Source organism: Streptomyces sp. NPDC006872, from assembly GCF_040635845.1.
Lineage (GTDB): Bacteria > Actinomycetota > Actinomycetes > Streptomycetales > Streptomycetaceae > Streptomyces.
On the sequence record NZ_JBEYIL010000005.1, the window covers coordinates 567,320 to 621,822 of the forward strand.

Sequence of the window (54,503 nt, forward strand, 5' to 3'; positions counted from 1 at the left end):
TCGGTGGGTCGAGGTCCCTCGTCCCCGCCATGCCCTCGGGGGGAGGGAAGGAACCCAAGACGATGCCCGTACCCGTGCCGCGGCAGAGAGCGATCCCGGCCGTGGAGTGTGGTCAGGCGCAGGCCTCGCCCGCAGTCGACGGCCCCTCCAAGGACGAGACCGCTCGCAAGCAAGAAGCCAGTCGCAAGGAAGAAGCCGGTCGCAACGAGGCGACGACGGCCGAGAACGACGCCACGCTCAACGCCACGCCCGCCGACGGCGTCCACCATGGCGTGAGCAGCACAGGCATGAGCGCCACCGGCACCGTCGCCGTGGGCGGTGTGAGCGCCAACGGTGTGGGCAATGCGCACATCACCCTCACCCTGCTGCTGATCGAGGACGACCCCACGGCCGCGCCGATCGTGCGTGACCTGCTCGACGCGGACGGCAAGCCGATCCGGGTGCGCACCGCGCGCAACCTCACCGAGGCCGAGCGGCTGCTCACCGACGACGTCCACTGCATCCTGCTGGATCTCGCGCTGCCCGCCCCGGGCCGGTCCTCGGCCGCCGCCACCTCCGGTGACGAGCTCGCCGTCCTGCGGCACGTGCTCCGCCTCGCGCCCCGGCACGCCGTGCTCGCGCTCACCGCGTCCGGCGACGCCGAGCGCGGCGCCGAAGCGGTGCGCGTCGGCGCCCAGGACTACCTCTACAAGGACGAGCTGGACAGCCGGCTGCTGAGCCGCGCGATCCGTTACGCGGTGGAGCGGAAACGTTCCGACACCGCCGAACGGCGGCTCGCCGAGGGCAAGCTGCGCGCGCAGGAGAACGCCCGCCTGGAGCGCGGTCTGCTGCCCACCCCCCTCCTGGAGGGCTCCCCGCTGCGCTTCGCCGCCCGCTATCGCCCGGGCCGCTCGCGCGCGCTGCTCGGCGGCGACTTCTACGACACCGTCCGCACGCCGGACGGCACCGTGCACGCCATGATCGGCGACGTCTGCGGGCACGGCCCGGACGAGGCGGCGCTCGGCGTGGAGCTGCGCATCGCCTGGCGGGCGCTGACCCTGGCGGGGCTGTGCGGGGACGAGCTGCTGAACACGCTCCAGCAGGTGCTGGAGCATGAGCGCGACGACGACGAGATCTTCGCGACGCTGTGCACGGTGGACATCGCGCCCGACGGCCGCCGGGCCGGCCTGTGCCTGGCCGGCCACCCGGCGCCGCTGATCGCCCGCCCGGACCGGCCCGCGAGGCTGCTGCCGTACGACAACAACGGCCCCGCCCTCGGCCTGCTGCCGGGCGCCCGCTGGCCGCGGATGCAGGTCGAGCTGGGCGCGGAGTGGAGCCTGATGCTGTACACCGACGGCCTGATCGAGGGGCGGATCGGCGAGGGCCGGGAGCGGCTGGGTCAGGACGGCATGCTGGAGATGATCCGTCGCCAGCTCTCCGAGGGGCTGGGCGGAGAGGCGTTGCTACGGGCCGCGGTGAACGAGGTGCGGCAGCTGAACGGGGGCGAGCTGACGGACGACGTGGCGGTGGTGTTGCTGGACCGGGTTCCGTAGCGAGAGGCGTCTCTCGGCATCGGGAGGCGTCTCTCGGCGCGCCCCATCGGCCACCCGCCGTGGGACACGCGTGGTCGGCCGACTGCGGGACCGCTGTCGCCGGTCGCGCAGTTCCCCGTGCCCCCACAACACGGAGACCCGCCGGGCGGCCATCCGTCGTCGGCCGACTGCCGCGCCGCTGTGGCCGGTCGCGCAGTTCCCCGCGCCCCTGGAGGGCTGCGCCCCCAGGGGAAGTCGCTTTCCTGGCTCTGGTGGGGGGCTAGCGGCCGCCGTTGTACGGGCCGTAGGGGCCGTCGCTGCTGCTGCCGCCTCGGCGGCCGGGCCAGCCTCCGCCGCCGCCCGAGACCTGCCTGAGGGCGGGGCGTACGTCCACGAAGAAGACGATCGTGGCGACGAGGCCCGCGAGCTGCAGGAAGAGCATCGGCACCAGCAGGTTCACCGCGACCGTGATGCCGAGGATGATCAGCCAGAAGCCCTTGTTCTTCTTGTCGGCGGCCCGGTACGCGTCGTCACGGAACAGAGCGGCCATCACCAGCGCCGCCACGGCAAGGACCAGCATGGCTAGGTAGAGCAGCCACACCAGGCCCGCGAAGCCTTCCATCAGCACAACGTCCACCACCCGACTCGACGTGTCTCGACTCGCTCTTGCTTACGCGGTCACCGTACCCGCAACCGCGCTCCCCCTACCCGAACAACGGGCCGGGCACCCGATCAGTGCCCGGCCCGTGGCCTTGTGTCGCTGTCTGCCGTGTCCGTCCCGGCGGTGGGTATCACTTGGCGGGCGGCGTCGGCTTCTTCGCGGTCGCGGTGCCGGTGCTGGTACCGGTACCGGTGCTGGTGCTCTTGCGGGCGGCCGGCGCCTTCTTCGCGACGGGCTTCTTCGCCGGGGCGGGCTCGGACTTGGCCTCGGCCGCGGCGGGCTTCGGCGCCTCGGTCTCCTTGACCTCGACCGGCTCGGCCTTCGGCTCGACCGCGACGGCCAGCTCCTCGATCTCCTCGGCGGCCTCGCCGCGCCAGGTCTTCACGGCCTGCTCGCCGTGCTCGGCGACCTTCTCGTAGGTCTCACGGGCCTTGACGGCGTACTCGGCGGCGACGCCGACACCGCGCAGCGCGAGGTCCTGGGCGGACTCACCGAGCTTCTTCAGGTCGGCGTCGAGGGTGCTGCCGAGCTTCTTGATGTCCCCGTCGAGGGTGCCGATGAAGTCGGTGACCTTGGCCTGGAGGGCTTCCTGCGCCTCCTTGGCCTTGGCGCTCGCCTCCTTGGCACGGGCGCCGGCCTTCTCCTGCACGGCCTTGGGGTCGGTGTTGCGGACGGCCTCGAAGCGGGCCGGGGCCTCGGTGCGCAGCTGCTCCACCAGACCCGGCACCTTCTTCGCCTGCTGGAGGGCCAGATCGGCGGTGCCTGCGGCGAAGTAGAAAGGAGTCGGGTCGCTGAAGGTCTTGCGCAGGTCGTCGGTGATGGCCATGGTGAAGGTCCTCCCGGATTCACGTTCGTCGTATGGGTTCGTATGGGTCGTACAGGTCGTGCGGTTCCTGTGCGCCGAGTACGTCGTCTTCGGCTGAGGGTCCTGCAGGTCCGCAGCGGGGCGGTCGGTCCCCTGGTCCGGTCAACCGGCCGTCTGCTGCGGATCGGCGTCGCCGTCCTGAGCCGTCTGCCGCGGAGCGGCGTCGCCCGCGATCTCGATTCCGTTCTCCTTGCGGAAGGACTCGTAGATCTGGAGCAGCGCCGTCTTCTGCGCCTCGGTCAGCGTGGGATCGGCGAGGATGACCGCTCGGGTCTCGACCTCGTCCCGGTCCCGTTCCGCGTCGAGGATGCCGGCCCGCACGTACAGCGTCTCGGCGGAGATCCGCAGCGCCTTGGCGACCTGCTGCAGCACCTCCGCGCTCGGCTTGCGCAGCCCGCGCTCGATCTGACTGAGATACGGATTGGACACGCCGGCGGCGTCGGCGAGCTGCCGGAGCGACAGCTGCGCGTTGCGCCGCTGCTCTCGCAGATACTCACCGAGGTTGCCGACGTTGAGCGATGCCATGCCTTCACCATGCACCACCGCCGCTAACTATTGCAAGCACCTGCTTGCAAAAGTGTGTCGCGCCACTTGCTACCGGCAGTGTGAAGTGAGCGGGTCGATCGTGACCATCGCGGAGACCTGGCCCCGTAGCTCGGCCAGGTGCCGCTCGACGGGGCGCACCACGATCAACCGGCCGGTCGGACGGAGCACTCGGTGGAACTCGGCCGGGTTGCGCGGGGCGAACACGTCCAGCATCACGTCGACCGCCTGGTCGACCAAGGGGAAGGGGCGGGATGACCAGGCCCTCTCCGCGCATCGCTCCAGAGTGCCGATCAGCGCCGGCTGATGCAGAAGGGATGCCCCGCCGGATCGGTGAGAACCGTCGCCTTGTCCCCATGCGGCTGGTGATCCGGCTTGCCCGCACCCAGTTCCAGCAGCCGGGCCTCGGCCACATCCAAGTCCTCATCGACCTTGAAACAGATATGAAGCTGCTGGGGAACGATCTGGCCGGGCCAGCTCGGAGCCCGGTAGTCGTCGACCCGCTGAAAACCGATCAAGAGGCCGTGTTCACCGTTGAGACCCGCGAAGTCGGCGTCCGACTTCGGGTGCGGTTCAAGGCCGGTGGCCTGGTGATAGAACGCTGCCAGAGCCAATGGATCACGGCAGTCGAGGGTTATCGCAACCAGCTTCATCTGCAGGGACATGGCACCTCCGGGCCGACCAGTGGACTTCCGCGAGGAACACCTTAGAGACAACTGCAGGTCAGAACCTCTCCCATGGCGCTAGCGTTGGGGCGCATGATCGTATGGCTCAACGGTACCCACGGTGCCGGCAAGACGACGACCAGTGCGCTCGTGCAGCAGCTGATCCCGGATTCACGGGTGTTCGACGCCGAGAAGGTCGGCGAGACGCTCATGGACATCACGCCGGGGCTGCCCGCGACGGACAACTTCCAGCACTGGCCGCCGTGGCGACCGCTCGTCGTCGAGACCGCCCGCCGCGTGCTCGACTACACCGGCGGCACTCTGGTGATCCCCATGACCGTCCTGGTCGAGCAGTACTGGCGCGAGATCAGCGCGGGCCTCGCCGAACATGCCGTCCCGGTACGGCACTTCGTCCTCCACGCCGACCAGGACACCCTCCGCGGGCGCATCGCGGGCGACACTGTCCTCGGCCCCAACTCCCCGTTCCGGCTCAGATACCTCGAGCCCTACGCCGAGGCGGCCCGCACCTGGCTGCACGACGAGGCCGAGGTCGTCGACACCACGCACCTCACGCCCGCCGAGGCCGCCCGGCAGATCGCGGAGACCGTCAGGAGCGGGCCAGCGCGCCGCGGAGTTTGTTCCGGGAGTTGACGTCGAGCTTGGTGAACACCTTGTGCAGGTGCCATTCGACCGTGCGAGGGCTGATGAACAGTTCGGCGCCGATCTCGGAGTTCGTCTTTCCGTCGGCGGCCAGCCGTGCGATCTGCGCCTCCTGCGCGGTGAGGACCTCCCGTACGTCGATCGCGCGTTGCCGTACCGACTCGCCGGTGGCCAGGAGCTCGCGACGGGCGCGCTCGGCGAAGGCGCTCGCTCCGAAACCCCGCAGCCGCTCGTAGGCGGTGCGCAGGTGCTCGCGCGCCTCGACGCGCCGGTTCTCGCGGCGGAGCCATTCGCCGTACACCAGGTGGGTGCGCGCCAGGTAGACGGCGACCCGGCTGTGCTCGAGGCGTTCGATGGCCTCGCGGTACAGCAGGTCGGCGGCCGGACCGTCGCTGAGCAGCGCTCTCGACCGGGCCACGACGCCCAGGCTCCAGTCGGTGCCGCTGGCCTCGGCCTGTTCCTCGAGCCGGCGCAGGGCCGCCGCGGCCGCCTCGGGGGCATCACTGCGGGCACCCGCCTCGACCAGCTCGAAGAGGGTGAACCCGAAACCCGCCAGTTCCTCGTGCTCCCATGCCCGTTCGGCCCTGGCCAGGGCGTCCTGGTAGCGGCCCAGGCCGTTGTACAGCACCGCGATCAGGTAGTTGCCCGTCCCGATCGCCCGCCCCTCGCCCCAGGAGGTCGCGTCCCGGACCCGGCCGTCGATCCACTCCGCCACCCGGACGTCGTCGCCGCGCCAGACCAGGAGGAACGCCGTGGCGTACCCGAGGGGCGAGTTGCCGGTCACCTCCGTCATGGTGTCGGACTCGTCGATCAACCCCGAGGCGAGGTCGAACTCCCCGGCATGCACATGCTGGATGGCGCGGTAGCAGAGGGCCAGGGGGAGGAAATTGAGCGCGCCGGTCTCGCGAGCCGCCCGGACCGCGCCCGTGGTCAGTTCCTGACATGCCTCGTCGTCCCACATGTCACTGGCGACCAGCCAGGTCAGCCAGAGCCAGCGCATGACGTCGTCCTCGCCCCGTTCGGCGGCCTGCCGGAACGCCCGCAGCGCGCGCTTCAGCGGCGGCGCACCCGCGACATAGCCTTCGGTGTACCGCGTCGCCAGGCCGTCGAGAAGGAGGTCGGTCAGCCGCGGAGGCTGCGGTGCGCGCGGTGCGGCGCGGGCGGCCTCGGCCACCTTCCGCAATCCGTCACGGCCGCTGAGCCGACCGGCGACGACCGCTGCTCCGATCGCTTCGAGATACGCCTCGCGCGCCTGCCCGTCGTCGACGCGTTCCAGTCGGCCGGCCGCGTCGAGCAGCACCGGCAGGGCCTGACCGCCGCGTCTGCGCGCGAAGACGATCTGGCCGCGGAGCCGGATCAGCCGGGCCTGCTGGACCTCGTTCAGCGGGCCCATCTCCGCGGCGGCGAGGAGTTCGAGCGCCGTGTCGGGGGCCCCTGCCTCGAAGGACGCCTGCGCCGCGGCCGCCGCCCGGGTTCCGCGTCTGACCGGATCGGGCGTCAGCTCGGTCGCCCGTCTCAGGAACGCGGCCGCCGCCGCGAGACCGCCGCGCGCCTGGGCCCGGCCGGCCGAGCGCTCCAGTTCGCCCGCCACGGCCTCGTCGGGCTCGACCGCCGCGTGGGCCCGATGCCAGGCCCGGCGGTCCGAGTCGGAGCCGGGGTCCGTCGCTTCGGCCAGCGCACGGTGCACGTCCCGGCGGTCTCCGGGGTCGGCCGCGCGATAGGCCGCCGAGCGCACCAGCGGATGGCGGAACCGCACCTGCGCGCCGAACTCGATCAGCCCCGCCGCCTCGGCCTCCCCCGCGGCGTCCGGCGCGATGTCGAGCCGCTCGGCCACCCGCCGCAGCAACGGTACGTCCCCCACCGGCTCGGCGGCCGCCGCGAGCAGCAGCCGTTGGGCCGCATCCGGCAGCGAAACGATTCGCCGCAGGAAGCTCTGCTCGATCTGACTCGCCAGCGGCCGCGCGTCCGGACGCCCGAACCCGCCGGCCAGCTCCGCCGCGGTCGACCCGCGCGTCAGTTCCAGCAGGGCCAGCGGGTTGCCGCGGGTCTCGGCGACGATCCGGTCCCGGACCCGCTCGTCCAGCCGCCCGGGGACCACCGAGTCCAGCAGCTCACGCGCGTCGTCTTCGCGCAGTCCCCGGATCACGAGCTGCCGCAGCGCCACCCAGGGGTCGTCGACCGGAGCAGGCGTCGACGTACGCACCGCGAACAGCAGCACCACCCGCTCCGCGAGCAGCCGGCGCGCGACGAAGGCCAGCGTCTGCGCGGAGACCCGGTCGAGCCACTGGGCGTCGTCCACCACACAGACGAGGGGCTGCCCCTCCGCCGCCTCGGCCAGCAGGCTGAGCACCGCCAGCCCGACCATGAAACGGTCCGGGGCGCTGCCCGCACTCAGCCCGAACGCGATGGCGAGGGCATCACGCTGGGGGCCGGGAAGGCGCTCGAGCCGGCCCATCATCGGCATGCACAGCTGGTGCAGCCCGGCGAACGGCAGCTCCATCTCGGACTCGACACCGGCGACCCGCAGGATCTGACAGCCCGCCGCGCTCTCCACCAGGTACTCGACCAGCGCGGACTTGCCGACCCCGGGCTCGCCGCGCAGCAACAGCACCTGGCTCCGACCGGCTCTGGCACCGGCCAGCATCTGATCGAGCGCCCCGCACTCGTCGATTCGGCCACGCAGCCCGCGGCGAGGAGCGCTGCTCGACATCCACCACCACCGCGCAGGTCAACGGGCAGAACCAGACCCTGATCAACTCGGGTCGTCCCCATCATGCCCCGCGCGTGCGGCCCGGACAATCACCGGCCATCAGCCGGACAGTCGAGACCATCAGGTCTGCGGCAGGGCGCGAAGCCCCTGCAGCCGATCGATGAGGTGCGGCATGTCGCCGGCCCGCGCCGCGTCGAGAAAGGCTTCCAGCAGACCGTCCCGCTCCGTCGGGTCGACCGGGCTGCGCCGCTGTCCGACGAGATGCCGGCGCGCCCGGAACGCCAGTTGCCGCGCGTTGACCTCGCTGAGCTCGAGCAGTTCGGCGATCTCGCGGAACGGGTACTCGAACGCCTCGCGAAGTACGTAGACGGCGCGTTCGACGGGCGTCAGCCGCTCCATCAGCAGCCCGACCGCGAACTCGAGCGCCTCCCCGCGTTCGGCCTCCCCCTCCGGATCGACGGACGCGAGATCGTGTTCGCGGCTCCATCCGCCGGCGCAGACCTCGCGCCGGGCATGGGCCGAGGTCGCCGCGTTGAGCGCGACCCGGGTGGTGACGGTCACGAGGAACGCGACCCGATTGCGCACCTGTGCGCGGTCCGCGCCCTGCCAGCGCAGCCACACGTCCTGGACGACGTCCTCGGCGTCCACGGCACGACCCAGCGTCTGGTAGGCGATCCTGAACAGCAGACAACGGAGGCTCTCGAACTCCGCCGCCGTCTCGGGCCCGGAGCGAACGGCGCTCGCCGTCGCGCTCCCGGTCGTACCCACTCTCGACGAGCCTCGCTCCGACCCGACGTCGATGCTGGACAAACGCATGACGATCTTCCCCGATCCCGGTGGTCCGGATCGCCGGGACCGGCTCATCGTGCGCCAGGACCCGGCTCAGTGACCTAGCCACCGTCGTCCGACCCGGGCCCCGGGCGCACCCGTGGAAACCCGGGTGTACCCCCGGGGTCGAGCGTGGCCCCACCGTGGCCCCACCGTGGCTCCGGGGCTTTCCACGGGGCGACCGACGCCTCAAGATCGTCTGCTGGGCGGGCGTGGGACCATACCCGCCCAGCCGGTACGTCGAGGGAGCCCATCAGTGTCGTCGCCGCAGTCGCCTGCCGTGGGCCTGGTCCTGTCCAGCGGGGCGGCTCTCGGCGCCGCGCACGCCGGTGTGCTGCGGGCCGTCGAGGAGGCCGGGATCGAGATCTCCGTGGTGACCGGGGCCAGTGCGGGGGCGCTGATCGGCGGGGCCTGGGCGGCCGGGGCCGGCAGCGAGCGGATCACCGCGCGACTGCTGCGGGCGCAGTGGGCGGACTTCGGGTCCGCCGCGATCACCCCGCGCCTCGGGCTGCTGGACACCACGCCCATGGTCCGCGGCATCGAACAGATGCTCGGCGACCTGCTGATAGAGGAGCTGCCGACCCGGTTCGGAGCGGTGGTCACGGAGTTGCGGTCCACGACGCCCCGGCTGGTCTCCTCCGGCTCGCTGACCGCTGCCGTGCGGGCCAGCACCGCCGTGCCCGGCCTGTTCCCGCCGGTCCGGCTGGAGGCGGGCGGCGCGCTGTGCGTGGACGGCGCCGTGCTGTCGCCGTCTCCGGTCTGGGCCGCGCACCGGCTCGGCGCCGAACGGGTCATCGCCGTCGGTTTCGGACGCGGCAACACCCGCTGGCGCCGCTGGTTGGAGTCCCGTCCCGATCACCCGGGCCACGGCCGACACGCCGACCTGGTGGTCACCATCGACACCGCCGGACACTCCTCCTGGTCGGCCGCCGGCGTCCCGGACCTGATCGACCGGGGGTACCTGGCGACCCGGGAGGCGCTGGAGAGCTGGACCTGACCGACCCCGAGACGCCTTCTAACCCCGCCCGATCCAGTCCGCCACCACCGCGAAGTCCTCGTCCGTCAGCCCGCGCCGCTGGTCGACGCGGTGCAGAAGAGCGCGGCCGAGGTGATGGGCGGTGACCCAGTCGCGGTCGGCGCGGGTGATCTCGTCGTCGAGCCAGACGAACGGGCGGCCCGCGGCCCAGGCGACCAGTGGCCGCGTCTTCCAGTGCACGCCACGGCCCGTCGGATCCCCCTCAGCCCCCTCCGTCCCCTCAGCCTCCTCCGTCTCCTCCGTCTCCTCCGTCTCCTCCGTCTCCTCCGGCCACTCCACCACCGGCAGCGCGGGCAGGCCGAGCCATGGCGCGAGGACGGTGTTCGCGTCGTCCAGCCAGGTCGTCGCCCACACCAGCTCGCAGCCCAGGGCGAGCAGCCGGGGGCCGAACGCCGGGTCGAGGCGGGGCAGCAGGGGGTGGGGGAGCGAGTGCGGGGGCGACGGTGGTCCGTACCGCGGGTAGGGGTCCGTGGCTCCGAACGGGATCAGCGTCCCGTCGACGTCGAGGAAGAGCAGCATCGCCGTACAGGATCACTCACGTTCGTGTTCCGGGCCGCCGAAATCGGGGCTGGTGAAGTCCGGGCTGGCGTACCTGGGGCGGCTTGGTTCGCCGGGCGCGTTCTCGGCGTCCGGGAAGGTACGGACGACGTGTTGCAGATGGCCCAGGCCGGGGGACTGCGGGAGCAGGGACGCCGACATCCCGGGAGCCGCGAGGGCCTCGCGCAGGAACGGAAGGATGCCGCGCTCCAGCAATGCCTCGTGCCAGGCTTCCCGTGCCCGGGTGACCTCGTCGTCCGCCGGGTCGTGCTCCGTGGTCGGTGCGCGGGCCTCGCGCAGCGCGGTGAGCACCAGGGCCGTCCCGCCGACGAGGATCGAGGCGACCGTGATCGCGGCGAAGACCCACCCCGTGGTCAACAGGGGCACGGCGATGGAGGGAGCGGACACCAGCACGTTCAGCAGGTAGCCCACGAGCAGGAAGATCACTGAGGCGCTCCCCGCGAGCACGGGCGTGAGCACCGCAGCCACCGCGAGGGCGCCGGCTCCGTCCGACTCGTCCCGCGCCCCGAGCCGCGCGTGCACCTGCTGCGAACGGGACGGCACCCGTGCGGTCGGCGCCGCCGGGCGCCCGCGGACGCCCAACAGCGCGGCCAGCAGCCGTCGTCCCAGGGGCAGGCCCGCCCACCGCTGCCGGTCGACCGGGCCCGTGCGCACGCCTCCCGCCCGTCCGGCGCCCAGGACGGCCGCGACCGTCCGCCGGCCGAGTCCCGGATCCGTCTCGGGCGCTTCCTCGCCCACCCACCACACCTCGTCGGCCGAGGACGGCTGCGCGGAACGCCGTTCCTCGCGGACCCTCACGTAGTGCTCGTACTCGCTCGCCGCGGCAACCGTGACGAGAGCGGTGGCGTTGAGCGCCAAGGTGCGCAGTTGTGCGGGGTTGAGGCGCTGTCCGATGGCGGCCAGTTCGGGGCGGTGCGGCGCTGAGCGCAGGGCCTCGTCGACGAGGCGCTCGTAGTCCGCGCGGTCCTCGGTGAGCAGGTGCTGCGGGACTCTGTTCACGGCCCTGCCCCCCTGCTTCCCGCCGGGGAGGCGCCGGAGAGGCGCGCGGTCATGGCATGCCCTCCTCGCCGATCGCCGGTCCCTGCCGCCATCGTGGCGCGCCCGGGCCGTCGAGGCCAGTGCCCGCCGCGTCGGGGGGATGCGCGGACCGGGACGGTCCCACGACGTCCCCGCCCGGCTCGGGGTACCGGCCCGGCGCCGGCTCCCTCGGGTGGGCGTCCGCCGCCAGGCCGAAAGCCTGGAGCTCCGTTCCCCGGGCGGGCCGCTCGATCCGGGGCACCGCCGACGGCTGCCCGAGGACCGGGCCCGGCGCGACCGCCCCGGCGGTCCCGACCGTTCCGCCCGCTCCGACGACGCCGGCGGGCTCGGTCGGCTCGGCCGGTTGCCGCTCGCCCGTGACCGCCTCGTTCACCGACTGGATGCGGCCGAGTTGGGTGAGCAGCATGGGCGCGGAGATGCCCACGACGAGGGCGGCGTACGCGCCGCTGATCTGACCCGTGGTGCCGAAGAGGACCGCCGCGCCCGCGCCCATCAGACTGTGCACGACGGCCGCGACAGGATCGGCGATCGGGTCGAAGTACCCCTGGAACCGGGGGAGTTCGCCTTCCGTGGCCGCCCCGGCGGCCATCGACTGCCGGTGCAGCCTGCGGTCGGCCTGCCAGTCGATGAACCGGGTGTAGACGTCCAGTGCCCCGCGCAGCAGACCGCCGGCCGCTCCCAACACGATCAACGTCGGGACGTCCACGGTCTCCCCCGGGTGGCGCTGACGCCTGGCTTCCAACTTCCGGACACCGCACGAGCGTAGAGCCGGGCGCGGCCCACGGGGAAGGGGCCCTCGGCCTCACCCCTCCCAGGGCAACTCCCGCTCGTGCACCACGTCCAGCCGCGACACCGCGCGGGTCAGCACCACGTAGAGGCGGTTCAGGCCGCGTTGCTCCGATTCCGCGACGGCCGCCGGTTCGACGGCGACGACGTGGTCGTACTCGAGGCCCTTGGCGAGGGTCGCGGGGACCAGGGTCACGCGGGCGGCCGGGTCGTCCGGTCCGGAGGTCGGGACGCCGGCCGTGGTCAGCGCCTCGCGGACGCCGTCGACCTGCGCGTCCGCGGCGATGACGCCGATCGAGCCCTCGCGGGTGAGGGCGTCGAGGGCGGCGGCGACGACCGCGGAACGGAGGTCGCCGTCCGCCCGCCGGATGCGCAGTTCGCCGTCCCGGCGCAGGGAGTCGGCGCGTGGGACGTCGGCGTCGAGGCGGTCGAGGAGGCGGCCCGCGAGGGTGAGCACGGCGGCCGGGACGCGGAAGCCCATGGTCAGGGGGACGATCGTCGCCTCCGGCTTGCCCAGGTGGGTCAACTGGACCGGCCAGGAGGCGGCCGCCCAGGGGGTGGTGCCCTGGGCCAGGTCGCCGAGGACCGTGAGCGAGCCGAAGGGGACCCGGCGGGCGACGGCCCGGCACTCCATCGGGGAGAGGTCCTGGGCCTCGTCGACGACGACATGACCGTATCCCCGGGGATGGCCGAGGAGGCCGGCGAGCTCGTCGAGGAGGACGAGGTCGGCGGCCGACCAGCGGGCCGACTTCGGGGAGCGGGGCGGGCGCGGCCAGTGCAGAGCGCGTTGTTCGTCGGGGTCCAGGACGCCGTCCGCCGAGCGCGCCAGCTCCTCCGGGTCCGTGAGGAGGCGGGCCGGCGCCTCCTCCGGGCCGGTCTTCGGCCACACCGCTTCCACGCACGCGCTCACCGGCCGCGCGTGTTCGATCCGGCGGGTCCAGGCGGCGGGACGCGGCCCGCTCCGGCGTTCGGCCTGCTCCTGGATCCGGCGCACGATCCGGCTGCGCACCCGCTCCCGCCCGGTCTCGTACGGCAGTTCGTCGGCGAGCACTCCGGCGACGATCCGCGTCAGCTCATGGCCGGTGACGCGCCAGCGGTACGAGCCCTCCGGGACGGCGAGCGCCTCGACGCCCTCGGCCGCCACCCGGCGGTACAGCGCGCGGCGCAGCACCTCGGCCATCCGGGCGTCGTGTTTGAGGGCGGCGGTGCGGTCGGGGTCCGTTCCGGTGACCGGGTGGCGGCCGATCTCGTCGTGGAGGGTCGCCTGCCGTACGCCGATCCCGCCGAAAAACGTAACCGAGTCATATCTTTTACTGGGCCTCAAAAGATCGGGCGAGCTGTGGCAGCCCGGCCCCCAGCACCGCGAAGGCCCGCTCCGCCGCCGCCACCGCGTCCGCCCGGACGTCCGCCACCTGCTCCCCCGCCGCGATCCGCCGCCAGTTCTCCTCGGCGAGGATCCGCCGGACGGCGATGATCTGGCCCGCCGCCAGCCGGGCGTCGAGGCCGCCGCCGAGGACTTCGGCGAGGGCCTCCTCCGAGCGTTCCAGGTAGCCGTACAGCCGGGCGACCAGGGAGGGCGTGCCGTAGAGGAGGTCGTAGAAGGCGCGCACCGCCGGGTGGTCGTTGAGGCCGGTGACGGGGTCGTCGGCGGCCAGTCCGTCGAGGAAGTGCCGGCGCAGGGCGGGCAGCGGCGCGAGCCCCTCGGCCCGCCCCTCGGCGACGACCCGCGCCGCCTCCCCCTCGTGATCGGCGATCCGGTGCAGGACCAGGTCCTCCTTGGCCGGGAAGTACCGGAAGAGGGTCGGCTTGGAGATCTCGGCCGCGGCGGCGATCTCGGCGACGGACACCGCGTCGAAGCCGCGCTCCAGGAAGAGCCGGATGGCGACTTCCGACACGGCCTGGTACATCCGCTGCCGCTTGCGCTCACGCAGCCCGGTCTCACTCATGGGGCGAGCCTACGGCCGAACCCGGTACCGGCTCACGGAGTGGCGCCGCGCCACGGCGGCGGCGCGGCCAGGCTCCACAGGTCGTCGAGATGCTTGCTCCACGCGGCGATGACGGCCCTGGCGTCGTCATCCGCCCTTTCCCTGGACCAGACGTAGAGGTCCGTGCGATAGCCCTTGGGGTCGTAGCACTCCGGGGCCGACCAGGCTGAGCAGGGCGTCGCCGACCGGCTTGACGAACTGCGCCGTCAGGCCGGTGACGAAGATCCCCGCGAGCAGGATCCGGGTGACCGTCGGCTCGAAGCGCTCCTGATAGCGCCGGAGCGCGTGCCCCACGCCGCCCTCACCCGGTGTTCGGCTCCCCCGTGCGGACATGTACGCCCCCTCACGCCTCACGCCCGACGGGCGTCAACCGCCCCCGGCCCGGCCCGTCTTCGATCCGACCATGGTCGCCCTAGGCCAGGGCGCGGGCAAGATAGGGGTTGGCCGTTGCCGGGACGGAGAGGCCCAGGGAGGCGGTGGCAGCTGCGAGGGTTTCGGCGTAGGAGTCCACGGCACGGCGGACGTTGGGGGCGTCCAGGCTCGCCCCGGTCGCCAGGCGGTCGAGATCGATGTACGCGGAGCGGACGATCTCGATGCTGCGGTAGACGGTCCAGTCCTCTCGCCAGTTCCTCGTGTACTTCGGGGCCAGTCGCCGCTGCCACCGCAGGAACATGCGCTCCCTGATCTCGGGCCTCGTCGCCGTCAGGTGCATGTGCCGGACCAGGTCGTAGAGGGGGTCGCCGACGAGGGCCATCTCCCAGTCGATGATCGTCAGGGCCAGCGCGTCGTTGCGGCGCACCAGGTTCCACGGGTTGAGGTCACCGTGCAGCAGGGCCGACGCCCGGTGGCTCACCCGGTGCCGGGACAGGATCTCCCGCAGCCGCCGCTCGTCGGGCAGCCCCAGCAGGCGGGCCAGTTGCAGCGACTCCTTCGGCAGGTTCCGCACCAGACCGACGAGCTGCTCCTTCAGCCACTCGTAGAAGTCGACGTCCCCGGCCTGTGGATCGATCCGCGTGTGGTTCACGCCGGTCAACTCGCACAACTGGTCGACGAGCGCGTCCGCCTCGTGCGGGAGCAGTCCGTGCACCGGATGGCTGGGCGGTTCGTCGATGTCCGTGCCCACGTAGGTGTGGATGCTGAAGCTGTCGTCCGGGTAACTCACCCCCAGCGCGAGGACCTTCGGCGCCGCCACCCGGACGCCCGACTCCTGGATCGCCCGCAGGACGACATGCTCGCTGAGGTACTTGGGCTCCCGGCGCGAGACGTCGGGCAGTTTGCGGCGCACGACTACGGGAGTCGCCATGTTCGGGAGCCGGACCACCGAGTTGAGGTGCGCGGTTCCCTTGAAGACCCGGTGCGCCGGGGCGGCTCCCTCCGCGAGCAGCGCGTCCCGCACGACGGACGCCGGGAAGCCGGGGTTCTCGGGAAGACGCGGATCCGGCTCCCAGCCGAAGGCCTTCGCGATCCAGTCCCGGCCGCTCGTCTCCCCGTCGCCACGCGATGCCAGCCACCGGAAGAGGGCCCGCTCGATCTCGTCGTTCGCCGGAACGTTCCTGAGCCGCAAGGGCTCCGCCGCCGCCTGCAGAGCCCGGCTCACCTCCACCGTCGCCTCGTCCAGGCTCTTCTGCGTGAACGACTCCTGCAACGACCGCGCGGCCCGCATGACGTCGGGGTAGACGGACTGCGCCCGCTCGAAGTCCAGGTAGTGGTCCAGATCCTTGCCCAGGCCCTTGACCGCGTTGGGCCGAAAGCCCCGCATGGCCCTCGCCCACGCCTCGATCACCTCGCTCCACTGGTGGTCCGGGTACCGCATACGCACCAGGTGGGTGGCGAGGTCGTGCAGGGGGTCGCCGTAGGTCGCCAGCTCCCAGTCGACACAGACGAGCGGCGGGTCGCCGTCGTACGAGACGATCAGGTTGTCCCGGTGCAGGTCCGCGTGGAGCAGGCTGTACGGCCGCCGGGTCATCGCGGGTACCCGCTCGGCCAGCTGGATCAAGGCGTCGTCGGAGATGCCCAGCGCCTTGAACAGGCCCCCGAACTCACGCCAGTTGGGCTTGCGCATCTGTTCGTCGGCGAGATGGGTCAGGGTCTTGAGGAAGGCCTGGCTGTCGCTGTGGCAGGCGGGCCAGGAACTCGGCAGATCCGGCAGCGTCGCCCGGCGCACCTGCGTCATCTGCGCCAGCAGCCCGGTCAGCGCCTTCATCAGCAGGGTGTCGACAGGCTTACCGTTTCCGCAGATGGTGGAGAGCGGTACGCCTTCCACAAAGCTGTGGATGGAGTAGTCCGGCGTCCGGACCAGACATCTGGGCGCGTGGGGCAGCACGCCCTGCACTGCGTCGAGGATCGCCGCCTCGTTCTGCCAGGTCCTGATCACCACGGGCAGCGCGTCCCGGCGCCGGATGCGCACCGTCACGGCCGTGCCGGCCTCGCGGCCCACCAGGCGTGCCACGTCCGGCGTCAGCGGCAGCACATAGTTGCGATTGTGGTGGCCGCTGGACGCCTGCGTCGACTCGGCGGCCCTGACGAAGGCGCGCAGGACGTCGGACGTGTCCTCGGCGGCTCGTTCCCCGAGGTGACGAGGGGGAACAAGGTGGTCGACCACTGGCCGCTCCGGATACTCGCGCTGGGCTGGTTAGGGCAAACGGTAAAGGCCGCACGACCGGAGCGATGATCGAGTGAGCCAATGGGTGGTATGCCACTCATCCACGTCAGGCCGTCCGAGACTGGCTGGTTCGCCGTCTCATACGTATGGACGGGAGCGATTGCTCGCGCGATTGGGGGGAATGCTAGCGCAGCCGCACCGGCTGTTCGGCGAGATGGGTCCACACGGAGTCGAACCATGCCTCCCAGGTGTCGACGAAGACGGTGCCCGACGAGTTCGGGTCCGCGTCCTTGACGTGATGGGTGAGCGTGGCGCCGAGGCCGAGCACGTCGAGCGCGGTGATCTCCTCACCGGATTCCAGTTCGATCCGGCGCTGGATGACCTCGTACGGCCCGATCAGCGCCTCCGTGCCGTTGAAGAGGTACAGCTTGAAGGCCGGGGTCAGCGGGGCGTGCCGGATCTGGACGTCGACGGACGGCACGAGCTTCTCGGTCCGTAGCTCCTTCAGCACCCCGCGCAGTGATTCGGTGTGCCGGTCGGTGATGGCGTGCAGGCGATCGCGCAGACGGGGGTCGCCCTTGTCGTCCTTGTCCCGCGGATAGGGCAGCTGCAGGTCCTCCGAGGGCAGAATCATCCGCAGGCCGATGTGCTCGGGGGAGATGGAGCGGCGATGGATCCGCTCGGCCTGCAGCCGGATGTGCGCGTCCAGCGACTCCGACGTCAACGTGTAGACGTCCAGGGTGACTTCCGGCTGCTCGAAGGCCTCGCTGAGCAGCGGCCCCAACGTCGCCCCCTGCCGCTGCCGGGTCGCCCTGGGCGTGGAGGACTGTATCCGCTGGGTCTTGACCACCCGGGACCCGCTGCCCTGCCGGGACTCGATCCAGCCCTCGTTGGCCAGTTCCCGCAGCACGCGCTGGACCGTGTCACGGGAGACCTCGAACTCCTCGGCCAGGTCGCGCTGGGAGGGCAGGAAGGAACGCAGCGGATACCGGCCGTCCGTCATCCGGGCACGCAGTTCGTCGGCGACCCGATGGAACTCCCGGCCGCCGCCGTCACCGCCCTGCCGAGTCTGCTGCGCCTCCACACAGCGACCGTACCGCCGTCCGTCCAATGGCAAACCAATGCCGGTCAAGTCCCGGACAACACAGGCCGATTAAGGATCAATCCGCCAGGGGAAATCCACTTCAAGGCAACCAGTCCAATTGGACCGGGATTTGCAGACTTCACCGAGAACGGCAGGGAGGTGGAAGGTCATGCTCCTGTTATCGGCACTCTGGGAACTCCTCGCGTACTTCGCGGGATTGACGGTGCAGGCCAAGCTGGGGGCGGTGGGCGTGATGCTGCTGCTCACCGTGGCCGTGGGCGTACGGGCCCGGCACGACGTGCTCGCCGTCGGGGCGGCCGTCGTGCTGGTGGCCCTGCTGCTCAGAGCGTCCTGACCGCCCACAGCACCGGCTCCAGCGAGTTCACGATCCGCGACGCGCCCGCGCCCCTCAGCACCTTCTCCTTGCGCTCGTTACGCGCGTAGCCGAGGAAGGGGACGCCCGCGTCCCGGGCGGCCAGGAAGTCCGAGGGGGTGTCGCCGATCATCAGGGCGGTGTCGGGCGCCGAGCCCATGGCGCGCAGGGCGCGGTTCAGGCAGTGCGGGTGGGGCTTGAGGTGGCGCAGCTCCTGTGTGCGGCCGTAGATGTGGGGGGCGAAGCAGGGGGTGAGGTCCCGGGTGCGCAGGTAGGTGTCGACGACCCGGGGGGAGTTGTTCGTGGTGATCGCCAGGCGCCGGCCGAGGGCCTTCAGGGTGCGTATCAGCGGGTCGGCATAGGGCGTGGGCATCGCCGAGGCCGTGGCCTTCAGCTCCTCCTGGGTGAGACGTTCCTCCAGCTCCGCGACCAGGTCGCTGCCGGGGCGCCGGCGGTCCACGGCGCGCAGCACGACGTGCGGGTCGAGCGACGCCCGCTCGGACTCCGTCAGCAGGTGGTGCAGGCCCCGCCCTTCGAGCCACTCCACCAGGCCGTCGGCCACCCCCTCCGCCGAGTGGCCGGCGAAGAGGCGACAGATCGGCCCGTCGAAGTCCCACAGGACGACCCGCGCGCGGGCGATCGCCTCCCGTAGCTCCGCGGTCCCGTTTCCCGTCTCGTTCTCGGTGTTGGCTGCCACCTGTTCAGTCTGCGTCGTCTCAGAGGTCACTAGGAGAGTGTCAGGTCCGTCGTGATGGTTTCCCAGAGGGCGTCGAACCACTTCTGGGATTCCTCCACGAACGCGGCGTCGCGTTGACCGGCCGCCTTCTCGAAGGAGAAGAGCAGCGACTCGGTGCCCAGCACGTCGTACATGTCGAGGATTCCGGTGTCGGTCGGCTCCTCGCGGCGGGTCACCATGTAGTACGCGATCAGCGCCTCCTGCTCGTTGAGGAGATACAGCTTCACCGGCGGGGTGAACGGCAGCGCGCGGAACGTGATGCTGACGTCGATGCCGTGCGAGCGCAGCGTCTGGAGGTTGTGCCGCAGCACATGCCCCTGCGCGTTGCGCATCGCCAGCCAGCGCCCATGGACGGCGTCGTCCTCGCCGCTCCCCTCGACCGGGACCGGGAAGGCGAGGCTGATGTCCCGGGAGGGCAGCAGGATGCGGACGTCGATCTTCTGGGGGCGCAGCCGGCCGCCGTAGATCAGCCGCAGGGGCTCGGCCAGGGCCGGGATGAGGCTCTCGGCGGTGAGACAGGCCGCGTCGATGCGCACATGCGGGGCGGCGAAGGCCGCGGTCAGTCGTGGGGCGAGGGCGACCATCGTGGGCTGCGGCTCGTCGCGGCCCGGCTCGGGCGGCTGTGCGATCCGGGGCGGGCTGCCCTTGCTCACGTTGGTGAGCAGTCCGTCCTCCTGCAGTATCCGCAGGGCCTGGCGTACGGTGCCGCGCTCCACGCCGAACTCGTCGGCGAGCTCGGCCTGGGTGGGCAGCCGGTCGCCCGCCTTGAGATCCCCGGCGCGGATGCGCTCGCGCAGGACGTCGGCGATCTCCTGGGGCGAGGCCCTTCTGCTGCCGTTCACTACCACGTTCTCCGCCACGCTCTCCTGGGTCACGACCAAAACGCTACAACTTCCATCCATCTGACGGCAGTTGTTTGAAAGTTGTTTAGCAGTTGCTGCCAACTGGGGACAACATAATCATAGTTGGTTGCCAACTTAAGCGAGTTGGCGGAAGGTTTGCTTCCCACTACCAGCCTCCGAAGGGGGGAACCGCCATGCCCGTCCTCGTCCTTCTCACCGCCGTGTTCGTCGTCGGCGTAGAGCAGACCATCCAGTGGAAGTACGGCACCGCCGGCGCCGTCGGTCTGCTGCTGCTCAGCATCGGAATCAAGGCCAAGAGCCCCGCCATCAGCTCTGTCGGCGCCGTGATCCTCGCCCTTCTCGCGACCGGGCCCGCCGTCAACTCGTGAGCACCAACTCCGAGCTGATGGTCTCCCACAGTGCGTTGAACCACAGGTGGGACTGTTCCACGAACGTCGTGTCACGCGGTCCGGCGCCCTGCTCGAAGGCGAACAGCACCGACCGCGTGCCCTCGGCGTCGTACATCTCCAGGTGCTCCTGGTCGATCGTCTGCTCGCCGCGCCTGACCGTGTAGTACGCGAACAGGGCTTCCGTCCCGTTGAGGAGATACAGCTTGACGGGCGGGGTGAAGGGCAGCGCGCGGAAGGTGACGCGCACATCGATGCCGTGCGTGGAGCGCAGGGTGAGCAGGTTGTGCCGCAGCACCTGACCCTGGGCGTTGCGATGGGCCAGCCAACGGCGCTGCAGCCGCCCGGTGGCCGAGACGTCCACCGGCGACGGGAAGGCCAGCTCGATGTCCCGGGACGGCAACAGGACACGGACGTCGATCTTGGCCGGTTTCAGCTGCCCCGCGTGAATCTGCCGCAGGGGTTCGCCGATCGCGAGCGTCAGCGAGACCGCGGTCAGACAGAGCGCGTCGACCTCTACATGCTCGGCCGCGAAGGCCTCGGTGACGCGCGGCGGAAGCGCGACCATGGACGCCTGCGGCGTCGCCGCCGCCCCTGTCGAGGGGCCGCCCGCGCCCGGCTGCGCGGCGACCGTCGCCGGACTTCCCTTGGAGACGTTGGTGAGGAGCCGTTCCGACTGCAGAATGCGAAGCGCCTGGCGCACCGCACCCCGCTCGACGCCGAACTCGTCCGCCAGCCTGGCCTGCGTGGGCATGCGCTCCCCCGGCCGCAGCACCCCGGTTCTGATCCGGGTGCGCAGCTCGTCGGCCACCTCGCGGTGTGACCGCTGCGGCCGCTCCGCCCTCCTCCGCGCATTGACGGAGGCATGTTCCGGCTCCACGTTCGCACAGTACAACTTCCCGCCATCTTGCGTCAGTTCAAAGAGAGATGGTTATAGGACGCTTCCAAGCGGACATAAGTACAGTGAAGTTGGCTGCCAACTTCAACAACATGGTCAAACTTCCAGACGGTTGGCCGGTCGGGCTCCCTTCCGGAGGGGAGCCGGGAGCCCGAGCAGTCGGCACCGACGTACAGCCACAACTGAACATCTCTTGCACAGCCACAACTTCAGAGCGACAAGAGCACAGCCACAACTGAACAGCTACGGATGGACGGAAGAACAGAACCCCAGAAAGTCGGAAAGGCAGCAAGGCAGCTGCACGGTGAAGGGAGCTCTCAGAACATGTCCGGGCACCAAGGACGCCCGGACGTACGCAGCAGGGCGTCGGCCCCACGGGCGGCGCCCGCTCGTTCTTCCCCGAGCCGGCCCAGCGCCGCCAGCCGCCCCGCGGACCGGTCGCCCAGCCACAACGTCGCCAACTCGGACACGTCCAGAGTGAGGTCGGCGCTGCGGGTGGTCGGCGCACAGGTGGCGCCGTCGGGGGTCGCGTCCAGCAGGAAGCGGCCTCCGGCCAGGCCGGCCCGGTCCACGACCTCCAGGACCAGCGTGCCCGCCGCGTCGTACGTACGCGCCTCCAGGGCCGCCACGACGTCCAGGATCCGCACCCACAGCCAGTCCGCCTGCGTGGTGATGCTCGCCGCGCGCGGGTCCGGCAGGTAATGCGGGAGCAGGTCGTCCGGGGAGCGCCAGCCCGACTTCACCCGCATGATCCAGTCGATGGAGCAGAGGAAGTGCCACAGGGCGCGCTCCGCGGCCGGGGTCACCCCGATCAGCCAGTTCACCGAGGCCGTGTTCAGCGGCTGCTTGGCGTCGCTCCACTCGTCGTCCGCCTGGTAGGAGGCCATGCCCTCCACCACACCCTCCGCCGAGCGGTAGACCACGAAGAACGGCTCGACCCACGCACTGCCGTGCAGCCACATCTGCCCGGTGCGCGCCGCCCACCAGTACTCGTCCCGGTCGATCGCGCCCGGCTGGACTCGGCGCAGCCGCTCATGCAGCTCGGGACCGATCCGGCGGACCTCCTCGCCCTCGGCGAAGTCGATCCGGCCGCCGTCCTGCGGGACCGGCCGGTTCGGGTCGAGGCCGGCGCGCGGCACGTCGATCGACCACTCGGTCATCGTGGTCGCCGGACCGAAGCCGTACCGGCCGTAGATCCGGTACTCGGCGGCTATCAGGGTGGCCACGACGTCACCGCGGTCCTTCGCCGCCGTCAGGTCGTCGGCCATCAGCCGGCTGAGCAGTCCGCGGCGGCGGTGCGTGGGCGCGACGGTGACGTTGGAGATGGCGTCGGCGGGGACGGGGGCGCCGCCGACCGCCGTGAGCTGCTGGTCGAACGAGCGGAACGTCGCCACGCACCGGCCCGCGTCGAAGGCGCCGGAGACACGGGAGTCCGCGAACGCGACACGACGGTCGGCGAGCATCTGGTCGGGGGCGGTGGGCGGGCGCAGAAAGCCCGTGTTCACGGCCCGGGTCCAGTCGGGATGCTCCGCGTCGGTGATCGGCCGGACGTCGTGCTCGAACGGGTGGCGCAACGGGCGGTCGACGGGGTGGTCGGTGGAGTGGTCGGTGGCTCGGCTGGTCATGGAGCCACCGTAGGCAGGCCGGGGCGGGCGCCGCGGCGATTTTTCGCCCGCCTCCGGGACACCTCCCCGGGACACCCGCCCCACCCTCGCGCATGACCGTTACACCAGCAGATCCTCCACCTGCGCCTCCCCCTCCCGGTACCTCCTGCTGATCTCCACGCCCGAGTCGTCGGCCGTGCGCTGGAGGTGCTGGCGGCGGCTCGAGACCTGCTGTTCGTAGCGGACCAGGCGGGCCATCGCCTCATGGAGTTCGGGGTCGGTGCGGGCGTCGAGGTCGGAGAGTTCGACGTCGGAGAGCATGTCGGCGGCCAGCCGGCGGTACTCCTCGCTGTGCGGGGTGCCCAGGGTGACGTGCCGGGCGGAGGAACGGTGGCGGGCCGGGGCGTCGGTGAGGATCTCCGACAGCCGCTCGACCACGGAGGCCGCGCCCGTCGGGGAACGCCGGGCCAGTTCCGCGCGCAGGATGTCGATACGGCCCTGAAGCAGCCGTCGCACGTAGCTGAGATCGGCCTCGTCGCGCTGGGCGTCCCGGCGCAGGGTGCGCAGTTCGGGCAGGCTCAGCCCGGCCAGGTCGGGCTCCAAAGGCGGCGCGGACAGCACAGGGCTGTCGCCTCGCTGTGTCGGCGGCCGGTGTGTCGCCGGCCGCCCGGTACTCGGTGTGCTCATGTCCTTCTACCGTCCCCTCGACCGGCGTGTGGAAAGCATCGTGCCACCCCAAGTGGCCGCTTTGTGACCGAGTCCCCCCGAACGGCCCCAGATAGGGGCTTAAGGATCAAAAATGGGCCCCTCGCGGGTTCGCGCCGGGCACCCGGCATCATGGTCCGCATGCGAGCGGTGGTGCAGAGAGTGGACGGCGCGAGCGTCGTCGTGGACGGCGAGACGGTCGGGGAGATCAGCGGCGAGGGACTGTGCGTCCTGGTCGGCGTGACCCATGAGGACACCAAGGAGAAGGCGGCCCAACTCGCCCGCAAGCTCTGGTCTGTGCGCATGCTGCACGACGAGCGGTCCTGCAGCGACATCGACGCCCCGCTGCTGGTGATCAGCCAGTTCACGCTCTACGGGGACGCGCGCAAAGGCCGCCGCCCCACCTGGAACGCGGCGGCCCCCGGCCCGGTCGCCGAGCCTCTCGTCGACGAGGTCGTCGCCCGACTGCGCGCCCTGGGCGCGACGGTGGCGACGGGCCGGTTCGGCGCGCAGATGCGCGTGTCACTGACGAACGACGGCCCGTTCACGGTCCTGCTCGAGATCTAGCGGGAGCCCGGAAGACAACCGGAAGGGAACTAGGGTTCTACGACGACTTCCTGGGCCGCCGCCGTCGTCCCGGCCACCAGCGGGGCGTCCAGCGGCACATTGCGCTTCACCAGGGCCAGGGCGACGGGGCCGAGTTCGTGGTGGCGCGCGGACGTGGTGATGAAGCCGATCTTGCGGCCGTCGGGGTCCTCGTCGGCGACGCGGAGTTCGGTGCCGGCGGCCGGGAGGTACACCTCGCTGCCGTCGAGGTGCAGAAAGACCAGGCGCCGGGGCGGCTTGCCGAGGTTCTGGACCCGGGCGACCGTCTCCTGGCCGCGGTAGCAGCCCTTCTGGAGGTGCACGGCGGTGCCGATCCAGCCGAGCTCGTGCGGGATCGTGCGGTGGTCGGTCTCGAAGCCGAGGCGCGGCCGGTGCTGCTCGACCCGGAGCGCCTCATGGGCGAGGATCCCGACCGGCGGACCCGCCTGCCCGGCGTACGCCTCCAGATCGGCGCGGGGCAGGAAGAGGTCACGGCCGTAGGCGGTCTCCCGGACGACGACACCGGGCGGGACGGGCGCGATCGACCCCGCCGGGAGATGGACGACCGCGGTGTCCGCCGTCCGGTCGGCGACCTCGACCCGGTAGAAGAACTTCATCGACTCCAGGTACGCGATCAGCGCCTCCTGGGTGTCGGGTTCGACGTGCGCCCAGACCGTCTCACCGTCGTCCACCAGGTAGAGCGCGTGTTCGATATGGCCGTGCGCGGAAAGGATCAGCGCCTCGGTGGCCTCGCCGACGGGGAGGTCCGTGAGGTGTTGGGTGAGTAGCAGGTGCAGCCAGCTCAGCCGGTCCTCGCCGGACACGGTGACCACTCCGCGGTGCGAGAGGTCGACGAAACCGGTGCCGTCGGCGAGGGCACGCTGCTCGCGGAACAGGTCGCCGTAGTGACCGGCGACGCCTTCGTCCACGCCCTCGGCGGGAACGGCGCCGGGCAGGGACAGCAGAGGGCTCTTCATACGCCTAAGCCTACGACTCGGTAATTGAACCCTTGGCAGTCGAGCCCTCGGCGGCTGCGCCCTCGGAGGCCGAGCCCTTGGCGGCCGCGCTCTTGCGTGCGCAGTCCTGGCAACGGCCGAAGATCGCGAAGTGCTTCATGTCGGTCTCGAAACCGAAGGTCTCGCGCAGCTTGGCCGTGAACTCGGCGGCGACCTTCACATCCGTCTCGATGACGTTCTCGCAGTCCCGGCAGACCAGGTGGATGTGATGGTGACGGTCGGCGAGATGGTAGGTGGGCGCGCCGTGCCCCAGATGGGCATGGCTGACCAGCCCGAGCTCCTCCAGGAGCTCCAGCGTCCGGTAGACCGTCGAGATGTTGACCCCCGACGCCGTCTTCCTCACTTCCACGAGGATGTCGTCGGGGGTCGCGTGCTCCAGGGTGTCCACTGCTTCGAGGACAAGCTGTCGCTGCGGCGTCAGCCGATAGCCGCGCTGCCTGAGGTCGCTCTTCCAGTCGGTGCTCACCACACCAAGAGTCTAGGTCTACGTCAGCTACTCAGGACTGGCGTCCCAGGTTTGCGGCTCAGGTCGTCGATGGCCTCGACGAAGCCCGGCCACGTCCAGTCCTCATGCTGCGGGCGTGAGGACAGGGGCCGCTGACCTGGCCCCGCGAACCCACACCCACCAGCCGCGAGCGGCGATGTTGTGGGAAGCATTCAGGTCTGCATGCTCAACGAAGCCGCAAGACCTGCACTCGAACACGGCCTGTGACGGCCGGTTGCGCTTGTCGACGTAATGACAGCGAGAGCATTCCTGGCTGGTGTAGCACGGATCGACATACACCACCGGCACGCCCGCCCGCCGTGCCTTGTAAACGATGAACTGACCGAGCTGGTGGAACGCCCAGGAGTGCAGCGTGACCCGTTGGGGCTTCTTGAGCCGTACCCGCTCGCGGATGCCGCTCAGGTCTTCCAGAGCGATCCCACGACCAGTGCGTTGAGCCTCCGCCACGATGCACTTACTAATCTTGTGATTGATGTCGCGGGCCCTGCGAGCTTCCCTGCCCGCGAGCCGCTTCGCCCGGCGCTTGGCGGACTTGGTCCCCCTCTGTTGAAGCCTGCCGCGCAACCTCCGGTCCAGTTCGCGCCTACGGTTCAAACGCCGCCCGCTGTGCCGCTGCCCGGTAGAAGTGGTGGCGATGTTCACGATCCCCAGATCCACCCCGACGAACCCGTCCGGCCTGCTGTTCTCTTCGACCTCTGGAACGTCGCAGGTCGCGATCAGGTACCACTCACCGTTCTGGTGCAACAGATCCGACTCGCCACGTCGGTAGCGGACCAGCAAATCCAGCTGCTCCGGGTACCCGGCAAAGGCGATCCTCTTCAGTCGCCCGCTGACGCTCCAGATCGACACAGTAGAGGCGCTCACCTGCCAGGACAGGCAGCGGTCATCGAAAGGCTGGGCTGCCCCCGCGCGAAACGTGATCGACTTGGAAGTGGCCCGCACGTACCGCTGAGAGCCCGGCTCACCCAGATTCCCCACCCGCGCGTGCGCCTTCAGTACGGCGTAAGCGTCGGAGACCTTCCGCACCACGTGCAACGCAGGCTGCGCAGACAGCCCCCGCGCCCGTAGATCCCCGTATGCGCGGGCCTGAAGCCCCGCTCGAGAGGTCACTTGATGGTTGAACGCTTCGGAAGACAGCCAGTTCGCCGCCTCGTTGCAGGCCCGCAGGGTCGCGGCAAGTGCCGACGCCTGTTCAGGCGTCGGCAGCAGCTTGACCCGCACAGCCAACTTCACAATGCAGAACGCTAGGTGGCAGCCCGAGCCGCGTCCGGCCGATTCACATCCTTCACTCGAACAGGTGACCAAGGGCAGGCATCACTTGAAGAAGGCGATCCCGTCGTCCGGCATGTCGTCGGGCAGGGCCTTCGCCCAGCGCTCGACGTCCTCCGGGGTGACGACCTTCTTCAGGTGGGCCGACATGTAGGGGCGGAGCTCGACCTCGGGGGTCTGCTTTTCGCCGACCCACATGAGGTCGCTCTTGACGTAGCCGTACAGCCGCTTGCCGCCGGTGTAGGGGCCGGAGGCCGCCGTACGGGCCACCGCGTCCGTGACCAGGTCGATCTGCGGCTTCTTGGCGGCCAGTTCGCCGTACCAGATCTCGACCACGCCGTCGTCGCGGACCATGGTCACCTCGACCTTGCGGTCGGCGTCGATCCGCCAGAAGCCGGACTCCGACTCCAGCGGCCGGACCTTCTCGCCGTCGTTGTCCAGCACCCAGGTGTGGGAGTGGTACTCCAGGAAGTCCCGGCCGTCGTGGCCGAAGGTGACCTCCTGACCGAAGTTGCACTTCTCCGAACCGGGGAAGTCGTGCACGCCCGCGCCCGCCCAGTTGCCCAGCAGAAAGGCGAGGGGGACGAGGTCCTTGTGGAGGTCGGACGGAATCTCGATCATGAGTGGCAGTTCCTGAACGTGGTGGTCAGCGCTGGCCCTGGTACAGCTTCTTCACGGCCAGACCGGCGAAGGCGAGAACGCCGACGCAGACCAGGACCAGCAGTGCTTCGAAGAAGATCTCCACGGGTTGCTCCTCGGATGAGCGTGCTTCTGGGACGTGCAAAAGGGCCGGGCCCCAGCTTACGCGGCCGGGGCCCGGCCCTCCTTGTGAGGTAGGCCCTCAGCCCAGCAGCTGGCTCTGCAGGGTGACGGTCTGCTGGAAGGGGACGGCCGCGGCGGTGCCCTTGCGGGACTGGAGGACCAGGGCGATGACGTCGCCCGCGCGGAGGTAGGCCTGCCGCAGGTGCTCCGCGCCGTACGGCTTCACCTCGTCGTAGGAGTACCGCATGACGCTCATGCTGTCGAAGTCGGCGGCGGTGGGGTACTCCTCGTCGAACTCCGCCACGGGGGCGCCCCGCACGGCGTGCAGCGGAGCGCCGTAGCTGGTGAGCTCGCCGTAGAGGGTGTCGGCCACCGTCCCCGTGTCGAACTGGAGCAGGTAGACGCGGGTGCGGGTGCCGTCCGGGGTGGTCCAGCCGCGGGCCGCGATGTGCCGCAGACCGTAGTCGGTGAGCAGCTGGCCGACGTCGTCCCGGTCCGCCTTCGCCTCGAACACCGTCAGGAAGTCCTTCGTCGGCAGCCAGCCGTCGGCGCCGCGCAGCGCCTTGTCGTCCGTCGCCCCCGTGGGCGCGGGCAGCAGCAGCGCGCGCAGGTCCGCGTAGTGGGACCGCGCCCAGTTCTCGGTGTCGAACGGCCCCGGGCTGCCGGAGGGCAGCGGCGGCCTGGTGATCTCCGGGTAGGCCCAGCGGCCGTCGGACTCGGTGGCGAGACCGGGTACGTCCGTGCGCTCCATGCGCGTGATCCCGTACGCCGTCCCCGCCCCGAGCGCCGCGAACACCGTGACGACGGCGGTCCAGCGCAGGACGGCCCGCAGGACACGACGATCCTTGGCGGCGGGAACGGACACCTCGGCGACGTCAATTTGCTCGGGAACCTGCTCGGATATCTGCTCGGGTGCCTGCTGGTCGGTCATACGGCCTGTCCAGGGTCGTCGATGCGGTCGAGCTGGGCGGTGAAGAACTTGGCGACGAACTTCGCGTCGAGCGTGCCGGGGGCGTCCGCGGCGACGCTGACCAGCACGTCTCCCACATAGGCGGTGCAGAGCGCGAAGCCCAGCTCCTCGTCCTTGTCCTTGGGCGTCAGGAAGCACTGGGCGTCCTTGTTGCCCGCGATCTTCGGGCCCTTGCGGAAGACGTCCATGGCGGCGAGGAAGCCGTTGAAGGACGTCGCCGACTCACGCACGGCGGTGCGGTTCTCCAGCCGCGACAAGGTGACGTCGAACGCGATCGCGTCCGTCGTGTTGTAGTCCAGATGGCTGACGACATAGCTGCGCATCGCCATGCCCTTGATGCGCTCCTTGTCGATCAGCTTCTCCAGCTGCCGACGCGAGGAGCTGGGCAGATCCTTGACCGCCTCCTTGCGCAGGGCGGTGGCCTGCGCGCCGCTGAACTCGGCGTCCGAGCCGAACCCGTCGAGGTCGGGGCCGCGGTCGAAGCCGTCGGTGCCGTAGGGCACCAGCAGGGCGCTCAGCCCGGACTTCGACGCGCCGTCCTTCTTCGCCTTGTCGCCTTCCTCGGCGGCCGCCGGGAACTTCCACGTCGGCCTGCCGGGATCGCGGTCGGCGTCCTGGACGGTCACCACGGTGTAGCCGACACCGCCGACGAGCGCACAGGCCAGCAGCACGACTCCCGCCACGGCGGCGATCCGGCCGGGACGGAAACCCCTACGGGCGGGGTTCTCCGGGGTCTCCGGGGTCTCCGGGGTCTCCGGGTTCTCCGGGGTCTCCGGGTTCTCGGGGTTCTCGGGGTTCTCGCTCACAGGTTTCCCACCTGCCGCTGGGCCAGGTCCATGATCTTCGCCTTGGAGATCGGCTTCGTGTCGCTGATGAAGATCTCCACGTAGATGTCGCCCCGCCAGGCATGCGCCTCGGCCGTGTACAGCGGCAGGTAGCCCGGCTTCCGGTCGGGTGTGTCGTGCACGTAGGCCGTCCCGTTGCCGTCCCCGGTGCCGGGGACGGGCCAACTGCGGGTGTCGTCCTCCTTCTCGGCCCAGTAGTGGCCGTTGTCCGCCCACTCCGACGCAGCCGGCTTGCTCAGCTGGCGGAACTGCACGAGCCCGACCCGGACGTTGTACGTCTCGCCCACCCGCCACGAGGTCTCGGCCGCGCGGCGGAACTCGTCGCCGACGAGGTTGTTGAACGTGACGCCCGGCTTTTCGTACCGGTTCGCGTAGGCGGCGAGATCGGCCCAACCGTCGCTGCCCGCCGTGAACACGCTGTCCTTCGCGCCCTTGGGGCGCGTGATCAGCAGCTTGCGCAGATCGCCGTCCGTCTTCACCTGCCGGTCCTGCGCCGCCGACAGCGGCTCGACCTCGCCCTGGGCCTGTACGACCACGGGCTGGGAGAGCGGCGGCAGCGCGGTGGGCTCGCGATCGGCCTGGACTAGGTAGCCCGTGCATGCGCCGGCGACGACTCCGAGCACGGCGGCTGCGGCGATCATCGCCGTCGTCCGGCCACGGCGGCGCGGCCGAGGCGGATCGCCCTCGGCCGCGTCCCCCACCTCTTCTTCGGCTTCTTCTTCGGCCCTTTCCGGACCTTCCACGACATCCCCCTCGGAAAGCTTTGGAGCGCGTGTTCGACAACGCGCTGCACAGGAGACTCATGGTCTGAGCGGGGAGTTGCAAGCGAGTTGATTACGATTCACGTATGGCGAAGAAGCTCGTGATCAAGGTGACGGCGGGGGCCGATGCCCCCGAGCGGTGCTCTCAGGCGTTCACCGTCGCGGCGGTGGCCGTGGCCAGCGGGGTCGAGGTGTCGCTGTGGCTGACCGGGGAGTCCGCCTGGTTCGCGCTGCCGGGCCGGGCCGCCGAGTTCGAGCTGCCGCACGCGGCCCCGCTGCCCGATCTGATCGACTCGATCCTCGCCGCCGGCCGCCTCACCCTGTGCACGCAGTGCGCGGCCCGCCGGGACATCACGGAGAAGGACGTCATCGAGGGCGTCCGAATCGCGGGCGCACAGGTGTTCGTACAGGAGGCGCTGGCGGACGACACCCAGGCCCTCGTGTACTAGGACCGGCCACCGGCTACAGGACCGGCCGGCGGTTGCAGGACTGACCGACGGCTACTGGGAGCGGCGTTTCTTGCCGTCCAGCTCGTCCCACCACTCGTCGGACTTAGGGTCGCCCGAGGGATCGTCCCACCAGCGGTCCTCGGGACCGCGCCGGTTGGCGACCATCGCGGCCAGCGGCGGGATGACCATGGCCACCACACACATCCCGACGGCCACGGGAACCGACCAGATCCGCACGACTCCCCAGGCCAGGACGAACAGCGTGATGCACGTCCCCATCATGGCGAAATACGCGTGGCGCCGACGTGCGTACATGACTCCAGGGTAGGTCGGGCCCGCGATTCCGGCGAAGACCGACGGACGGAGTCCGGCGCAGCGACCCGCAGCCTGCGAAGCAGCGCAAGGGCCGCATCAAGAAGGGGCCGCGTGGCGCCGACGTGCGTACATGACTCCAGGGTAGGTCCGGACATGCCGAAAGGCCGCACCCCTGGCGGCGAACGCTCGGGGTACGGCCCTCGGGTCGATCAGGTGCTTCTCAGACCGCGATCGCGACCTCGGCGAGGCCGCCCTGCTGGGCGACGACCGTGCGGTCGGCGGTGGCGCCGGGGACGAGGGCGCGAACGGTCCAGGTGCCCTCGGCCGCGTAGAAGCGGAACTGTCCGGTCGCGGAGGTCGGAACCTCCGCGGTGAACTCGCCGGTCGAGTCCAGCAGGCGGACGTAACCGACCACCGGCTCGCCGTCGCGGGTCACCTGACCCTGGATCGTGGTCTCACCGGGCTTGATCGTCGAGGCGTCCGGGCCGCCGGCCTTCGCTCCGCACATGTCTTTCTCCAAGAGGGGTCTGACCGGAAGGAAGGCCGGTCGGGATCGGGATGCTTCGCTTACTTGTTGGCGCCGAGCTCGATCGGGACGCCGACCAGGCTGCCGTACTCGGTCCAGGAGCCGTCGTAGTTCTTGACGTTCTCCACGCCCAGCAGCTCGTGCAGCACGAACCAGGTCAGGGCCGAGCGCTCGCCGATGCGGCAGTACGCGATGGTGTCCTTGGCCAGGTCGACCTGCTCGTCGGCGTACAGCTCCTTGAGCTGGTCGTCCGACTTGAAGGTGCCGTCGTCGTTGGCGTTCTTCGACCACGGGATGTTGCGGGCGGACGGGACGTGGCCCGGACGCTGCGACTGCTCCTGCGGCAGGTGCGCGGGAGCGAGCAGCTTGCCGCTGAACTCGTCGGGCGAGCGGACGTCGACCAGGTTCTGCGAGCCGATCGCGGCGACGACGTCGTCACGGAAGGCGCGGATCGCGGTGTTCTGCGGCTTGGCCTTGTAGGACGTCTCGGCGCGCACCGGGACCTCCTCGACCAGCTCGCGGGCGTCCAGCTCCCACTTCTTGCGGCCACCGTCGAGAAGCTTGACGTTGTCGTGGCCGTACAGCTTGAAGTACCAGTACGCGTAGGACGCGAACCAGTTGTTGTTGCCGCCGTAGAGGATCACCAGCGTGTCGTTGGCGATGCCCTTCGCGGACAGGAGCTTCTCGAAGCCCTCCTGGTCGACGAAGTCACGGCGGACCGGGTCCTGGAGGTCCTTGGTCCAGTCGATCCGGATCGCGTTGCGGATGTGGTTCTTCTCGTACGCGGACGTGTCCTCGTCGACCTCGACGATGGCGATGTCGGCGCTGTCGAGGTTGGCCTCGACCCAGTCGGCGTCGACCAGGACGTCGCTGCGGCTCATGCTCGTTCTCCTCCGGGGCAGTTGCGGCGGGGGTGTGCAAGAAAAGAAGGGTGCGGGGCCGGGTCTCGCCGGCGGCCGGCGCACGGATGCCCTCGGGTGAGGGCGCCGGGAGGGCGCGGAGGGCCGGCGGCGCCTCCGCTCAGAAGGGGCGACAGAGCATGGCGGCGACGCGGCACAGGTCTACTGCCCGCCGCTTCGTGAGATCCGCCTGTCGCTGCATCATGTCGTCGATCGTAGGGACGAACGGGCGGGCATGTCACCAGCTCTCCGAATGGTGAGATGCGATCGTCCGGATATTGGGACGCGGAAAGCGCCCGGGCCGTGGGGACACGGCTTCCGGGCGCTTGTATCCGTTGTCACATCTGCGGTGCGGACGGCCCTGTCTCGCCTGTCGGACATCTGCCGTCCACCGTCGGGGTACTACCCGGCCAGGTTGACGTTCGAACCCTTCACCGAGATCTCCACACCGTTCGTCCCCGCCTGGACCTTGTCGAGCTTGATCCCGCCGGGCAGGTCGTCGATCTTCTGCTGGAAGTCGGTGATCGACCGCACCTCGTTCTCGGCGGCCTGGACCCCACCGAAGCTGGGCAGCGAGTCGGCGTGCACACGGACGGTGTCGCCCTCGACGGTGACCGTGCTCAGCACGTAGACGGGCTGCGGCAGCTTGGTGCCGAGGACGGTGGCCTCGACGGCGACCTTGATCTTGCCGTTGCCGCCGTCGGAGAGACCGACGACGTTGGCGGTGACGCCCTGCACCACCTGCGTCGGCTCGGACTTCGCCGTCTTCAGCAGTTCGGCGTAGGTGATGGACGCGGTGCCGGTGGCGCTCGAGGCGGTGGCGGAGCTGAAGTCGCTGGAGAAGTCGACGCCCTTCATGTCCGCGTTGAGGTCGTCGAGGCGGATCGTCCGGCCGCTGGTGCCGGTCGCCGCCTCGTAGTCCTTGATGCCGACCTCGACGTCGTCCAGCGAGCCGCCGACGACCTGGGTGAGGAACGGGAAGCCCTTGATGGACACGTCCGGGGTGGTGGCGAGGCCCTCGTTGGTCTTCAGCTTGTCGGCGACCTCGCCCTCCGCGAAGTTCACGGCGAGGCGGTCCGCGAGCACGAACAGGCCGCCCAGGACCACGACGACGACCAGCAGTATTCGAAGCGCACGCATGCGGTAGTTCCCCCACCCGGATGGCCAAAAGTCAATGAGGCCTCACGGTAACCCTCGGTGCGGACGGCACCGCCGATTTGTCGATCAGCTGTGACAGTCTTTACCGCTCGCCCCAGCGCCCTGCCAGGTCCCTACCAGGTCTCCCCGGCGCTCACCCCAGCGCCCGTCCCAGCACGTAGACCGCGGGTGCGGCCGCGGCCAGCGGCAGGGCCACGCCCGCCGTGAAGTGGACGAAGCGGGAGGGGTAGTCGTAGCTCGCGACCCGGTGGCCGATGAGCGCGCAGCCCGCCGCGCCCGCGCCGAGCAGCGCGCCCCCGGCGCCCAGTCCGGTCATCTCGCCGACCGCGATGCCCGCGCCCGCCGCGGCGAGCAGGGCCACCACGACGGAGGCCGGGGTGGGCAGCGGCAGCGCGCGGGCCAGTATGGCCACCGCGACCGCGGCCGCCCCGGCCGACACCGCGTCCGGCTCGGCGCCGAGGTGCCCGGTGGCGAGGATGGCCAGCGCGGCGGAGGCGACGGTCGCCATCAGGCCGTACATGCGCTCGTCGGCGTCGGCGTGCGAGCGCAGCTGCAGGACCAGGACGAGCAGGACCCACACGCCCAGGGTGCCGAGGATCGCGGCGGGCGCGTTCTCCCGCCCGGCCACCAGCAGGGCGACGTCCGAGACCAGCGCGCCCAGGAAGGCGAGCGCGATGCCCTGCCGGGCCGGCCACATGCCGTTCAGCCGGAACCAGCCCGCGGCCGTGACGGCCTGGAGCACGACGAGCGGGACGAGCAGGGCGTACGAGCCGATCGCCGCCGAACCGGAGAGCAGCAGGCCGAGGAGCGCGGTGAGCGCGGCGGGCTGCATGCCCGGCTCGATGATCGGCGACCGCCCCTCCAGCCGGGCCCGCTGGGCGTCGGTGACGCGGGCGTTGCCGGCGAGGGTGGCGGGGCCGTAGGTCGAGTCGGGGCCGCTGGAGTCGGGCGCCGTGACGGGCCGGGGTGCGGATGCGGGTGCGGAGGGCGGGGGCGTGGGTGCGGCGGCGGCCTGGCCGTACCCGGCCTGGGCGTACGCGTCGGATGCGCCGTACGCGGCCTGCGACCCGCCGTACGCCTGGGCCGGGTCGGCCGGGGTGACCGGCGCCTGGACGCTGGTCTCCCAGGTCTGGCCCTGCCACTGCTGCGTGTACTGGAGGTGGGCCTGCGGGTCGTCGTACCCCTGCTGCTGCCCTGGCCACGCCTGCTGCGCCTGCTGGGCGTGCTGTGCCTGCTGGGCCTGGGGGTCGTAGCCCTCGTACCCCTCGTACGGCGGGTACTGCTGATACGGCTGGTCGAACGGCGGGTCATACGGCTGGTCGGTCATCTCACCCTCCTGCGAACGGCGGGAGCACCTCGACCGTGCCGCCGTCGGCCAGCCGTACCGTCTCATGTGCGCGGGTGCCCACGGGGTCACCGTCGACGAGGAACGAGCATCGCTGCAGGACACGCACGAGTTCGCCGGGGTGTCGCGCACGGGCGGCGTCGAGGGCCTCGGCGAGGGTGTCCGCGTCGTGCGGCTCCTCGGCGACCCCGGCCGCGGCCTTCGCGGCCGCCCAGTAGCGCACCGTGACCTTTGGCATCGGTTCCTTCAATCGATCGGCTGTGTACACGGTCAGGCTAGCCGCCCTGTGCGACCGCCCAGTCCCCGATGCGGGCCAGCAGTCCGTCGTCGGCCGCGTGCTCGGCGTGGCCCATGCCGTGCTCCACCCAGAGTTCGCCGTGACCGGCGGCGGCCTCGGCCAGCATCCGGGGGTGGTCGAGCGGGAAGTAGCCGTCCTGGTCGCCGTGCACGATCAGCAGCGGCGTGGGCGCGATCTTGGGGACCGCCTCGACCGGCGACAGCGGCACCGGGTCCCAGTCGCCGTGGATACGGGTGCGCAAGCCGTAGCGCGCGACCAGCCGGCCCTCGGGGCGGGTGACCAGCCAGTGCACCCGGCGCATCGGAGGCGTGCCGCGGTAGTACCAGCGGGCGGGGGCGCTCACGGAGACGACGGCGTCCACCGTCCCCGGGTGCAGCGCCGCGTGCCGCAGGACCACCGAACCGCCCATGGAGAAGCCGACGGTCGCCACGCGCGCGTGCCCGAGCGAGCGCGCCCACTCCACGACGGCGGCGAGGTCGTGCACCTCGCGGTCGCCGACGGTGGAGTGCCCGCCGGAGCGGCCGTGCCCGCGGAAGGAGAAGGTGACGACGGCGCCGTGCCGGGCGAGGGCGGACGCCACGCGCCGTACGTGCGGGCGGTCCACATCGCCCGTGAACCCGTGCGCGACGACGAACACCGGATGACCGGTGGATGGCGCGGAGGCGTCGTATACAACGCCACCCGGTTCGTATACGGAATCGATGGAAATCCCGTCGGCGGCGGTCAGAAACGTCCGCAATGGTGTGCGACTGCCCGTCTCGGCATTCGGACGAACGGTGGAACGTGCCACATGACCTGCCGGACTGCTGCTCATGTGGGCTATTCTGCTGGACAGAGGACTCGGGCAGCGAAGCCCCCGGGTCCTTTTGTGCTTTCGGAACCGTTGTATACGAAGTGGGAACAGGGCGGGAAACGCCAGGTGACCGCGGGTGTACGGCCCCCGGGAACGCAGTGCAGTGCCGCAAAGCAAGCGCAGTGCCGAAAACGTCCTCGCAGGGACCGAGGAGGAACCAGACGTATGAGTTCTCTGCTGCTCCTGACCAACGCCCTCCAGCCGTCGACGGAGGTGCTTCCCGCCCTCGGCCTACTGCTGCACAACGTGCGCGTGGCACCGGCCGAAGGCCCCGCTCTCGTCGACACCCCCGGCGCCGACGTCATCCTGATCGACGGCCGCCGCGATCTGCCCCAGGTCCGCAGCCTCTGCCAGCTGCTGCGCTCCACGGGCCCCGGCTGTCCGCTCATCCTCGTGGTCACCGAGGGCGGCCTCGCAGCCGTCACCGCCGACTGGGGCATCGACGACGTGCTCCTCGACACGGCCGGACCGGCCGAGGTCGAGGCGAGACTGCGGCTGGCCATGGGCCGCCAGCAGATCGTCAACGACGACTCCCCGATGGAGATCCGCAACGGCGACCTGTCGGTCGACGAGGCGACCTACAGCGCGAAGCTGAAGGGACGGGTCCTGGACCTCACCTTCAAGGAGTTCGAGCTCCTGAAGTATCTGGCCCAGCACCCGGGCCGGGTGTTCACTCGTGCACAGCTGCTCCAGGAGGTCTGGGGCTACGACTACTTCGGCGGCACCCGCACGGTCGACGTCCATGTACGGCGGCTGCGGGCCAAGCTCGGCCCGGAGCACGAGTCGCTGATCGGAACCGTCCGGAACGTCGGTTATCGATTCGTTACCCCTGAGAAGGGGGAGCGCGGCGGCGAGGACGCGAAGGCCAAGGCGGACCGGTCGGAGCAGGCAAAGGCGGAGGATGCGGACAACGCGACCGCCCTGGACGCCCACGAGGTCTCGGCGGAGGCGTAGTACCCGTCAGTAGGCCCCGTACCTGCTCGGGGAGGGCGTTGCTTGCGCACAGGCAAGCTGCAGTACGCCCTGCCCAGAGCGGGTCCATCCGCGTAGACTCCGCGCGTGGCCAAGGTGACTCGGGATGATGTGGCACGACTGGCGGGGACCTCTACCGCGGTCGTCAGCTATGTCATCAACAACGGACCCCGGCCGGTCGCCCCGGCCACGCGCGAGCGTGTCCTCGCCGCCATCAAGGAACTGGGGTACCGGCCCGACCGGGTCGCCCAGGCGATGGCGTCCCGGCGCACCGACCTCATAGGCCTGATCATCCCGGACGCCCGTCAGCCGTTCTTCGGCGAGATGGCGCACGCGGTCGAGCAGGCCGCCTCCGAGCGCGGAAAGATGGTGCTGGTCGGCAACACCGACTACGTCGCCGAGCGCGAGGTCCACTATCTGCGCGCGTTCCTCGGGATGCGCGTCTCGGGTCTGATCCTCGTCAGCCACGCGCTGAACGATCTGGCGGCCGCGGAGATCGACGCCTGGGACGCGCGCGTGGTGCTGCTGCACGAGCGCCCCGAGGCCATCGACGACGTCGCCGTCGTCACCGACGACCTGGGCGGCGCCCAGCTCGCCGTCCGCCACCTGCTGGAGCACGGCTACGAATACGTGGCCTGTGTCGGCGGCACCGCGGAGACCCCCTCCGTCGGCGACCCGGTCTCCGACCACGTCGAGGGCTGGCGGCGCGCGATGGACGAGGCCGGGATCTCCACGGAGGGCCGACTCTTCGAGGCCCCCTACAACCGCTACGACGCCTACCGGGTCTCCCTGGAGCTGCTGGCGGGCCCGAACCGGCCGCCGGCCGTCTTCTGCTCCACCGACGACCAGGCGATCGGCCTGCTGCGCGCGGCGCGCGAACTGCGCATCGACGTGCCCGGCGAGCTGGCGGTGGCCGGCTTCGACGACATCAAGGAGGCGGCGCTCACCGACCCGCCGCTGACGACGATCGCCTCGGACCGCTCGGCGATGGCCCGCGCGGCGGTCGACCTCGTCCTGGACGACGGTCTGCGCGTCGCGGGGTCGCGTCGCGAGCGACTGAAGGTGTTCCCGTCCCGGCTCCTGGCGCGACGGTCCTGCGGCTGCGAGTAGCTCCACCGGGCACGGAGTGCCCCGGCCGGGGGCTTCCGGGGGCTTCCATGAAGCTTTCCTGAGAGGCTCCCCCGAGCTGCGAGAGACTTCCTTATATCGGGCATACGAGGTTCTGGCGGGCTTCTCAGGGAGCACTCAGGGAGCTCTCATGGTCGAGCGCGAAGCTTCTTTCCATGACCGAGAGCATCCGCCGCAGCGGCGAGTACGAGAACTTCGAGAACCCGTACCAGGCCCAGAGCTCCGCCCCGGTGAACCCGGAGTGGCCGCCCCCGCCGGCGTACCAGCCGGTACCGCAGCAGCCCGTGCAGCAGCAGGTGCAGCAGCCCGTCATCGAGCCCACCACCGTGTGGCAGACGCAGGCGGCCGCGGGCGGCAACGGACACGGCAACGGCAACGACGGCGGAACCGCTCTCCTCACCGCCGAGCCCGCCCCCGCCAAGAAGAAGCGCGCCCGCGGCCCGCTCGCCCTGCTCGCCGCGGTGGCGATCGTCGCGGCCGCCATAGGCGGTGGCACGGCCTACGGCATCCAGGAGCTGACCGGCAAGGACGAGGTCGTCTCCTCGTCCACCACCACCAGCGTGGTGCCCTCCAGCAAGACGGGTGACGTGGCCAGCATCGCGGCGGCGGTCAGCCCGAGCGTCGTCGAGGTCAGCGCCACGCTGAGCAACGGGACGTCCACCGGCTCCGGCGTGATCATCACCAGCGGCGGCGAGATCGTCACCAACAACCACGTCATCTCGGGCGCGAACTCGATCAAGGTGACGACCAGCGACGGCAAGTCGTACACCGCCAAGGTCGTCGGCACCGACAGCAAGAAGGACCTCGCGCTCATCAAGCTGGAGAACGCGTCCGGGCTGAAGGCGGCGACCCTCGGCGACTCCGACGGCGTCAAGGTCGGCGACACGGTCGTGGCGATCGGCTCCCCCGAGGGCCTGACCGGCACCGTCACCAGCGGCATCGTCTCCGCCCTGAACCGGGACGTGACCGTCTCCACGGACGAGAGCCAGAGCCAGGGCCAGGGCCAGCAGGGCGGCGGCGACGGCAGCTGGCCGTTCCAGTTCGGCGGCCAGGAGTTCAACGGCGACACGGGCTCGTCCACCACGACCTACAAGGCCCTCCAGACGGACGCCTCCCTGAACCCCGGCAACTCCGGCGGCGCGCTCATCGACGCCAGCGGCAACATCATCGGCATCAACTCCGCGATGTACTCCGCCGCGACGGACTCTTCCTCCTCCTCCGACGCCGGCAGTGTCGGCCTCGGCTTCGCCATCCCGATCAACACCGTCAAGGCAGACCTGGCCGGCCTCCGCGCCGGCGGCTCCGACAGCTGAACCCACCGCACTTCACCGAGCTACCGCACTTCACCGAGCTAGGGAGTACGTCATGATCAAGCAGATTTCGCACACGGTGACCGGTTTCGGCGCGGCCGACATCGCCCTGGCCCTCGACGTGGCGTACGAGCTGCACGAGCCGGTGGCCCCGACCCGGGCGCCCGAGGTCGCGGCCCCGCAACTGATGGGCCTGCGCACCACGGCGGCCCGCCCGCACCTGCGCAAGGTCCCGCTGAACCGGCTCGCGGCGATGCGCGGCTGATCCCACCCCGTTCCGGCCTTTACGCACCTGCAGGGAAGCATGCGAGGCTGAAGGCGTTCAGTACCGCCCGCACGTCAGGCCTCCCGCCCGTCCCACCGCACCCGAGGAATCCACGCCCATGAGCCCCGCCGAAGGCGACCGTGACACCCAGCGCATCCTGATCGTCGACGACGAGCCGGCGGTGCGTGAAGCACTCCAGCGCAGTCTCGCCTTCGAGGGCTACGACACGCAGACGGCAGTGGACGGCGCGGACGCGCTGGAGAAGGCGACGGCCTACCGCCCCGACCTGGTGGTGCTGGACATCCAGATGCCGCGCATGGACGGCCTCACCGCCGCACGCCGTATCCGCGGGGCCGGCGACACCACGCCCATCCTGATGCTGACGGCCCGCGACACGGTCGGCGACCGGGTCACCGGACTCGACGCCGGCGCCGACGACTACCTGGTCAAGCCGTTCGAACTCGACGAACTCTTCGCCCGGGTACGCGCGTTGCTGCGGCGCAGCTCCTACGCGGCGGCGGCCGGAGCGGGCACGGTGGAGGAGGACGAGGCGCTCACCTTCGCCGACCTGCGCATGGACCTCGCGACCCGCGAGGTCACGCGAGGCGGACGCCCGGTGGAACTCACTCGGACCGAGTTCACTCTGCTGGAGATGTTCATGGCGCACCCGCGCCAGGTCCTCACCCGTGAGCAGATCCTGAAGGCGGTCTGGGGCTTCGACTTCGAGCCGTCGTCCAACTCGCTGGACGTGTACGTGATGTACCTGCGCCGCAAGACGGAGGCGGGCGGCGAGCCGCGTCTCGTGCACACCGTGCGGGGCGTGGGGTATGTGCTGCGACAGGGCGGCGCGGAGTGAAGAAGCTCGTACGACGGTTCCGGACCCTGCCCATCCGGGCCCGGCTGTCGATGCTGGTGGCTGCCGCCGTGGCCTTCGCGGTGGCGGCGGTCTCGGTGACGTGCTGGTTCATCGTGCAGGGGAAGCTGTACGACCAGGTCGACAACCAGCTCGACGGCGCCAACGTGCGGCTGGGGCAGCAGGAGATCACGGCTCTGCTGGCCGCCTGTCCCAAGGAGGCGAGCGATTCGTCCGACAGCATGCGCCCCAGGGACTACTACGTGCAGGTGGTGAAGTCGGACGGCACCGTCTGCGTGTTCAGCGACTCGGCCGGCGTTGTCAAGGTCACGGGTCACGACAAGAGCGTGGCGGCAGACCCCGACCCGGGTGTGAACACCTTCCACAACAGCACCGACTCCGACGGCAACGACGTACGAGTACGGACCACTCCCCTCCTGGTGGGGGGATTCGGACCCGCCACTCAGCTATACCCCGACTACGCGCTGGTCCTCGGCGTGTCCCTCAAAGAAACCCAGAACACCCTCAACGACCTGGCACTCATCCTCCTGCTCGTTTCCGGCATCGGAGTGCTCGGAGCGGGAGCTGCCGGTCTGGCGGTCGCCCGTGCGGGCCTGCGTCCGGTCGACAAGCTCACGGAAGCCGTGGAGCACGTCGCCCGCACCGAAGACCTGGGCGTCCGCATCCCCGTCGAGGACGACAGCGACGACGAGGTGGCCCGCCTCTCCCGGTCCTTCAACTCGATGACCGCCTCCCTCGCCAACTCCCGCGAGCTGCAACAGCAGTTGATCGCCGACGCCGGACACGAACTGCGCACGCCCCTCACCTCCCTGCGCACCAACATCGAGCTCCTCTCCCGCAGCGAGGAGACGGGCCGCCCGATCCCCCCGGCGGACCGCAAGGCACTCCTCACCTCCGTGACGGCGCAGATGACCGAGCTGGCGGCGCTGATCGGCGACCTCCAGGAACTGTCCCGCTCGGAGGGCCAGCGCGGCGAACGCGTACAGGTGGTCTCGCTGGAGGACACCGTCGAGTCGGCGCTGCGCCGGGCCCGGCTGCGCGGCCCGGAACTGACCATCACCGCCTCGCTCGAAGCCTGGTACACCCGGGCGGAGCCGGCCGCGCTGGAGCGCGCGGTGGTCAACATCCTGGACAACGCGGTGAAGTTCAGCCCCGAGGGCGGTGTCATCGACGTCCGGCTGACCGGCGGTGTGCTGACCGTCCGCGACCACGGTCCCGGCATCCCCACCGAGGAACTCCCGCACGTCTTCGACCGCTTCTGGCGCTCCCCCAGCGCACGTGCCCTCCCCGGCTCCGGCCTCGGCCTCTCGATCGTCGCCCGCACCGTGGAACAGGCCGGCGGCCAGGTCACCCTGGCCCACGCGGACGGCGGCGGCACGGTGGCGACGGTCCGCCTGCCGGGGGCGCCGACCCCTCCGCCGGAGGATCCCGCAACCGCTCTCTAGGACAGGCCCTGGACGCGGCAACCTTTCCGAACCGGGTGGCGACTCATGCGAGAACCAAGTCCCCCACCCCGCACGGAAGGTAGCCGCATGAGCGAGCACCGCGCCAAGTCGACGGCCAAGCCCCGCCACCGCAGAAGGAGGACGGCGCTGGCGGTCGGCGTACCGCTGGCCCTCACCGCCGCCGGATCCCTCGCCTACGGCACGGACCTCGGCCTGTTCGGCGCTGACGCGCAGGCGCAGGCCTCGGCCGCGACCGCCGCCGCGCCCGCCTGGGCCACCGCCTCCGCCGACGGCTTCGCCTCGGTCAATGCTCTTGGCCAGAACGGCACCTACGGCGGCCGGGACGGCAGGACGGTCACCGTGAAGACCCTCGCCGACCTGGAGAAGTACGCGACGGCGAGCGAGCCGTACGTCATCGTCGTCGCGGCGACGATCACCATGGACCCGGTCGGGAAAGAGATCAAGGTTCAGTCGAACAAGACGATCGTGGGCTCCGGGACCTCCGGGCACATCGTCGGCGGCGGCTTCTTCCTCGGCCAGGGCGTCCACAACGTCATCATCAGGAACCTGACGATCCGGGACGCCTACCAGGGCGTCTGGAACGACAAGGAGCACGACTTCGACGCGATCCAGATGGACGGCGCCCACCACGTCTGGATCGACCACAACGACCTGCGGCACATGGCCGACGGACTCATCGACAGCCGCAAGGACACGACGTATCTGACCGTGTCCTGGAACAAGCTCAGCCAGGAGAACAAGGCGTTCGGCATCGGCTGGACCGAGAACACCACCGCCGACATCACGATCCACCACAACTGGATCCGCGAGACCGAGCAGCGCAACCCGTCCACGGACAACGTCGCCCACGCGCACCTGTACAACAACTTCCTGGAGGACGTGGCCGGGACGGACATCAAGTCCTCCTACGGCAACTACTCGCGCGGCAGGACGAACATGCTGCTGGAGAACTCCTACTTCCAGGGCCTGACCAACCCCGTCGTGCGGGACGCCACCGCCACCCTCGTCCAGCGCGGCAACGTGTTCTCCGGGACGACCGGCAAGAACGAGAGCGGCGGCACGGGCGCGGCCTGGGACCCGAAGACGTACTACGCGTACACCCTCGACAAGGCCGCGGACGTGCCCGCCCTCCTCAAGGCGGGCGTGGGCCCCCGGGCCTCGATCGGCACGACGGCCACCACCGCGAGCACCACCGCCGCCGCGGCCACCACCCTCACCGTCGCCGCCGACGGCTCCGGTCAGTACAGGACCGTCCAGGCCGCCGTGGACGCCGTGCCCGCGAACAACGCCTCCCGGGTCGTGATCTCCGTGAAGCCGGGGACGTACCGCGAGGTCGTGAAGGTCCCGGCCAACAAGCCGCACGTCACCATCCAGGGCTCGGGCGCCAGCCGCAAGGACACGACGATCGTCTACGGCAACGCGGCCGGCATGACCAAGCCCGACGGGTCCGGGACCTACGGCACCCCGGGCAGCGCCACCGTCTCCGTCCAGTCGGACGACTCCCAGGTGCGCAACCTCACCGTCACCAACGACTTCGACGAGTCGAAGCACCAGGACATCGCCAACCAGGCGGTGGCGCTGCTGACGCAGGCCGACAGGATCGTCCTGGACGGGGTCATCGTCAACGGCGACCAGGACACCCTGGAGCTGGAGACCGCCGCCAAGGACAAGCTCGGCCGGGTCTACATCGCCAACTCCTACATCACCGGCAACGTCGACTTCATCTTCGGGCGGGCGACGGTCGTGGTCGACAAGTCCGTCATCACGCTGAAGAAGCGCTGGAACGGCACCTCGGCCGGCTATGTCACGGCCCCGAGCACGCCGGGCGGCCGCAAGGGCATCCTCATCAACAGGTCGTCGATCGGCGGAGACGTCACGGCCGCCTCCTTCTACCTCGGCCGCAACTGGCACCCGAGCGGCGACACGACCGTCGACCCGCAGACCACCGTCCGGGGCACCACGCTCAGCGCGGCGGTCAAGTCCACCCCGTGGTCGGACATGGGCGGCTTCTCCTGGAAGGAGGACCGGTTCGCCGAGTACCAGAACACCGGCGCGGGCGCGGGCAGCGCGAGCGGCGACCGTCCGCAGCTGACCGCGGCCCAGGCCGCCGACCAGGAGGTCGCGGACTGGCTCGGCGACTGGACCCCCACGGCTTCCTGACATCCCCCTGCCAGCCCTGCCACAGCCCCTCGCCGCACCGTGAGGGGATGGCGATGCGAACTGTGAGGGGACCGGAGACAAGGGCGTCAGGGACAAGGGCGGCGGAGACCGGGACCGCGGGGAGGATACTGCTGGCCGACGACGACGCGGACATCCGCGAAGGACTCGGCCGGCTTCTCCGCTTCGAGGGCTACGAGACCCTCCTCGCCGAGAACGGACGGCTCGCCCTCGACCTCGTCGGGGCGCCCGGCACCACCCCCGACCTGATCCTGATGGACGTCACCATGCCCGGCCTCGACGGCCTGGCCGCGACCCGCCGGATCCGGGCCTCCGGCTGCACCGTCCCGATCCTGATGCTCACCGGCCGGGGCGCCGTCGGCGACCGGATCGTCGCGCTCGACAACGGCGCGGACGACTACCTGATGAAGCCGTTCGCCGTGGAGGAACTCCTCGCCCGGGTACGGGCCCTGCTGCGCCGCGGCACCGGACGGCGCACGCCCCCGCCGCCCCGGACCCCCTCCGCCCGGCTGACCTTCCATGACATCGCCATGGATCTGTCCTCCCGCACGGTCACCCGGGCCGCCCGCCCCCTCGACCTCACCCGCACCGAGTACTCCCTCCTGGAGTACTTCCTGCGCCACCCGGCCAAGGTCCTCAGCCGCTCCCAGATCCACAAGGACGTCTGGGGCTTCGACTTCGAGCCCAACTCCAACACCCTCGACGTGTACGTCATGTACCTGCGCCGCAAGCTGGAGCAGTACGGCGAGCCACGGCTGATCCAGACGGTCCGGGGGTTGGGATACATGCTGCGGGTGGGGTGAGCCCCAGCCCAGCGCCCCAGCCCAGAGCGGCAGGGCAGGGGCGCAGGTCAGAGGGGTGGGTCGGAGGGGCAGCTCAGAGACGCAGTACCAGGGTGTCGTCCATGGCCTTCTCCTCCGTTGCCGACCACGGCTCCACCAGCCTGATGTACGCGTCGCAGCGGGTCATCAGCTCGTCGTGCGTTCCCGCGTCCACGAGCCGTCCCTCGTCCACGACCAGGATGCGGTCGGCGTCGGGGGCCAGGCTCAGATCGTGGGTGATCATGATGGTCGTGCGGCCCGACATCAGCCGGCGGAGCGGCTGGACGATCTGCCGGGCGGCCACCGAGTCGAGGCCGGCGGTGGGCTCGTCCAGGACCAGGACCGGGGCCGCGCGGAGCATCGCGCGGGCGATGGCGATCCGCTGGAGCTGACCGCCCGAGAGCGCGGCCGTGCCGGGGGCGATGTGCGTGTCGTAGCCGTCGGGGAGGGCCATGACGAAGTCGTGGGCGGCGGCGGACCGGGCCGCCCGCTCGATCTCCTCGTCCGTCGCGCCCGGGCGGCCGCACCCGATGTTCTCGCGGATCGTGCCGTTCAGGACGAGCGTCTGCTGGGGAAGCAGCGCCATGTTCTCGCGCACGAACTCCAGCGGGACGTCCGTCAGCGGGACTCCGTCCAGGCAGATCACGCCCGTGTCCGGGTCGTAGAACCGGGTGAGGAGCTTGGAGAGGGTGGACTTGCCGGCCCCGCTCGCGCCCGTGACCAGGACCAGTTCGCCGGGGCCCGCCGTGAAGCTCACGTCCTGCAACGACCTGCGGGCGGCCTCGGGGTAGCGGAACGTGACGCCGTGGAAGCTGACCCAGCCGCGGACCGGCCACGCGGGAACGGGGGTCTGCGGGTCCCGCACCGCCGGCTCCGCGTCCAGGATCTCGGCGATGCGTTCCGCGCCCGCCGTGGCCGCGGTGACCGTCAGACCCAGTTGGCCGAGGTTGCGGACCGGCGGGTAGAGGTAGCCGATGAACGCGGCGAACGCGAGCAGCGCGCCGAGGGTCATCCGGCCGGCCGAGATCTCCCAGACGCCCAGGCCGATCACCGACAGGACGCAGAGCGTCTCGACGACCTCCACGAACTGCTCGTACATCTCGCTCAGCCGCGCCCCGCGCACGCTCGCCCGCATCCACGCGCGGGCCTCCTTGTCGAGGCGCCGCTCCTCGTCGCGGCGGCGGTTGTACGCCTGGGTCAGCACGACGTTGCCCAGCGACTCCTCCACCACCGAGGTGATCGCGCCGTCGGCGGCCCGCTCGTCCTGCGAGGCCTGCTTGATACGGCCGGAGAAGCGGCGGGCGGCGAGGAGGAAGAGCGGGGCGAGGACGAAGGTGGCCAGCGCCAGGTCCCAGCGGAGCCAGAGGGCCGCCGCCGAGTAGAAGACCGCGGAGAAGAGCGCCGAGACCGTGCCCACCACGCCCGACACGACCAGCTGCTCTATCGCCTCGACGTCTCCGGTGAGGCGTTCCACCAGGTCGCCCCGGCGGTGCTGCTGGAAGAAGTGCGGTGGAAGCTCCTGGACGTGGGCGAACACCTTCGCGCGCAGCCGCAGGACGAAGCGTTCCGCCGTCCAGGTCGCGAGTGAGTTGCCCAGGTAGCCGACGAGCGCGCCGAGCGCGGCCACGCCGAGCCAGGCTCCGGCCGGCCCCCAGAACTCGGCGAGCGAGCCTGCCGCCAGGGCGTTGTCGGTGAGTTCGGCGAACAGCAGGATGGAGGCCGTCTCGGCGAGCGCGGACACCACCACGCACGCGACGATCGCCAGCATCCATCTGCGGTCGCCGCGGGTCAGCGGCCAGAAGCGGCGGAAGGCCGCACGGGCTTCCCTCATCGTCGACGACTCCCTCTTTCGTGTGCCGACTGTCGTGTGGCGTGCGTCGGCTGTCGTGTGCCGACTGTCGTGTGCCGACTGTCGTGTGGCGGACATGGCCGAGGCGGGGCCACCGGATCGGTGGCCCCGCCTCGTGGCGTCCGGTCAGCCCTTGTGCGCGACCGGGCGACGCTTCGGGGCGGCCTTCGAAGCGGCCTTCTTCTTGGCGACCGGCTTCGGAGCGGGCTTGGCGGACTTGGCGGCCTTCTTGACGGGCACGATCTTGTGGAAGCTCATGGGAATTACCTCTCCGTTTATCAGCTGCTGAATATGTTCGGTTTACGCGTGGCTTATTTGTCGCAGATTTGCAACAAGCCCTGCTGCAACTCAGTTCTTATGGGAGACCGGGCGACGCTTCGGTGCAGACTTCGGAGCGGTCTTCTTCTTGGCCGCGGGCTTCGGAGCAGGCTTGGTGGACTTCTTCACCGGGACGATCTTGTGGAAGCTCATGACGTTCTCCGTTCGCTCTGTTTGCGATCTTCGCTTTCGCGTCGTTCGCTTTCGACATGGAAAACACTACGGGACACCGCGAGAAGAAAATGCCAATTCCGCTTAGACCTCGATGAATTGCGGCTGAGATGAGTTTTCAGGCGGATACGGGAACCAACCGGGAACTCACACAGGTTTTAATACGGAGAGGCGGATACGGAGGCGGACGCAGAGAGGCGGCCACGTCGGTGACGTGGCCGCCTCTGCGTCTTGCTGCGGTGAGAGCTACTGCACGATCGTGATCCGGTTCGCCGTCGGCGGGGCCAGCGGGGCCGTGGCCGAGGAGCCGGCGAGCAGGTACTGCTCCAGCGCGCTCAGGTCGTCGGCGCCGACGACGTCGTTCGTGCCCTGACCCAGCGTGGTGAAGCCGTCGCCGCCGCCCGCGAGGAAGCTGTTCGTCGAGACGCGGTAGGTGGCGGCCGGGTCGATCGCCGCGCCGTTCAGCTTGATGGAGTCCGTGACGACGCGGTCGGCGCCGCTCTTCGTCAGGTCCAGCGTGTACGTCAGGTTGGCGGACGGCTGCAGGATCTTCGGCGCGCTCGCGTTCGTCCCGCTCACCTGCTCCTTCAGCACCTGGATCAGCTGGGCGCCGGTGAAGTTCTGCAGGTTGACGGTGTTGGAGAACGGCTGCACGGTGAAGCCCTCGGCGTAGGTGACCACGCCGTCGCCCTCACTGCCCTTGGCCGTGTAGGTGAGGCCCGCCCGGACACCGCCCGGGTTCATCAGCGCGAGGTCGGTCTCCGCGTCGAGCTGCTTGCCGTACCAGAGCTGGGCGTCCGCGATCAGGTCGCCCATCGGGGACTCGGTGCCCGTGTTGGGGACGTCCGCGGAGATGTAGCCGATCGCACGGTTGCCGACCGGCGCCGCCAGGGTGTTCCACTTGCTGATCAGCTCGGTCATGTCGGGCGCCTTGGCGACGGTCCGGGTGACCACGTGGTTCGCCGACTTGACCGCGGTACGCGCGATGTCACCGGTGAAGCGGTCGTACGTCAGCGTGGTGTCCGTGTAGAGACGACCGAAGGACGCGGCCGAGGTGACCGTGCGCGGCTTGCCCGACGGGTCGGGGATCGTGCAGGCGTACGCGGCGTGCGTGTGCCCCGTCACCAGCGCGTCCACCGCCGGCGTGATGTTCTTGGCTATGTCGACGATCGGGCCGGAGATACCGGCGCCCGCGCCCGGGGAGTCACAGTTGTAGTTGTACGCGCCCGAGGCCGGCAGGCCGCCCTCGTGGATGAGCGCCACGATCGACTTCACGCCCTGCTTCTGCAGCTCCTTGGCGTACTTGTTGATCGTCTCGACCTCGTCCTTGAACTTCAGGCCCTTGACACCCTCGGCGGAGACGACACCGGGGGTGTCCTCCAGCGTCACGCCGATGAAGCCGATCTTGACGTCCTTCTTCTTCCACACGAAGTACGGCTTGAGGATCGGCTTGCCGGTCTTCTCGTCCAGGACGTTCGCCGCCAGGTACGGGAAGTCGGCGCCCTTGAACTTCTTGTCCGTGTAGCAGCCGGCCGTCGGGTGACAGCCGCCCTTCTGCAACCGGGCCAGTTCCTTGGCGCCCTCGTCGAACTCGTGGTTGCCGACGGACGTGACGTCCAGATCGAGCTTGTTCAGCGCCTCGATGGTCGGCTCGTCGTGGAACAGGCCCGAGATCAGCGGGGAGGCGCCGACCATGTCGCCGCCGGCCGCGGTGACCGAGTACTTGTTGCCCTTGCGGGCCTCGCGCAGGTGCGTGGCGAGGTACTCCACACCGCCCGCGTCGATCGTCTTCGTCGTGCCGTCCGCCTGGAGTTCCGTGACCCGGCCGGAAGAGCCGGACGGGGGCTCGAGGTTGCCGTGCAGGTCGTTGAAGGACAGCAGCTGCACGTCCTGGTAGCGGCTGGGCAGCGGCTTGGAGTGCTTGGTGTCGTGCGCGTCCGCCGGGAGCGCGGCGGCCATCGCACCGGCGGTGGCGAGACCCGCGGCGGCCGCGAGAAGACGGTACGTACGACGTCTGCCGTTCGGATGCGGCTGGGAAGTGGCTGGCATGCGCCCCCCTGAGGTGTCTGCCTGTGGTGTCTGCGTCCCCGGGCCGAGCCGACCTGAGAGACGTATGAGGAAGTGGCCCCGTCCGGCGCAGCCTAGGGTCAACGCGCGTAGCGCGACAGGGGGTTCTTGGTTACATCCTGGTTTCCCTTTACCCTCCGCTTGCCCTCTGGTTTACCGATTCGGACCGCACCCTTCCGCCTTTCCCCTTACCGCCACTTTGTGCGGCCCGCCCTTTACCCTCGTACGCATGACCAGCGACGACACCGCACGGATCCCCGGCTCCCGATCGATCGAGACCCACTCCGAGCTCTCCCCCGAACAGACCGAGGCCGTCCTCGACCTGCTCACGGAGGCCGCCCGGGCGGACGGCCAGCAGGCGGTGTCCGAACAGGGCCGACTGCAGCTGCGCGGAGGCGCCCGCGAAGGGGTCTCCCATCTGGTTCTCACCGTCGGCGACACACTCGTCGGCTACGCCCAACTGGAGGACACCGACCCGGTCGAGGCCCCCGCCGCCGAGCTGGTCGTCCACCCCTCCCACCGCGGCCACGGGCACGGCCGGGCGCTCGGCTCCGCCCTGCTCGCCGCCTCCGGCAAGCGGCTTCGGGTGTGGGCCCACGGCGGCCACGCCGCCGCCCGGCATCTCGCCCAGGTCCTGGGCCTGAGCCTGTTCCGCGAACTGCGGCAGATGCGGAGGTCGTTGACCGACCTCGAACTGCCCCAGCCGTTGCTGCCCGCGGGCGTGACCGTCCGTCCCTTCGTCCCCGGACAGGACGACTCCGCCTGGCTCGCCGTCAACTCCGCCTCCTTCGCCCACCATCCCGAGCAGGGCTCCCTCGCCCAGCGTGACCTCGACGACCGCAAGTCCGAGCCCTGGTTCGACCCCGCCGGCTTCTTCCTCGCCTTCCAGGGCGAGCGACTCGTCGGCTTCCACTGGACGAAGGTCCATGCCGCGGAGCAGCTCGGCGAGGTGTACGTCCTCGGCGTCGCCCCCGGTACGCAGGGCGGTGGCCTCGGCAAGGCCCTCACCACGATCGGCCTTCGGCATCTCGCGGCGCAGGGGTTGCCGACGGCGATGCTGTATGTCGATGCCGACAACAAGGCGGCGGTGTCGGTGTACGAGCGGTTGGGCTTCGTCACCCACGAGACGGATCTCATGTACCGGACGGAGACGTGAGGTTGCTTGTCGGGTGAGCGGTGTCGGGGTCGCCGTCCCTGGGGGCTGCCGCCCCCAGACCCCCGCTGTCGGCCTGAACGGCCTCGTCCTCAAGCGCCGGACGGGCTGGCTTTCCGCTGCCTCCCTCTCAGAGGCTCCGGCGTCCACAGCACGCTCATCGTCGCCGTCGCTCCCAGCAGCAGCGCCCATCTCACCTGCGTCGCCACCCAGTAGGGGTCCTGGGGCGTTCCCAGCAGGCCCCATCGGTTCGGGATCAGTACCGCCAGCGCGGCCGCCACGCCGAGCCAGATCGCCGTGGGCCTGCCTGCTTCCGCCGTGTCCGTGAAGCGGATCGCAGCCGTGGCCAGGGCCAGGGCGCCGACGGCCATCGCCGCGGCCTCCAGCGTGGCCGGGCCCAGTGCCGGGCGGGTCGGGGCGGGCAGGAGAAGCAGGGCGGTCGTCCACCACAGGGCCGTGAGGGGGGCGGTGAGGGCCAGCCGCAGGACGGCTCGCGGGGCTCGGCCCAAGGGCGTCGCCGCGGTCGTGTTCCGGGCCGGGTCGTCCAGGAGGAAGGCGAGACCCAGTGCGCCGATGAGGGCGGTCAGGCGGAGGATCAACCGGCCCAGGTCGGCGTCCGGCGCATCGTCCGACAGACGTGTCGTGCCCGCCAGCAGCAGGCCCAGTCCGCCGGCCGTGGACAGCGCCCGCCAGGGGAGACTGCGCCACACCGGCTGCACCAGGGAGCGGAGCAGCGCCCCCGAGACTGCCTGTGAGCTCATCCGTCCTCCTTCTCCGACTCCTCCTTCTCCGACTCGTCCTACTCCGATTCGTCGCACTCTTCCGCCTCCTTCGGTACCGGGACCCCCAGCAGCTTCGCCGCCTGGGCCGTCGTCGTCGCCTTGGATGTCAGTTCCGTCCAGTGGGCCTTGACGCGGGCCGTCACCTCGGTGCGCGGGCGGGCCAGGAGTTCCCGGACGACCGTCGCCTGGCCGGCCGTCATGCTCAGCGGGTTCGTCGGGGTCAGGGCCAGACCGGAACCCTCGGTGCTGTCGTCCAGGCGGACCTTCTGGAACGTCTCCGACGGTGTGGGGTCGCTGCCCAGGGCCAGCCACATGATGGCCACCGGTCGGGCGTCGCGGCACATCTCCTGCTCCGTCACGTTCTCCGTGCCCGCCACGAGGACCGTGGCGACGCCGACCGCGAACTCCGGGACACGGTTGCCGCCCCAGCGGGTGCCGACCGTCACCTCGTCAGGCGTGGTGGAGGGGTCCAGGGCGGCGTCGACCTCCACTCCGCCGGCGGTGTAGATGCGCTGGCGGACCGTCAGGGCGGCCTGCGCGGCCGTGCCTCCCGCCAGCGACCGGACGCGGTCGACCACCCCGGCCCAGTCCGACCGCACACCGCTCCACTCGGGGAACGAGCAGTACGTCGAGCCGTCGTACGTCGAGCACGACTGGACCTTCTGCGGGGACTCGGACGCTGTCCTGCGCGCCGCTTCCAGGGCCGCCGTGTCGCGCGGGATCTGACCGATCGCGCCGACCGCGGTGACCGCGAGGGCGAGGGCGGTCGCCGCCTTGACGGCTCGGGTGCGGCCGCCGCTCGCCAGCAGGGCCACGCAGGCCAGCAGGGCGCACAGGGCCGCCAGGTAGACCGCATGCCAGTCCGCGGGGCGGCCGAGCAGGTCGGCTGGGACCGGGTCGCCGCCGGTGTCGGTGGTGAAGAGGATCGGGGCCAGCCAGGCCACCCACTTGCCTGCGTCCATGGCCGCGGAGGCGATGACGACGAGCATGTAGAAGGCGATGGCGAACAGTATGGGAACGAAGGAGGAGGGCAGCAGACGGGCCAGCAGCACTCCCAGGACGCCGACCAGCAGGACGCTCAGGGGTGCGACGGCCAGTTCCCCGAACGAGCCGTGCCCGATCGCGCCGGGCTTCAGCGCCTCCCGGGTGTACTCGGCCGCCACGACGAGCGCGGTGAGCGCCACGAACGGGACCACGGACAGCACGTGGGCGAGGGTGCGCCGCCACGGTTCCATGGCCAGCACGGCGAACTGCTCCACCGTGCCCCGCTTCCGCGAGCGCAGCGCGGCCGAGTTGGTGCAGATGAGGACGGCGATGGCGAACAGCAGGGGGGCGACCTGGGTGCGGCGGTCGACCGTGTTGAGGACGGGGTAGTCGTCCATGCCGTCGTTGCTCATCAGCCGCAGGGCGACGAAGCCTACGTAGAGGACGAAGTTGAGCAGTATCGGGATCTGCAGGAGCAGCTCGCGGGCCTCGAAGCGGGCGAGGGCGAGGACGGCTCCGCTGCGGCGGCCCTCGGAAGGGGGCGGCTCGGCCGGCGTGGGAGCCGTTTCCGTGCGCGCCGGGGTCGTGGTGCTCATGCCGTCACCTCCGCGCTCTCGCCGTCGAGGGCGAGCAGATAGCCGTCCTCCAGGGTGGGTTCGACGAGGTCGGCGCCGGTCGGCGGGTTGCCGATGTTGCGGAAGGCGCCGGTGCCGGTGCGCCAGCCGGCCAGGGCGTTCGGGTCGCGTTCCGTGCTGCTCCAGACCCGGCCGGCCGCGCGGGCGGTCAGCTCGGCCGGGGTGCCCTCGAAGCGGATGCGGCCGTGGGCCAGGACCACGACCCGGTGGCAGAGCATCGCCACGTCCTCCGTCTGGTGCGTGGACAGCAGCACCGTGCGGCCCTCGCCGGCCTGGGCGATCAACTCACGGAAGCGCATGCGCTGTTCGGGGTCGAGGCCGACGGTCGGTTCGTCCAGCACGAGGAAGCCGGGGTCGCCGACGAGCGCGGCGGCCAGCGCGACACGCTGCCGCATGCCGCCGGACAGCCGCTTGATGCGGTTGCCGCGCACCTCCGAGAGGTCGACGGCCTCCAGCACTCGCCGCACCTCGCGCAGCCGGGCCCCGCGGTCGGTCAGCTCCTTCAGGATCGCCACGTAGTCGACGAACTCGAAGGCCGTGAAGTCCGGGTGGAACCCGGGGGTCTGGGGCAGATAGCCGAGCGTGCGGCGTAGCGCGAGGCGGCCGGAGGCGGTGCCGGGGTCGTGGCCGAGGGCCGTGAACGTCCCGCCGTCGGGCGGTACGGCGGTGGCCAGCACCCGCAGCAGGGTGGTCTTGCCCGCGCCGTTGGGTCCGAGCAGCCCGGTGACACCACGGCTCAGCCGCAGCGAGACCCCGTCGAGAGCACGGGTCCCGCCGAAGCGCAGGGAGAGGTCGGTGGCGGTCAGAGTGGCGGGGCCGGGACCGGGGTCGATGTTCGTTGCGGTGGTCATGTGGGGCTCCTGGGAGTCCGAGTCCGGTCGGCGGGCGGGGGCGGGGGCGGGGCGCAGTGTCATGTCGTGCCGCCGTCCGGGAAACCGGCCATGGGGCGGGCGTCGAAGCGGTCCCGGGCCTGGTAGAGGAGCAGTGCGGCGAGGGCCGCCACCGCCGCCGCGGCCGACTGACCTGCCGTCGTGAAGGGGGCGAGCGTGTCGTGCGCGGGCGTCTGCGCCTTGGCCACCAGCAGCAGCGTGAGCCATGCGCCGCCGACCAGGACGGGTGCGACGACCGGACCCAGCCGGGCGGTCAGCGCGAGTCCGGTCGCGGTGAGGGCGAGCGCGGGCAGCAGCCAGGTCAGGGCCAGCAGCCCGTACCCCGGAAGGGCCAGCGTCGCCAGGCCGTTGAAGGCCAGGCCCGCGGTGAGCACCGCCACCGTACGGATCATCAGCAGCCGGAAGCCGTGCAGCGGGGCGACGACGGCCATCTCGTACGTCGGGTCCAGGGACGGGCCGTACGACAGGGCGACTCCGGCGAGCGGAAGCAGCGGGGCGAGTGCGAGGAACAGCGCCGGCTGGTCGGCCATGCGCACTGCCAGCACGGTCATGACCAGCAGGAACAGCACCGACAGCAGCCAGGATCTGCGCAGCACCGGCGTCGCGGCGAGGAGCCGCGCGGTGTGGTCCGCCACGCCGAGGCGCACCAGCAGCCGTTCGAGGAGGGCGGGCCGCGGCGCGTCCAGCTCCGCGTCCAGCCGCTCCCAGGCGGTGTCGAGCGCGACCGGGTCGGTGGCCCCGGCGAGCCGCTCCCGGCACTGTGCGCACCCGGTGAGGTGGGTGTCGGCGGACCAGAGCAGGGGTGGCGCCAACTCGCCGTGCGCGTAGGCGCGCAGGTCTTCTTCAGCCACATGCCATGTCATGCCAGGTCCTCCTTCGACTGCTCGTCCGACCGCTCGTCGCCCGGGCGGGCGCGCAGGCCCACCCCGCACACGTACCGCCTCATGCCAGCGCCTCCCGCAGTTGCTTGCGGGCGCGCAGGGCCCG

At 70.7% G+C, this 54,503-nt stretch carries 58 protein-coding genes and 2 pseudogenes (1 of these 60 cut by a window edge); 16 read left to right on the top strand and 44 right to left on the bottom strand.

Annotated features, from left to right (window positions below):
- Positions 1-62 precede the first annotated feature (62 nt).
- Positions 63-1,532 carry a fused response regulator/phosphatase gene (locus ABZ725_RS18440; protein WP_358803671.1) on the top strand — a complete coding sequence of 490 codons (1,470 nt, stop codon included), beginning with the start codon at positions 63-65 and terminating at the stop codon, positions 1,530-1,532.
- Positions 1,533-1,791: 259 nt separating this feature from the next.
- Here the strand turns inward: ABZ725_RS18440 and ABZ725_RS18445 are convergent, their stop codons facing one another.
- The 5 genes and pseudogenes from ABZ725_RS18445 to ABZ725_RS18465 all read right to left on the bottom strand — a co-directional run bounded on the left by ABZ725_RS18445 (position 1,792) and on the right by ABZ725_RS18465 (position 4,245).
- The gene (locus tag ABZ725_RS18445) at positions 1,792-2,139 is read right to left on the bottom strand and encodes a DUF2516 family protein (RefSeq protein WP_358803763.1); all 348 of its coding nucleotides are present in this window, start codon (positions 2,137-2,139) and stop codon (positions 1,792-1,794) included.
- A gap of 163 nt (positions 2,140-2,302) precedes the next feature.
- Positions 2,303-2,998, bottom strand: a complete 696-nt coding sequence (locus ABZ725_RS18450; RefSeq protein WP_358803672.1) for a hypothetical protein — start codon at positions 2,996-2,998, stop codon at positions 2,303-2,305.
- Positions 2,999-3,139: 141 nt separating this feature from the next.
- On the bottom strand, positions 3,140-3,562 hold the full coding sequence (locus tag ABZ725_RS18455; protein WP_358803673.1) for a helix-turn-helix transcriptional regulator: 423 nt from the start codon (positions 3,560-3,562) through the stop codon (positions 3,140-3,142).
- A 90-nt stretch (positions 3,563-3,652) separates the two neighbouring features.
- Positions 3,653-3,946, bottom strand: a pseudogene (locus ABZ725_RS18460) (hypothetical protein); the annotation flags it as partial.
- Entirely contained in the window at positions 3,874-4,245 is a 372-nt protein-coding gene (locus ABZ725_RS18465) for a VOC family protein (protein ID WP_351911394.1), read from the bottom strand. The pseudogene ABZ725_RS18460 and the gene ABZ725_RS18465, both read right to left, overlap by 73 nt.
- A 93-nt stretch (positions 4,246-4,338) precedes the next feature.
- Between ABZ725_RS18465 and ABZ725_RS18470 the strand changes: the two genes are divergently transcribed.
- The gene (locus ABZ725_RS18470; protein ID WP_358803674.1) at positions 4,339-4,896 is read left to right on the top strand and encodes an AAA family ATPase; all 558 of its coding nucleotides are present in this window, start codon (positions 4,339-4,341) and stop codon (positions 4,894-4,896) included.
- On the opposite strand, the gene ABZ725_RS18475 is transcribed toward ABZ725_RS18470, so the two are convergent.
- A complete protein-coding gene (locus tag ABZ725_RS18475) occupies positions 4,853-7,615 on the bottom strand; it encodes an AAA family ATPase (protein ID WP_358803675.1) in 2,763 nt (920 codons plus the stop codon). The genes ABZ725_RS18470 and ABZ725_RS18475 overlap by 44 nt on opposite strands.
- A gap of 120 nt (positions 7,616-7,735) precedes the next feature.
- On the bottom strand, positions 7,736-8,431 hold the full coding sequence (locus ABZ725_RS18480) for a sigma-70 family RNA polymerase sigma factor (protein WP_358803676.1): 696 nt from the start codon (positions 8,429-8,431) through the stop codon (positions 7,736-7,738).
- A 268-nt stretch (positions 8,432-8,699) separates the two neighbouring features.
- On the opposite strand from ABZ725_RS18480, the gene ABZ725_RS18485 reads away from it, so the two are divergent.
- Positions 8,700-9,440, top strand: a complete 741-nt coding sequence (locus tag ABZ725_RS18485; protein ID WP_358803677.1) for a patatin-like phospholipase family protein — start codon at positions 8,700-8,702, stop codon at positions 9,438-9,440.
- Between the two features lie 18 nt (positions 9,441-9,458).
- Here ABZ725_RS18485 and ABZ725_RS18490 read toward each other — a convergent pair whose 3' ends face one another.
- The 8 genes and pseudogenes from ABZ725_RS18490 to ABZ725_RS18525 all read right to left on the bottom strand — a co-directional run bounded on the left by ABZ725_RS18490 (position 9,459) and on the right by ABZ725_RS18525 (position 17,532).
- Positions 9,459-9,998: an HAD domain-containing protein gene (locus tag ABZ725_RS18490; RefSeq protein WP_358803678.1), complete on the bottom strand. Its 540-nt coding sequence runs from the start codon at positions 9,996-9,998 to the stop codon at positions 9,459-9,461.
- 12 nt (positions 9,999-10,010) lie between these two features.
- The gene (locus ABZ725_RS18495; protein ID WP_358803679.1) at positions 10,011-11,036 is read right to left on the bottom strand and encodes a hypothetical protein; all 1,026 of its coding nucleotides are present in this window, start codon (positions 11,034-11,036) and stop codon (positions 10,011-10,013) included.
- A 49-nt stretch (positions 11,037-11,085) separates the two neighbouring features.
- Complete coding sequence (locus ABZ725_RS18500) at positions 11,086-11,781, bottom strand: hypothetical protein (protein ID WP_358803680.1); 696 nt, start codon at positions 11,779-11,781, stop codon at positions 11,086-11,088.
- 96 nt (positions 11,782-11,877) lie between these two features.
- A pseudogene (locus ABZ725_RS18505) lies at positions 11,878-13,137 on the bottom strand (AAA family ATPase); the annotation flags it as partial.
- Between the two features lie 34 nt (positions 13,138-13,171).
- Positions 13,172-13,807 (bottom strand): TetR family transcriptional regulator, encoded by a 636-nt coding sequence (locus ABZ725_RS18510; RefSeq protein ID WP_358803681.1) that lies wholly within the window; start codon positions 13,805-13,807, stop codon positions 13,172-13,174.
- Positions 13,808-13,933: 126 nt separating this feature from the next.
- A complete protein-coding gene (locus tag ABZ725_RS18515) occupies positions 13,934-14,140 on the bottom strand; it encodes a hypothetical protein (protein ID WP_358803682.1) in 207 nt (68 codons plus the stop codon).
- 118 nt (positions 14,141-14,258) lie between these two features.
- Complete coding sequence (locus ABZ725_RS18520) at positions 14,259-16,382, bottom strand: aminoglycoside phosphotransferase family protein (RefSeq protein WP_358803764.1); 2,124 nt, start codon at positions 16,380-16,382, stop codon at positions 14,259-14,261.
- Between the two features lie 250 nt (positions 16,383-16,632).
- The gene (locus ABZ725_RS18525; RefSeq protein WP_358803683.1) at positions 16,633-17,532 is read right to left on the bottom strand and encodes a winged helix-turn-helix domain-containing protein; all 900 of its coding nucleotides are present in this window, start codon (positions 17,530-17,532) and stop codon (positions 16,633-16,635) included.
- Between the two features lie 169 nt (positions 17,533-17,701).
- Between ABZ725_RS18525 and ABZ725_RS18530 the strand changes: the two genes are divergently transcribed.
- Positions 17,702-17,887: a hypothetical protein gene (locus ABZ725_RS18530; RefSeq protein WP_358803684.1), complete on the top strand. Its 186-nt coding sequence runs from the start codon at positions 17,702-17,704 to the stop codon at positions 17,885-17,887.
- Here the strand turns inward: ABZ725_RS18530 and ABZ725_RS18535 are convergent.
- Positions 17,874-18,602 carry an HAD family hydrolase gene (locus ABZ725_RS18535; protein WP_358803685.1) on the bottom strand — a complete coding sequence of 243 codons (729 nt, stop codon included), beginning with the start codon at positions 18,600-18,602 and terminating at the stop codon, positions 17,874-17,876. The genes ABZ725_RS18530 and ABZ725_RS18535 overlap by 14 nt on opposite strands.
- A 29-nt stretch (positions 18,603-18,631) precedes the next feature.
- Positions 18,632-19,522 carry a GntR family transcriptional regulator gene (locus ABZ725_RS18540; protein ID WP_358803686.1) on the bottom strand — a complete coding sequence of 297 codons (891 nt, stop codon included), beginning with the start codon at positions 19,520-19,522 and terminating at the stop codon, positions 18,632-18,634.
- Between the two features lie 155 nt (positions 19,523-19,677).
- Between ABZ725_RS18540 and ABZ725_RS18545 the strand changes: the two genes are divergently transcribed.
- Entirely contained in the window at positions 19,678-19,872 is a 195-nt protein-coding gene (locus ABZ725_RS18545; protein ID WP_351911384.1) for a hypothetical protein, read from the top strand.
- Here the strand turns inward: ABZ725_RS18545 and ABZ725_RS18550 are convergent.
- From ABZ725_RS18550 to ABZ725_RS18560, 3 genes are all read right to left on the bottom strand, one after another.
- Positions 19,862-20,770: a GntR family transcriptional regulator gene (locus tag ABZ725_RS18550; protein ID WP_358803687.1), complete on the bottom strand. Its 909-nt coding sequence runs from the start codon at positions 20,768-20,770 to the stop codon at positions 19,862-19,864. The two genes, ABZ725_RS18545 and ABZ725_RS18550, sit on opposite strands and share 11 nt — an antisense overlap.
- Positions 20,771-21,105: 335 nt before the next feature.
- On the bottom strand, positions 21,106-22,413 hold the full coding sequence (locus ABZ725_RS18555; protein ID WP_358803688.1) for a GNAT family N-acetyltransferase: 1,308 nt from the start codon (positions 22,411-22,413) through the stop codon (positions 21,106-21,108).
- A gap of 99 nt (positions 22,414-22,512) precedes the next feature.
- Entirely contained in the window at positions 22,513-23,079 is a 567-nt protein-coding gene (locus tag ABZ725_RS18560; protein ID WP_358803689.1) for an aerial mycelium formation protein, read from the bottom strand.
- Between the two features lie 159 nt (positions 23,080-23,238).
- On the opposite strand from ABZ725_RS18560, the gene dtd reads away from it, so the two are divergent.
- Positions 23,239-23,664, top strand: coding sequence for a D-aminoacyl-tRNA deacylase (gene dtd, locus ABZ725_RS18565; RefSeq protein ID WP_351911422.1), 426 nt, complete (start codon positions 23,239-23,241; stop codon positions 23,662-23,664).
- A 29-nt stretch (positions 23,665-23,693) separates the two neighbouring features.
- Here dtd and ABZ725_RS18570 read toward each other — a convergent pair whose 3' ends face one another.
- The 7 genes from ABZ725_RS18570 to ABZ725_RS18600 form a co-directional block, all read right to left on the bottom strand.
- The gene (locus ABZ725_RS18570) at positions 23,694-24,659 is read right to left on the bottom strand and encodes a folate-binding protein (RefSeq protein WP_358803690.1); all 966 of its coding nucleotides are present in this window, start codon (positions 24,657-24,659) and stop codon (positions 23,694-23,696) included.
- A gap of 10 nt (positions 24,660-24,669) precedes the next feature.
- On the bottom strand, positions 24,670-25,167 hold the full coding sequence (locus tag ABZ725_RS18575) for a Fur family transcriptional regulator (RefSeq protein WP_358803691.1): 498 nt from the start codon (positions 25,165-25,167) through the stop codon (positions 24,670-24,672).
- Between the two features lie 99 nt (positions 25,168-25,266).
- Complete coding sequence (locus ABZ725_RS18580; protein ID WP_358803692.1) at positions 25,267-26,436, bottom strand: transposase; 1,170 nt, start codon at positions 26,434-26,436, stop codon at positions 25,267-25,269.
- Positions 26,437-26,517: 81 nt separating this feature from the next.
- Positions 26,518-27,093: an FABP family protein gene (locus ABZ725_RS18585; RefSeq protein ID WP_351911378.1), complete on the bottom strand. Its 576-nt coding sequence runs from the start codon at positions 27,091-27,093 to the stop codon at positions 26,518-26,520.
- Positions 27,094-27,313: 220 nt separating this feature from the next.
- Entirely contained in the window at positions 27,314-28,165 is an 852-nt protein-coding gene (locus tag ABZ725_RS18590) for a hypothetical protein (RefSeq protein ID WP_358803693.1), read from the bottom strand.
- Positions 28,162-29,010 (bottom strand): hypothetical protein, encoded by an 849-nt coding sequence (locus ABZ725_RS18595; RefSeq protein WP_358803694.1) that lies wholly within the window; start codon positions 29,008-29,010, stop codon positions 28,162-28,164. Before ABZ725_RS18595 ends, ABZ725_RS18590 begins: the two co-directional genes overlap by 4 nt.
- Positions 29,007-29,690, bottom strand: coding sequence for a hypothetical protein (locus ABZ725_RS18600; protein ID WP_358803765.1), 684 nt, complete (start codon positions 29,688-29,690; stop codon positions 29,007-29,009). Before ABZ725_RS18600 ends, ABZ725_RS18595 begins: the two co-directional genes overlap by 4 nt.
- A gap of 206 nt (positions 29,691-29,896) precedes the next feature.
- Here ABZ725_RS18600 and ABZ725_RS18605 point away from each other — a divergent pair, with 206 nt between their 5' ends.
- Positions 29,897-30,259: a DsrE family protein gene (locus ABZ725_RS18605; RefSeq protein WP_351911374.1), complete on the top strand. Its 363-nt coding sequence runs from the start codon at positions 29,897-29,899 to the stop codon at positions 30,257-30,259.
- A 51-nt stretch (positions 30,260-30,310) separates the two neighbouring features.
- Here the strand turns inward: ABZ725_RS18605 and ABZ725_RS18610 are convergent, their stop codons facing one another.
- From ABZ725_RS18610 to ABZ725_RS18645, 8 genes are all read right to left on the bottom strand, one after another.
- Positions 30,311-30,574, bottom strand: a complete 264-nt coding sequence (locus tag ABZ725_RS18610) for a DUF3099 domain-containing protein (protein ID WP_351911373.1) — start codon at positions 30,572-30,574, stop codon at positions 30,311-30,313.
- A gap of 220 nt (positions 30,575-30,794) precedes the next feature.
- Positions 30,795-31,082, bottom strand: coding sequence for a DUF1416 domain-containing protein (locus tag ABZ725_RS18615; RefSeq protein WP_020122955.1), 288 nt, complete (start codon positions 31,080-31,082; stop codon positions 30,795-30,797).
- A gap of 59 nt (positions 31,083-31,141) precedes the next feature.
- A complete protein-coding gene (locus ABZ725_RS18620) occupies positions 31,142-31,981 on the bottom strand; it encodes a sulfurtransferase (protein ID WP_351911372.1) in 840 nt (279 codons plus the stop codon).
- 139 nt (positions 31,982-32,120) lie between these two features.
- Positions 32,121-32,204: an Ms5788A family Cys-rich leader peptide gene (locus ABZ725_RS18625; protein ID WP_350818853.1), complete on the bottom strand. Its 84-nt coding sequence runs from the start codon at positions 32,202-32,204 to the stop codon at positions 32,121-32,123.
- A 197-nt stretch (positions 32,205-32,401) separates the two neighbouring features.
- Entirely contained in the window at positions 32,402-33,139 is a 738-nt protein-coding gene (locus tag ABZ725_RS18630; RefSeq protein WP_358803695.1) for a DUF2993 domain-containing protein, read from the bottom strand.
- 151 nt (positions 33,140-33,290) lie between these two features.
- The gene (locus tag ABZ725_RS18635) at positions 33,291-34,484 is read right to left on the bottom strand and encodes a hypothetical protein (RefSeq protein ID WP_358803696.1); all 1,194 of its coding nucleotides are present in this window, start codon (positions 34,482-34,484) and stop codon (positions 33,291-33,293) included.
- Between the two features lies 1 nt (position 34,485).
- Positions 34,486-34,740 (bottom strand): MoaD/ThiS family protein, encoded by a 255-nt coding sequence (locus ABZ725_RS18640; RefSeq protein WP_351911369.1) that lies wholly within the window; start codon positions 34,738-34,740, stop codon positions 34,486-34,488.
- Between the two features lie 37 nt (positions 34,741-34,777).
- Positions 34,778-35,614: an alpha/beta fold hydrolase gene (locus tag ABZ725_RS18645; protein WP_358803697.1), complete on the bottom strand. Its 837-nt coding sequence runs from the start codon at positions 35,612-35,614 to the stop codon at positions 34,778-34,780.
- Positions 35,615-35,818: 204 nt separating this feature from the next.
- On the opposite strand from ABZ725_RS18645, the gene ABZ725_RS18650 reads away from it, so the two are divergent.
- From ABZ725_RS18650 to ABZ725_RS18685, 8 genes are all read left to right on the top strand, one after another.
- Positions 35,819-36,607 (top strand): response regulator transcription factor, encoded by a 789-nt coding sequence (locus tag ABZ725_RS18650; protein ID WP_351911367.1) that lies wholly within the window; start codon positions 35,819-35,821, stop codon positions 36,605-36,607.
- A gap of 105 nt (positions 36,608-36,712) precedes the next feature.
- Positions 36,713-37,735, top strand: a complete 1,023-nt coding sequence (locus ABZ725_RS18655) for a LacI family DNA-binding transcriptional regulator (protein ID WP_351911366.1) — start codon at positions 36,713-36,715, stop codon at positions 37,733-37,735.
- Positions 37,736-37,908: 173 nt separating this feature from the next.
- Entirely contained in the window at positions 37,909-39,066 is a 1,158-nt protein-coding gene (locus ABZ725_RS18660; RefSeq protein WP_358803698.1) for a trypsin-like peptidase domain-containing protein, read from the top strand.
- Positions 39,067-39,118: 52 nt separating this feature from the next.
- Positions 39,119-39,328, top strand: a complete 210-nt coding sequence (locus ABZ725_RS18665) for a hypothetical protein (protein WP_358803699.1) — start codon at positions 39,119-39,121, stop codon at positions 39,326-39,328.
- A 118-nt stretch (positions 39,329-39,446) separates the two neighbouring features.
- On the top strand, positions 39,447-40,184 hold the full coding sequence (locus ABZ725_RS18670; RefSeq protein WP_351911363.1) for a response regulator transcription factor: 738 nt from the start codon (positions 39,447-39,449) through the stop codon (positions 40,182-40,184).
- A complete protein-coding gene (locus ABZ725_RS18675) occupies positions 40,181-41,647 on the top strand; it encodes a HAMP domain-containing sensor histidine kinase (protein WP_358803700.1) in 1,467 nt (488 codons plus the stop codon). Before ABZ725_RS18670 ends, ABZ725_RS18675 begins: the two co-directional genes overlap by 4 nt.
- An 87-nt stretch (positions 41,648-41,734) precedes the next feature.
- Entirely contained in the window at positions 41,735-43,828 is a 2,094-nt protein-coding gene (locus tag ABZ725_RS18680) for a pectinesterase family protein (RefSeq protein ID WP_358803701.1), read from the top strand.
- A 47-nt stretch (positions 43,829-43,875) separates the two neighbouring features.
- Positions 43,876-44,649: a response regulator transcription factor gene (locus ABZ725_RS18685; RefSeq protein WP_358803702.1), complete on the top strand. Its 774-nt coding sequence runs from the start codon at positions 43,876-43,878 to the stop codon at positions 44,647-44,649.
- A 73-nt stretch (positions 44,650-44,722) separates the two neighbouring features.
- On the opposite strand, the gene ABZ725_RS18690 is transcribed toward ABZ725_RS18685, so the two are convergent.
- From ABZ725_RS18690 to ABZ725_RS18705, 4 genes are all read right to left on the bottom strand, one after another.
- Positions 44,723-46,498: an ABC transporter ATP-binding protein gene (locus tag ABZ725_RS18690; protein WP_358803703.1), complete on the bottom strand. Its 1,776-nt coding sequence runs from the start codon at positions 46,496-46,498 to the stop codon at positions 44,723-44,725.
- Positions 46,499-46,642: 144 nt separating this feature from the next.
- Positions 46,643-46,774 (bottom strand): hypothetical protein, encoded by a 132-nt coding sequence (locus ABZ725_RS18695; protein WP_358803704.1) that lies wholly within the window; start codon positions 46,772-46,774, stop codon positions 46,643-46,645.
- Between the two features lie 90 nt (positions 46,775-46,864).
- Complete coding sequence (locus tag ABZ725_RS18700) at positions 46,865-46,987, bottom strand: hypothetical protein (RefSeq protein ID WP_358803705.1); 123 nt, start codon at positions 46,985-46,987, stop codon at positions 46,865-46,867.
- A 264-nt stretch (positions 46,988-47,251) separates the two neighbouring features.
- A complete protein-coding gene (locus tag ABZ725_RS18705; protein WP_358803706.1) occupies positions 47,252-49,054 on the bottom strand; it encodes a bifunctional metallophosphatase/5'-nucleotidase in 1,803 nt (600 codons plus the stop codon).
- A 247-nt stretch (positions 49,055-49,301) separates the two neighbouring features.
- Between ABZ725_RS18705 and mshD the strand changes: the two genes are divergently transcribed.
- Positions 49,302-50,228, top strand: a complete 927-nt coding sequence (gene mshD, locus ABZ725_RS18710; protein ID WP_358803707.1) for a mycothiol synthase — start codon at positions 49,302-49,304, stop codon at positions 50,226-50,228.
- A gap of 89 nt (positions 50,229-50,317) precedes the next feature.
- On the opposite strand, the gene ABZ725_RS18715 is transcribed toward mshD, so the two are convergent.
- From ABZ725_RS18715 to ABZ725_RS18735, 5 genes are all read right to left on the bottom strand, one after another.
- The gene (locus ABZ725_RS18715) at positions 50,318-50,986 is read right to left on the bottom strand and encodes an ABC transporter (protein ID WP_358803708.1); all 669 of its coding nucleotides are present in this window, start codon (positions 50,984-50,986) and stop codon (positions 50,318-50,320) included.
- A gap of 38 nt (positions 50,987-51,024) precedes the next feature.
- Entirely contained in the window at positions 51,025-52,587 is a 1,563-nt protein-coding gene (locus ABZ725_RS18720; protein WP_358803709.1) for an ABC transporter permease, read from the bottom strand.
- Entirely contained in the window at positions 52,584-53,477 is an 894-nt protein-coding gene (locus ABZ725_RS18725; RefSeq protein ID WP_358803710.1) for an ABC transporter ATP-binding protein, read from the bottom strand. The genes ABZ725_RS18720 and ABZ725_RS18725 overlap by 4 nt, the downstream gene beginning before the upstream one ends.
- Positions 53,478-53,536: 59 nt before the next feature.
- Positions 53,537-54,379: a zf-HC2 domain-containing protein gene (locus ABZ725_RS18730; RefSeq protein ID WP_358803711.1), complete on the bottom strand. Its 843-nt coding sequence runs from the start codon at positions 54,377-54,379 to the stop codon at positions 53,537-53,539.
- A 79-nt stretch (positions 54,380-54,458) separates the two neighbouring features.
- Positions 54,459-54,503 carry the end of an RNA polymerase sigma factor gene (locus tag ABZ725_RS18735; protein WP_351911350.1) on the bottom strand. Its footprint extends 504 nt past the window's final position, so 45 of the gene's 549 nt are visible here — the last part of the coding sequence; the start codon falls outside the window, past its right edge — the gene reads right to left on this strand; the stop codon is at positions 54,459-54,461.

Excerpts from the sequence above, each read along its gene's own strand:
- ABZ725_RS18585 (WP_351911378.1), bottom strand. The coding sequence starts at position 27,093 with ATGATCGAGATTCCGTCCGACCTCCACAAGGACCTCGTCCCCCTCGCC.
- ABZ725_RS18570 (WP_358803690.1), bottom strand. The coding sequence starts at position 24,659 with ATGAAGAGCCCTCTGCTGTCCCTGCCCGGCGCCGTTCCCGCCGAGGGC.
- ABZ725_RS18730 (WP_358803711.1), bottom strand. The coding sequence starts at position 54,379 with ATGACATGGCATGTGGCTGAAGAAGACCTGCGCGCCTACGCGCACGGC.
- ABZ725_RS18510 (WP_358803681.1), bottom strand. The coding sequence starts at position 13,807 with ATGAGTGAGACCGGGCTGCGTGAGCGCAAGCGGCAGCGGATGTACCAG.
- ABZ725_RS18610 (WP_351911373.1), bottom strand. The coding sequence starts at position 30,574 with ATGTACGCACGTCGGCGCCACGCGTATTTCGCCATGATGGGGACGTGC.
- ABZ725_RS18665 (WP_358803699.1), top strand. The coding sequence starts at position 39,119 with ATGATCAAGCAGATTTCGCACACGGTGACCGGTTTCGGCGCGGCCGAC.
- ABZ725_RS18600 (WP_358803765.1), bottom strand. The coding sequence starts at position 29,690 with ATGATCGCCGCAGCCGCCGTGCTCGGAGTCGTCGCCGGCGCATGCACG.
- dtd (WP_351911422.1), top strand. The coding sequence starts at position 23,239 with ATGCGAGCGGTGGTGCAGAGAGTGGACGGCGCGAGCGTCGTCGTGGAC.
- ABZ725_RS18530 (WP_358803684.1), top strand. The coding sequence starts at position 17,702 with ATGCTCCTGTTATCGGCACTCTGGGAACTCCTCGCGTACTTCGCGGGA.
- ABZ725_RS18450 (WP_358803672.1), bottom strand. The coding sequence starts at position 2,998 with ATGGCCATCACCGACGACCTGCGCAAGACCTTCAGCGACCCGACTCCT.
- ABZ725_RS18480 (WP_358803676.1), bottom strand. The coding sequence starts at position 8,431 with ATGCGTTTGTCCAGCATCGACGTCGGGTCGGAGCGAGGCTCGTCGAGA.
- ABZ725_RS18545 (WP_351911384.1), top strand. The coding sequence starts at position 19,678 with ATGCCCGTCCTCGTCCTTCTCACCGCCGTGTTCGTCGTCGGCGTAGAG.
- ABZ725_RS18465 (WP_351911394.1), bottom strand. The coding sequence starts at position 4,245 with ATGTCCCTGCAGATGAAGCTGGTTGCGATAACCCTCGACTGCCGTGAT.
- ABZ725_RS18490 (WP_358803678.1), bottom strand. The coding sequence starts at position 9,998 with ATGCTGCTCTTCCTCGACGTCGACGGGACGCTGATCCCGTTCGGAGCC.
- ABZ725_RS18705 (WP_358803706.1), bottom strand. The coding sequence starts at position 49,054 with ATGCCAGCCACTTCCCAGCCGCATCCGAACGGCAGACGTCGTACGTAC.
- ABZ725_RS18720 (WP_358803709.1), bottom strand. The coding sequence starts at position 52,587 with ATGAGCACCACGACCCCGGCGCGCACGGAAACGGCTCCCACGCCGGCC.
- ABZ725_RS18715 (WP_358803708.1), bottom strand. The coding sequence starts at position 50,986 with ATGAGCTCACAGGCAGTCTCGGGGGCGCTGCTCCGCTCCCTGGTGCAG.
- ABZ725_RS18635 (WP_358803696.1), bottom strand. The coding sequence starts at position 34,484 with ATGACCGACCAGCCGTATGACCCGCCGTTCGACCAGCCGTATCAGCAG.
- ABZ725_RS18700 (WP_358803705.1), bottom strand. The coding sequence starts at position 46,987 with ATGAGCTTCCACAAGATCGTCCCGGTGAAGAAGTCCACCAAGCCTGCT.
- ABZ725_RS18640 (WP_351911369.1), bottom strand. The coding sequence starts at position 34,740 with ATGCCAAAGGTCACGGTGCGCTACTGGGCGGCCGCGAAGGCCGCGGCC.
- ABZ725_RS18475 (WP_358803675.1), bottom strand. The coding sequence starts at position 7,615 with ATGTCGAGCAGCGCTCCTCGCCGCGGGCTGCGTGGCCGAATCGACGAG.
- ABZ725_RS18690 (WP_358803703.1), bottom strand. The coding sequence starts at position 46,498 with ATGAGGGAAGCCCGTGCGGCCTTCCGCCGCTTCTGGCCGCTGACCCGC.
- ABZ725_RS18615 (WP_020122955.1), bottom strand. The coding sequence starts at position 31,082 with ATGTGCGGAGCGAAGGCCGGCGGCCCGGACGCCTCGACGATCAAGCCC.
- ABZ725_RS18680 (WP_358803701.1), top strand. The coding sequence starts at position 41,735 with ATGAGCGAGCACCGCGCCAAGTCGACGGCCAAGCCCCGCCACCGCAGA.
- ABZ725_RS18660 (WP_358803698.1), top strand. The coding sequence starts at position 37,909 with ATGACCGAGAGCATCCGCCGCAGCGGCGAGTACGAGAACTTCGAGAAC.
- mshD (WP_358803707.1), top strand. The coding sequence starts at position 49,302 with ATGACCAGCGACGACACCGCACGGATCCCCGGCTCCCGATCGATCGAG.
- ABZ725_RS18645 (WP_358803697.1), bottom strand. The coding sequence starts at position 35,614 with ATGAGCAGCAGTCCGGCAGGTCATGTGGCACGTTCCACCGTTCGTCCG.
- ABZ725_RS18695 (WP_358803704.1), bottom strand. The coding sequence starts at position 46,774 with ATGAGCTTCCACAAGATCGTGCCCGTCAAGAAGGCCGCCAAGTCCGCC.
- ABZ725_RS18630 (WP_358803695.1), bottom strand. The coding sequence starts at position 33,139 with ATGCGTGCGCTTCGAATACTGCTGGTCGTCGTCGTGGTCCTGGGCGGC.
- ABZ725_RS18590 (WP_358803693.1), bottom strand. The coding sequence starts at position 28,165 with ATGACCGACCAGCAGGCACCCGAGCAGATATCCGAGCAGGTTCCCGAG.
- ABZ725_RS18625 (WP_350818853.1), bottom strand. The coding sequence starts at position 32,204 with ATGATGCAGCGACAGGCGGATCTCACGAAGCGGCGGGCAGTAGACCTG.
- ABZ725_RS18725 (WP_358803710.1), bottom strand. The coding sequence starts at position 53,477 with ATGACCACCGCAACGAACATCGACCCCGGTCCCGGCCCCGCCACTCTG.
- ABZ725_RS18455 (WP_358803673.1), bottom strand. The coding sequence starts at position 3,562 with ATGGCATCGCTCAACGTCGGCAACCTCGGTGAGTATCTGCGAGAGCAG.
- ABZ725_RS18555 (WP_358803688.1), bottom strand. The coding sequence starts at position 22,413 with ATGACCAGCCGAGCCACCGACCACTCCACCGACCACCCCGTCGACCGC.
- ABZ725_RS18440 (WP_358803671.1), top strand. The coding sequence starts at position 63 with ATGCCCGTACCCGTGCCGCGGCAGAGAGCGATCCCGGCCGTGGAGTGT.
- ABZ725_RS18650 (WP_351911367.1), top strand. The coding sequence starts at position 35,819 with ATGAGTTCTCTGCTGCTCCTGACCAACGCCCTCCAGCCGTCGACGGAG.
- ABZ725_RS18560 (WP_358803689.1), bottom strand. The coding sequence starts at position 23,079 with ATGAGCACACCGAGTACCGGGCGGCCGGCGACACACCGGCCGCCGACA.
- ABZ725_RS18685 (WP_358803702.1), top strand. The coding sequence starts at position 43,876 with ATGGCGATGCGAACTGTGAGGGGACCGGAGACAAGGGCGTCAGGGACA.
- ABZ725_RS18470 (WP_358803674.1), top strand. The coding sequence starts at position 4,339 with ATGATCGTATGGCTCAACGGTACCCACGGTGCCGGCAAGACGACGACC.
- ABZ725_RS18620 (WP_351911372.1), bottom strand. The coding sequence starts at position 31,981 with ATGAGCCGCAGCGACGTCCTGGTCGACGCCGACTGGGTCGAGGCCAAC.
- ABZ725_RS18670 (WP_351911363.1), top strand. The coding sequence starts at position 39,447 with ATGAGCCCCGCCGAAGGCGACCGTGACACCCAGCGCATCCTGATCGTC.
- ABZ725_RS18605 (WP_351911374.1), top strand. The coding sequence starts at position 29,897 with ATGGCGAAGAAGCTCGTGATCAAGGTGACGGCGGGGGCCGATGCCCCC.